Consider the following 57,671-nt stretch of genomic DNA (forward strand, 5'->3'; position numbering starts at 1 on the left):
TTATAAAAACTCATTTACTGGCTATTTTGCTAGGGATTATGTCCCAGCCTAATTTGTGGCTCTAATTGTTAGTGTTTAATATGTAATTATTTATTTATAATACATACACTTAGTGATAACAATATAAAAGCATTCTATACGATTTTCATTATATTTACTATTCACTCTCAGATTGAATATACCCTTCTTCTTCAAGTAATTTTTGTAAATTTTGTTTAAGTTCTAATTTATCACCTAGATTATCTATCACATGATCTGCCATCCTACTTTTTTTATCTATAGATATTTGACTATATACACGTGCTTTTGCATCTTCTAATGATAAATTATTCCTTTCCATTAAACGATCGATTTGAATACTTTCAGAAGTGTAAACCACCCAAACTTCATCTACAGTATCTTGTAATTCATTTTCGTACAACAATGGGATATCCATAATTACATGATATCCATGTTCTAGATAATTGTTTTTCTCTTGTTCCATTATCTCTCTTACAATAGGATGAACTATTTCATTAAGAGCCTCGCGTAAGTCAGGATGATTAAAAACAATCTCTCCTACATATTGACGATTCATCTCACCATTTTCGTCAATTGCTTCTTCCCCAAAAATCTCTTTAACTTGTTCAAGTCCCTTAGATCCTTTTTTAACTGCTTCGCGTGAAGCAATATCAGCATCTACTATTTTAAACCCATATGCTGTTAATAATTCTGAAACAGTTGATTTTCCAGTGGCAATACCACCTGTTATCCCAATCACTTTAGACATTATTTCACTCTTCCTTTATCTCTGACAGTTTGGACAAAAATGACTATTTCTTCCAGCTATCACTTTTGTTTCAATCGAATGACCACAAACCTTGCACTTTTTTTGTTTATATACATTTAAATGTAATTGCATTTGTCCTGTTTTACCATCTGCGTGCCTATAATCTGAAATACTAGTACCTCCATATTTTATACCCTCTTCTAAAACTTCTCGAACATAATAAAAGAGAGATTTTCTTTCTTGTTTAGTGAGTGAATTTGTAATTTTATCCGGAGTAATACCAGCTCTGAATAAAGCTTCACAGGCATAGATATTTCCAGCTCCTGCTATAACACGATGATCAAGAATCGTTTGTTTTATTGGTTTGTTCTTATATTTTTTCAAAGTCAAACATTCTAAATAGTGTTCAAATGCCACCTCTTCAAATGGTTCTGGAGCGATTTCTAATAAAGAGGGATAACTATCAAAATTGACTATATTTCTGATTTCTCCAAACCGTCTGATATCAGAATAGACTAATTTTTGATCATTATCCAAATCGAAAATGACTTGCCAATGCTTTCGATAATTCGGTGTACTTATCTCATCAAGGTTATTAACAACGAAAAAACCGCCTGCCATACCTAAATGACTAACTAAGATTCTGTCTTCGTCATGATAGGCTATATAAAATATAATGTACTTACTTCTTCTTTCAACTTTTTTTATAACATAACCTTCAGTAAGTTTTTTAAAAGTATCTAATTCCATACCTTTTATAATCGTCTCACGGTGATTATTCTTACCGTTAATTACATTTTTAGCAAAAGTTACTTTCTCTATTTTTGCACTTTTTATTAATGGCTCAATACCTCTTTTAACATGTTCAACTTCAGGTAGTTCAGGCATGATATTATCCTTTCTTTATTTAGCATCGTACCATGTTGCACCATAATTAGAATCTACTTTTAAAGGTACATCAAGCACTAATGCTTGTTCCATAATTTCTTCTACAAATTTACTAAAATCTTCTACTTCTGATTTTGGTATTTCAAATATGAGTTCATCATGAACTTGTAATAATAACTTAGCATGATATTTAGTTTCTTTAATCTTTTCACTGAATTTAACCATTGCTAATTTTATTATGTCAGCCGCACTACCTTGAATGGGCGTATTCATTGCTGTTCTTTCTGCAAAGCTTCTTAAATTAAAGTTTCTACTTGTTATATCAGGAATGTATCGACGACGATGAAGTAGTGTTTCTACATAACCTTGTGCTTTTGCATCTTTAACAATGTCAGACATATATTGTTTTACACCTGGAAAACTAGCTAAATAATCATCAATAAATGCTTTAGCTTTTTTTCTAGTGATACCCAAGCTCTGACTCAATCCATAATCGCTGATGCCGTAAACAATACCAAAGTTAACAGCTTTTGCTTGACGTCTCATTAAACTATCAACCTGATCAGATTCAACATTAAATACTTTCATTGCTGTTGCAGTGTGAATATCATGTCCGTTTATAAATGCATGTTTTAAACTTTCATCTTGCGTGATATGCGCAAGTACACGTAACTCAATTTGTGAATAATCAGCAGATAAAATCACACTATCCTTAGAAGTTGGTTTAAAGGCCTTTCTAATCTTTCTTCCTTCTTCTAATCGTATAGGTATATTTTGTAAATTAGGATCTACACTAGATAATCTACCAGTTTGAGCAAGCGTTTGATTAAAACGTGTGTGAATTCTGTGATCTTTGCTTATTACTTTTTGTAATCCCTCTACATACGTAGATTGCAACTTAGAAAGTTGTCTATATTCTAAAATATCATCTATAATAGGATGCTCACCTTGCAGTTTTTCTAATACATCTACAGCTGTTGAATAGCCCGTTTTGGTCTTCTTAATGACAGGCAATTGTAATGTTTCAAATAAAACAACACCTAATTGCTTAGGAGAATTTATATTAAATGCTTCACCAGCAGACTCATGAATATTGGAAATTAATACATCCAATTTTTTTTGAATTTCGAATTCCATTTCTTTCAAATCATTGATATCGGTATATATACCAATTTCTTCCATTTCACTTAAAATTCTTGCTAATGGTAATTCTAAATCTTTCAACAGTTCAATTTGATTATAATCTTCTAACTGTGATTTCATGATTGGAGTTACAGCTGATATAGCTTCTGTCACGGAAGCAATGTGTTCGTTTAAAATTGATTCTTCAGGTATATGATGTTTCTTACCTTTCCCAAAAACTGTAATATTATCTTTTACATAATTTTGTCCATATAAACTTACAACAGATTTAACGTCATCAATAGAACGTGATGGGTCAATAATATAGCTTGCTAACATAACATCAAATTCAATATTTTCTATATTAATCCCTAATCGATGAGCAGATACATAAGTCCTTTTTGCATCATAGACAATTTTGGTTGTATTTTTATCTTCAAGCCATCGAACTAAATTTTTATAATTCTTTACATCATCAGCATTTATTACTACATGTTGATGATTTGTATAAAAACCAAATTTGAGAATAGCGTATTTAAGATAATTAGTACCTTCGAGTTCAAAATGTATTACCGCTTCATTTAAATCATTCAAATCTACATTTTGAAAGTCTTGCTCAATTTCAAAAGTTTTATCTATAACTTCTTCATTATTAGAAGGTGTGTCTATATCTGCTAGTAGCTGTTTAAATTCTAGCTTTTTAAATAGTTCAATTTTTTCTGCAGTGTCGTCTTGAAGAGTTAATTTTGTATCTTCTAATGATACTTCAATCGGACTGTGAACATTGATTGTTGCTAAATCTTTACTCATTAAGGCATCAGCTTTACTATTAATGAGTTTTTCTTTTAATTTTTTTGCAGTAACCTCCTCAATATGTTCATAGACCCCTTCTACTGACTCAAATTGATTAAGTAATTTAATTGCCGTCTTTTCGCCGACACCAGCGACTCCAGGAATATTGTCAGAGGTATCCCCCATTAGACCTTTCATATCGATAATTTGTTTCGGCACTAACCCCTGATATTTCTCTGCTATAAATTCAGGTGTATAATGATCAACGTCGGTAACACCTTTTTTTGTATAATATATTGTAACATTATCAGTGGCTAATTGAGTTAAGTCTCTATCACCTGTAATGATAATGGTTTCAAAATCAGCTTCATCAGCTTGTCTACTTAATGTTCCTATAATGTCATCAGCTTCATAATTATCAAGTTCATATCTTTTAATATGATACGCATCTAATAGTTGACGAATATATGGAAATTGTTCACTTAGTTCAGGTGGAGTTTTTTGACGACCACCTTTATATTCACTGTACTTAGAATGTCTGAAAGTCGTTTTACCTGCATCAAATGCAACTAAAAAATGATTCGGTTTTTCTTCTTTAATTATTTTTTCTAAAAGCATAGCAAAGCCGTAAACTGCATTTGTATGAATACCTGCATGGTTTGAAAGTAATGGAAGAGCATAAAACGCTCTAAAGCTTAAACTATTACCATCTATTAATACTAATTTATTCAAAATACGTAACCTCCAGAACAGATTTACATATATTTTAGCATATATACAAATACATAACGAGTAAGCGAGTTTAGTACTCACTACGCATTAACTATTACTAATAGTTAACTTATAAATGCTAAAAAAATATTAAGTTAAATGCTTCTTAAAAATTTCCCATCTATGAGTTTGCACTCATCTTATGTCTGTCAATGACAATATGTATTTTGATTTTAATTAATAGCATGAGTCTTAACATTATATTTCTAAATAATCACTACAACAAAGGACACCACTTTGTCTGTACCAACAATGTAGTGCCCTCAAATTTAATTATCATTAAATAGAACTTTGAATATTGAACCTTTGCCAGGTTCACTTTTAACGTCTATTCTACCATTGTGTGCTTCAACAATATGTTTTGTTATAGAAAGACCAAGTCCTGTACCACCTGAATCTCTACTTCTCGCTTTATCTACACGATAGAAACGTTCAAATATACGCTTTTGATCTGTTTCACTTATACCAATACCATAATCTTGAATCTCTAAATAAACTTTATTGTCATTTCTATATACTCTTACTATTACCTTATTATCTTCTGAGGAATAATTTATAGCATTTGATAGTAAATTAGTAATAACTTGCGCTATTTTATTTTCATGTGCCTCAATGATGACATCTTTTTCGATTTCAGATTGTATTTTGATTCTCTTATTTTGTGCTTGTGTTTGCAAATTATCTATTATATTAATAGCTAATTCAGACAAATTCATGTAATTTATTTCAAGTTCTTTTTGCTGTTCAATATGTGATAAATCTAATAAGTCTGTAACCAATGACTCTATTCTATTAGATTCTTTTAAAATAATATTTAAAAACATATCAAGCGATTGTTCATCATTTTTAGCACCTTCAATCAGAGTTTCTGCAAAACCTTTGATTGAAGTAATCGGTGTTTTGAGTTCATGTGACACATTAGCAACAAATTCCCTTCTAAGGTTTTCTAATTTCTGCAAATTAGTAATGTCATGAAGCACAACCACCATACCTTGTAAATTTTTTTTAGATTTAGTTAAAATGGGGATGCAAGATACATCGAAATATTTAGTATGTACGTTATTAATATCAACTTCTAATTGTTCATAGATAACTTTTTCAGTTCTAAAACTTTCAATAATCAATTTTTCGATACTATCATCTATGAAACCAATGTAACTTTTATTTTCTACCATTTGATCAGGGTTAAACACCTGATAATAAGCATGATTAGCAACTACAATTTCTCCATGTTTATCAATCATCAGTACTGAACTCGGTATATTTTCTAAGGTAGTTTTTAATCTATTGGATTGAATTTTTTGACTATTGTTTAATTTTTGCAATCGTCGCGCTAAGTCATTCGTAGTCACAAATAATGCTCTAGTTTCCTTCACATTACTTTCTGGAACACGAACATGGTAATATCCATCTGCAAGAAGTGATGTAGCATAAGTTACTTCATTGATAGGTCTAATATATGTTCGATTGATACTTCTACTTGCTAAATAAACCGTAAATAATACAATGACTCCAACAATAGACAAGTATTTCCATAAATCCTTTTGTAAATCAATAATTTCATTATTAATTCCACTTATGTATATTGTTTTATTATCTATTGTATTTTTATAGGTGTAACGCATACCGAGTTTTGTATTTTTATTGATTAATTTCGAAGGATTAGCTTCATTATCAATTCTATGGTCAATATCTTTAATATTTCCACTTGAGTAAATAATTTTATCTTTATCGTTTTCTTTTATTAATATGATATTTTTTTCATTATGAGCTATATTAGTGATTTCTTTCTCTTTATTATTATTATAGAGATTAATATAATTACGAGCTTCACTATCTAAGCTTTTAATTTGATTACTAGTTAATGTTTGATAAATTGTGTTGTGAATGATAGCGCCTAAACCAATAAAACTAATGATTGTAATAGTACTAATTAATAGTAATAAACGCAGATGAAACTTCAACATTAAGCTTTAGGTCTCTCCAGTTTATAACCTAAACCTCGTACAGTCTTTATCAATTTAGGTTGCTTAGGATTTTCTTCCAATTTATCTCTTAAGTGGCTTATATGTACATCAACAATTCGAGAATCTCCAGCGAATTCATAATTCCACACTGAATTCAACATATGTTCTCGGGTAATAACTCTTCCTTGTCTTTCAATTAAATATAATAACAATTCAAATTCTTTTGGCGTCAATTCTAATAATTCATCTTCTTTATAGACTTCAAAGAATTCAGGTCGTATTCTAATTGAACCAATGATAATATCTTCATCATCAACATCTTCTTTTTCAATTTCATTAACAAATTGAGAACGTCTTAATATTGCTTTAACTCTGGCAACTACCTCTCTAGGTGAAAATGGTTTTGTCATATAATCATCAGCACCTAGTTCTAGTCCTAAAACCCGATCAAATTCATCGTCCTTTGCTGTCAACATTAAAATCGGTACTAAATTTTTATCAGACCTGATTGTTTTACATACTTCTATACCATCTTTTTTTGGCAACATAACGTCTAATACAATTAGTTCCGGTTGTTCTGTTTCAACTTTTTTCAATGCCTCTTCACCATCATAAGCGACTTCGACTATATACCCTGCTGTTTCTAAATTATATTTTAGTAAGGTCACGATGGATTGCTCATCATCAACCACTAATATTTTTTGTGACATAGTGTGCCTCCTAATCTTTTTATACATTTATATTATAACTGATATTTAAATGGAAATAATATAGCTACACATCAAATTTACATAATCTTAATAAAAGTTATAATTTTACCCGTAATAATTATACATGATAGTAACGTCGACTTATATTTTCTTGAAGGAAACTTTATTAAAAGAAATATGAAATTTAAACAGAGTGATTGTTCAAGATAAGAAGTGGGTTAAATTTGTATTAAATAAACATTTCTATCCCAATTCCAACTTGCTGTGTTTGTACAATTTATTGATGATATACTATCTACTGGGTCGCAATGAAGTAAAAAAATGTTAGGCTTATTTTAAATTTATTGATCATACAAAAAAACCTGAGACACTAATATTTTATGTCTCAGGTTCTTTGAAATTTTTATAAAAAAGTTAGTAAAAATTATCTAATATTCTTAATTAGTTCATCAGCAAAATCAGATGTTGAAACTTCTTTTGCACCATCCATAAGACGTGCAAAATCATATGTTACGATTTTTGAAGCAATTGTTGCCTCAATAGAGTCAGTGATTTTATCTGCGGCTTTTTGCCAACCTAAATGTTCCAGCATTAAAACTGAACTTAAAATTTCTGATGACGGATTTACCTTATTTAAACCAGCATATTTAGGTGCAGTACCATGTGTTGCTTCAAAAATAGCATGTCCAGTTTCATAGTTAATGTTAGCACCAGGTGCAATTCCAATGCCTCCAACTTGAGCTGCGAGAGCATCAGAGATATAGTCACCATTTAAATTCATAGTTGCCACAACATCATGTTCAGCTGGACGTGTTAATATTTGTTGTAAGAAGATATCAGCAATAGAGTCTTTAATAATAATTTTACCCTCTTGTTCAGCTTTACTTTGTGCTTCATTCGCAGCATCTTTACCCTTTTGTTCAACAATTTCATCATATTGTTGCCATGTAAACACTTTATCACCAAATTCATTATGAGCTAAATCATAGCCCCACTGCTTAAATGAACCTTCAGTAAATTTCATAATATTACCTTTATGAACTAAAGTTACTGATTTACGATCATTATCAAGTGCATATTGAATAGCCGCTCTTACTAAACGTTCTGTACCTTCTTTGGATACTGGCTTTATACCAATACCAGAAGTTTCAGGGAAACGAATATTTGTTGCTCCCATTTCATTTTGTAAGAAATCGATAACTTTTTTTACTTCTGACGTACCTTGTTTAAATTCTATCCCTGCGTATATATCTTCGGTATTTTCACGGAAAATAACCATATCAACTTCTTCAGGTCGTTTAACCGGTGAAGGAACGCCTTTGAACCAACGTACCGGACGTAAACAAGTAAATAAATCTAACTCTTGTCTCAGTGCTACGTTTAACGAACGAATTCCACCACCAATTGGAGTTGTTAAAGGACCTTTAACAGCAATTAAATATTCTTTAATTGTTTCTAACGTTTCTTGTGGCAACCATTCTCCAGTTTCATCGTAAGCTTTTTGACCTGCTAAAACTTCTTTCCATTCTATACGTTTTTCTCCATTATACGCTTTTTCAACAGCTGCATCGATTACTCGGCTAGCTGCTTTCCAAATATCAGGTCCAATACCATCACCAATAATAAACGGAATAATAGGTTCGTTAGGTACATTTAAACCATCTTTACCCTGTGTTATTTTTTCTGCAGACATACAATTAACCTCCATATTTTTAAGTTATAATACTAATTTATTTTATGATCTTTCTTCAATAGGCACATATTTACGATTTTGTTCACCTATATATTTAGCTCTTGGTCGCATAATTCTATTGTCTCGATATTGCTCTAAAATATGAGCAATCCAACCAGAAGCACGACTTACTGCAAATATTGGTGTGAATAAATCATGTGGAATATTCATACTATGATAGACTGTAGCACTAAAGAAATCGACATTAGGAATAAGTCCTTTTTCTTCTTTCATTCTCTTCTCAATGGCTAATGACATTTCAAACAGTTCACTTTGCCCTGTTTCTTCAGTGATTTTACGGCTCATTTCTCTTAAATATTTAGCTCTTGGATCACCATCTTTATAAACACGATGACCAAAGCCCATAATTTTATCTTTATTTGCAAATCTTTCATCTAAATAGTGATCAACATTATCAATGCTACCTATTTCTTTAAGCATTGACATCACTCGTTCATTTGCGCCACCATGTAATGGTCCTTTTAATGAACCAATAGCTGCAACAACACCTGAATACATATCTGATAACGAAGATACTGCGCAACGTGCTGTAAATGCAGATGCGTTAAGTTCATGATCAGCATGTAAAATTAATGCCTTATTAAATGCTTCAACTTCAACTTCTGTTGGTAGTTCTCCCCTTAACATATATAAGAAATTTGCTGCATAACTAAGTTCAGAATTAGGTTTAACAGGTTCTTTACCGTCTCTAACTCTAGCGAAAGCCGTTACTAAAGAAGCGATTTTAGCTTGAATACGAATAGCTCTATCATATTTATTCTCATCAGATTCATTTTCCGCTTCTGGATCAAAATGAGCTACATAAGATACTGATGTACGTAGAGCAGTCATTGGATGTACATGATCTGTCACATACTCCTCAAAATGCTTGTATACTCTAGTGTTAAGAGTCATATAATCAAATAATTTTTCTTTTAATTCACTTAGCTCTTTTTCATTAGGAAGTCTATAATTCCATAGTAAAAAAATTATTTCTTCAAATTGCGCGTTTTCTGCGAGATCGTCAATATCATAGCCCGCATATGTTAACTGACTGTCAATTATTGAGCTAATTTTAGTTTCAGCTGCAATAACCCCTTCTAAACCTCTTTTTAATTCTGCCATGATAAATTTCCCCTTTACTGTTTCTTTATGAAATGGCTTTCAATAAATATTATAGCTAAATTCAAACAATTTGTGAAACATTAAAAACATTCTCATATCAGTACAAGAAAAATCACTAGTCACCACTTATAATATTTGCCTTCTAAAACCCCTAACAACACAGGTTTCCCCATACTTATCTCCTCCAAAAAATCACAATTGATTATGTCTTTTCGTTTAGTTATCAAGAATGATTAAAAAATATTAATAATAATTATGGTGAATTTTCACACTTTTTTTCGAAAAGAATTGTATAAATTGCATTATAAGTGCATAATATATATATCTTATAGTAAGGGAGTTGTCTTATGGCTGAGAATTTACAAAGAGAATTGAGCAATAGACATGTTCAATTAATTGCCATCGGAGGTGCTATAGGAACTGGTCTGTTCCTAGGTGCCGGACAAACTATCGCAATGACTGGTCCCTCAATATTACTTACTTATATTATTATAGGGTTCATGTTATTTATGTTCATGCGTGGATTGGGAGAAATTATTATTCAAAATACGAACTTCAAATCTTTTGCTGACGTGACCAACACATATATAGGACCGTTCGCAGGATTTGTAACTGGTTGGACTTACTGGCTATGCTGGATTATTACTGGTATGGCTGAAGTGACTGCAGTTGCCAAATATATAAGTTTTTGGTTCCCAGACATACCTAATTGGATTAGTGCTTTATTTTGTGTACTTATTCTAATGTCTTTCAATTTATTAAGTGCAAAGTTGTTTGGTGAGCTTGAATTCTGGTTCGCAATCATCAAAATAGTTACAATCATTGCATTAATCGTTGTAGGTGTAATCATGATTTTATTCGCATTCAAAACACCATTTGGTAACGCAAGTTTAACTCATTTGTATCAACATGGAATTTTTCCAAAAGGAGCTTCTGGATTCTTTATGTCATTCCAAATGGCATTGTTCTCATTTGTTGGTATTGAAATGATTGGTGTTACTGCAGGCGAGACAAAAGATCCAGAAAAAACTATACCTAAAGCTATCAATAGTGTACCTATTAGAATTTTAATCTTTTATGTAGGGGCATTAGCAGTCATCATGTCTATTATTCCATGGGATAAAGTAGATCCAGATAATAGTCCATTCGTTAGATTGTTTGCATTAATTGGTATACCATTTGCAGCAGGAATAATTAATTTCGTTGTTTTAACAGCTGCTGCCTCTTCATGTAACAGTGGTATTTTCTCAAACAGCAGAATGCTTTATGGACTTTCAAACCAAAATCAAGCACCACCAACATTTGCTAGTACTAATAAACATGGTGTGCCACATAAAGCGATCATCGCATCATCAGCTTTATTGTTAATTGCAGCGCTACTGAATTACATATTCCCTGATGCAACACTTGTATTTACTTATGTAACTACGATTTCTACAGTATTATTTGTTGTGGTTTGGGCATTAATTATTATTGCTTATATTAACTATAGTCGTAAAAATCCAGAACTTCATAAGAAAGCAACATATAAACTACCAGGCGGTCAATACATGGGATACCTTATTCTTATTTTCTTTGTTTTTGTATTTGCCTTGTTATTTATTAATGTTGATACAAGAAGAGCGATTTACTGCACGCCTATTTGGTTTATTTTATTAGGTTTAATGTACTTAAGATACAAAAAAGCTAATAAAGAAGCACGATAAAATTTACATCGACACTTAGTAATTTCTGATTACTAGTGTCGATTTTTTAATTTGTTTTAATGATATACTTTTCTTACTTTTTACTAATTGATGTCATCTAGAAACCTCTGATCTTATCTTGTTAATTTCTACAATTTTTATTTTTCAATGAATCATTCTTCTATTACTTTTTTTATTAAACACAGAAAAATCCCTATATATATATTTTTTATAATTTGTTTTGTAAGTTATAAAAAGAATAAATTAGGATACAGATGACATTTGATGTTTTACCTTAAAATCGATAACTAGTATTGAAAAAGGTTGATTTAATCATTTTTAATTTCAATAATTAACTACCCTAATAATAAGAGCCTGGAACATAAATCAATGTTCCAGGCTCTCTTATGAATAGCTTTAAAGCTTTGTGATTATCAAATCTTCTTTTTTAATTTATCATTTGTTAAATTAAAGAACGTTAGCATAACCTTCAAACACTTTACCTTGTGACGCATCTAAAGTCACTAACATATCATTTTTAATTTCTTTAGTTGCTTGTTCTACACCAACAACAGTAGGTATACCTTTTTCTAAACCTATAATTGCGCTTGGTGAAGTAATACCATTTTCTTCTGTAATTAGACCTATAGCTGTTTCAACATATGGTACTAATGTTTCATCAACAGAATTTGTAATGATAACTTTATCAGATAAATCTTTACCTTCTAAGTCACTTGCACTATCTGCAACAATTGCGTGGCCTACAACAGATCCTCTACCAACACCTTGGCCTTTAGCAATCTCATCACCTACTAAGTGGATTTTCATCATATTTGTAGTTCCTTTTTCTCCAGTAGGTACACCAGCAGTAATAATAATTAAATCTCCGTTTGAAACTCTACCAGTTTCGACTGCTGTTGCTACAGCATTATTTAGTAAAGCATCAGTTGTTTTACGTCCTTCTTTAACTACAGGATTTACTCCCCATACAATTGCACATTGTCTAGCAGTTTTTTCACTAGGTGTTACAGCAATGATATCTGAATGTGGACGATATTTAGAAATTGTACGTGCTGTTGAACCACTTTCAGTTGCTGCTACTATAGCTTTTACATTTAAGTTTAAGGCAGTATGTGCAACAGAAACACCAATTGCATTGACTAATGATGTTTCAACTAATTTAGTACGATCACTTAATAATTTTTTATAGTCTTGCGCTGCTTCAGCAGAAACTGCAATATTGCGCATAGTTTTAACAGCTTCTTCTGGATATTGACCTGCTGCAGTTTCTCCTGATAACATTACCGCGTCAGTACCATCGTATATTGCATTAGCTACGTCACTTGCTTCTGCACGTGTCGCACGTGGATTACGTTGCATAGAATCAAGCATTTGAGTCGCAGTAATTACAGGTTTTCCTAATTTATTACATTTTCTAATTAAATCTTTTTGAACCATTGGTACGCTTTCTGGCGGAATTTCAACACCCATATCACCGCGTGCTACCATTAATCCATCAGATACTTCAAGAATTTCTTCAATATTATCGATACCTTCTTGGTTTTCAATTTTAGGGAAAATTGTTATTTCTGCTTTTTCTTCTTCAAGAATTTGACGGATATCTAAAACATCACTAGGACGTCTTACAAAACTTGCAGCTATAAAGTCTACATTTTCCTTTATACCAAATCTGATATCATCGGCATCTTTATCAGTGATACCAGGTAAATTAACTTTAACACCAGGTAAGTTAACACCTTTTTTATTTTTTAATTCACCAGTATTTAAGATATCACATTTAACTTCGCCTTTATCTTTATTAATTTCTTTGACTTGAAGTTCAACTAGACCATCATCTAATAGTATATATGAACCAATATTGACATCATTGATTAGATTTTCATATGTTACAGAGAATTTTTCAGGTGTTCCTTCAACTTCATCCATACTTACAATGACTTCTTTGCCTTTTTCTAAAACAATAAGCCCATCTTTCATATTGTGCGTACGAATTTCTGGCCCTTTAGTATCCAATAACAAGCCAATTGTTTTATTTAAACGTTTAGCAACTTTACGAATTGTATCAATTCTTGCTTTATGTTCTTCATGACTACCATGTGAGAAATTTAAACGCGCAACGTTCATTCCTGCATTCATTAATTTTTCGAGCATTTCCTCTGATTCTGAAGCTGGTCCTATTGTACATACAATTTTAGTCTTTCTCATTTTTATAATCCTCCCAAATAAATTTAAATTGATAATTCTTTTGCTAATTCATACATTTGACTATTAAATTTGCGATCATTTTCAGCAAAAATTTCATCAAACGGTGTAGAAGTTAATTGATTATTCCTAATGCCAACACCTTTAGCTGTCTCGCCTTGTTTTAAAAGTTCAATAGCATATCCGCCAAGTCGAGAAGCTAATACTCGATCAGCACCAGATGGGCTACCGCCACGTTGAATGTGACCTAACACTGAAACTCGTGTATCAATGTTAATATACTTCGTTAACTCATCTGCACATTCTTGGCCGCTCATACAACCTTCTGCAACCATAACGATAGAATGTTTTTTTCCTCTTTTGATACCCTGTTCAATCTTTTCAGCTACATCTTTAATATCTGTATTGACTTCTGGTAAAACAATCGTTTCAGCTCCTACAGATAATCCAGCCCATAATGCTAAATCTCCACAATCACGCCCCATTACTTCAACAATAAACGTTCTTGCGTGACTTGATGCTGTATCTCTAATCTTATCGACTGATTCAATAATAGTGTTTAATGCAGTATCAAAACCAATTGTAAAATCCGTACCATTAATATCATTATCAATTGTACCTGGAATACCAATTGTTTGAATTTCTTTACATTCCTCACTAATTCGTTGTGCCCCTCTATAGCTGCCATCTCCTCCAATGACAACTAAACCTTCGATACCACGCTTACGTAAATTCTCAATAGCTTTCTTACGTACATCCTCTTCTTTGAATTGAGGGCACCTTGCGGAAAAGAGAAACGTTCCTCCTCGTTGTATTGTATCCCCTACTGAACCCAATTCAAGCTTATGAATATCATCATCAAGTAAACCTTGGTAACCTTGATAAACACCATAAACTTCAATATTATTGTAAATTGCTGTTCGAGTCACTGCACGAACAGCAGCGTTCATACCCGGAGAATCTCCTCCGCTAGTTAAAACTGCAATCTTCTTCATGACGACATACCTTTCCTTAACTAGATTTATCTTCAACTCTAAATTACCATAAATTTTTTTAACGTTCCATTAAAAGAAAGACAATTCATAGATGTAAACGTTTTAAAAATGTAATTTTTATTACAACATAAAAAAAAGAGCTAAAAGCCTAACAATTAGACTAATAGCTATACAAAATTACTCCACAACCGAACCAATTTGTCTAAATTTTTCAAAACGATCATTTGCTAATTCTTCAGGTGTGAGTTGCTTCAATTCATATAAATGTTTAAGGAATATTTTCTTAATTGATAAGGCTTGCGCTTCTTCATCTTTTTGTGCACCACCAAGAGGTTCATTAATCACTTCATCTATGATACCTAAATCTAGTAAATCATGTGCAGTGATTTTCATAGTTTCAGCGGCAATTTGAGCTAAGTTACTATCTTTCCATAAAAGTGCAGCTGCACCTTCAGGTGAAATAACTGAATAAGTACTATTTTCAAGCATCAGAACACGATTTGAGATTCCAATACCTAAAGCACCGCCACTTCCACCTTCACCAATAACAATAGCAATAACTGGTACAGTTAATGAAGCCATTTCCATCAAATTTTTTGCAATTGATTCACTTTGACCTCTTTCTTCAGCTGCTTTACCCGGATAAGCACCTTTAGTATCTATAAAAGTAAATACTGGACGATTAAATTTCTCTGCTTGTTTCATTAAACGCAAAGCTTTTCTATACCCTTCAGGGTGAGCCATACCAAAATTACGATAAATATTATCTTTCGTGTCTTTACCACGTTGTTGGCCTATAACTGTTACTGGCTTACCATCTAGATAACCAATTCCACCAATCATTGCTGGATCATCCCTATAAGTTCTATCGCCATGTAACTCAATAAATGAATCAAAAATATAGGAAATATAATCTAATGTGGTTGGTCTTTCTGGTAAACGAGCGATTTGAACACGATCCCAAGGTTTCAAATTAGTATAAACTTTTGTTGTTTCTCTTTTTAATGATGCTTCTAGCATATCTATTTCATCTTGAAGATCAACTTCGTTTTTTTCTTGAGATTCTTTTAAAGAATCAATTTTATTTCTAATTTCAAAAAGTGGTTTTTCAAAATCTAACATTAGTTACTCACCTCTTGATGGATTTTTAAAATATTTGATAAAGTCTCACGCATATCTTTTCGATGAATGACTTTATCAAGTTGACCATGCTCTAGTAAAAATTCAGCAGTTTGGAAATCATCAGGCAACTTTTCATTAATTGTTTGTTCTATAACACGTCTACCAGCAAATCCGATTAGTGCTTTAGGTTCACTTAAATTAATATCCCCAACCGAAGCAAAACTTGCAGAAACCCCTCCAGTAGTGGGATTAGTTATGTAAGAAATATATAATAGTCCTGCATCAGAATGTCTTTTTAAAGAAACACTAGTTTTCCCCATTTGCATTAAAGAAATAATTCCCTCTTGCATTCTAGCTCCACCACTCGCAGAAAACAGAATAAATGGCAAACGATGTTCTGTACAATAATCAATAATTCTACATATTTTTTCACCAACTACTGAGCCCATGCTTCCCATTCTAAAACGAGCATCCATAACTGCAACACCATATTGTATTCCATCTAATTTCGCAGTACCAGACACTAACGCTTCATTAAGTCCAGTCTTCTGCTGATCTTTTTCAATTTTTTCTTCATATCCAGGAAAGTCTAATGGGTTAGCAGATGTCATACCTCTATCAAATTCTATAAATGACCCTTCGTCTGAAATTGCTTCTATTCTTTTATATGCGGTTAAAGCTATATGATGATCACAATTAAAGCATACATTTAAATTTTCATTCAATTCTTTTGTATACATTATTTTTTTGCATTTAGGACATTTTGTCATTATACCAGCAGGTACATCATTTTGTTTAGAATCTTGAACTGTTAAATATTTCTTTTTCTTACTTCGATTAAAAAAATCTTTAAACATTGGTAAACCTCCAAATATCCTTTGTTACTTCATTTAAAAAGACTTTACATATTTTGTATAAGTCGTAATAGTACTAAAATATAGCTATTCGTTTAATCTATTTTAAGTCAGTAAGTTTCATAGTTTTATCAAATATTTCTTGTGTATCAATTTTAATTCTTGCTACACCGGATTCCATAGCAGCTTTAGCTACATTTTTGGCTACTGATGGAGCTACTCTTTTATCAAATGGTCCTGGTATACAATAATCGGGATGTAACTCATTTTCGTCGATTAAATGAACGATAGCTTCTACAGCTGCCTTTTTCATATGTTCATTAATATGAGTAGCTTCAACGTCCAAAGCGCCTCTAAAAATACCTGGAAAAGCTAATACATTATTAATTTGGTTCGGAAAATCAGATCGACCAGTACCCACAACCTTTGCACCTGCCTGTTTGGCTTCATTGGGATTGATTTCAGGATTAGGATTAGCCATAGCAAAAATAATTGGGTCATCAGCCATTGTCTTCACCATATTTTGCGTCAATATATCCGCTACAGATACACCTATAAAAACATCTGCATCTTTAATCACTTCTTCAAGTGAACCTTCAACTTTATCTTTATTCGTCCACTTTGCTACATATGTTTTTGTATCATTCATACCTAAATTTCTGCCAGAATAAATAGCACCTTTTGAATCGCACATAATCATATTATTCACGCCATAAGCATGAAGTAACTTTACTATAGCGATACCTGCTGCACCTGCACCATTTAATACAACTTTTATATCCGTTAACTCTTTATTTACAATTTTTAAAGCATTGATTAACCCAGCCATAGTAACGATAGCTGTACCATGTTGATCGTCATGGAAAATAGGTATATTGGTCTCTTTCTTTAAGGTTTCTTCAATTTCAAAACAGCGAGGAGCTGATATATCTTCAAGATTAATTCCACCATAGTTGGGTTGAATAAGTTTAACTGTTTTTATGATTTCTTGAGTATCCGTTGTATCTAATGCTATCGGCACACCATTAATACCCGCAAAACTTTTGAACAATGCTGCCTTTCCTTCCATTACTGGAATACTTGCTTCTGCTCCAATATTCCCTAAACCGAGAACAGCAGTTCCATCCGTTACAACAGCAACTGTATTTCCCTTAATAGTGTACTCATACACTTTTCTTGGATCTTCATGGATTTCTTTACAAGGTTCAGCAACGCCAGGTGAGTATGCTAGGCTTAATTGTTGCTTATTTGTCACTTTAACATTTGGTGTAATTTCTAGTTTACCTTGGTTCTCTCTATGCATTTCTAAAGCGTCATCTCTTAAAGACATTTAATCAACCCCTATTTTATTTTGTGAGAAGTCATTGAACTATATGTATTCAGTACATAAATCAATCCATGAATAGAAAACTGAATCATTTTAAATATACACGATTTACTAGTAAATATGTAGAACAATAGTACAATCATTGAAAGTAAATTGATTTTTAGATGTTGCAATTCAAATTATTTCTTCTGCTGATAAAACAGATTTAGTGTGTTAAATCAGAACAAAAAATAATTATAAAAGAAAAACTGATGATTAAGAAATAATCATCAGTTAACTATATCATAATTTAAAAATCGTTAAAAGTTAAATAAACCTAATATCAGCTGGTGAATAAGTTTGTATTAATAGATCAAAATTTTGAGGTTGACGTTCAATTTGTCCCAACATTGTCATCTTATTTGCACATTCGTCAAAACCATAAATATTTAATGCATGTTGTTTATTAGATTGCACTTTTGAATGTTCAAATTGTGGTTCAAGATGGGTTACATTACGTAAAATAACTTTTTTCGAATTAGACAATTTTGTTTGTTCATACGCTTCAACTTCAAAAAGTTGATTGATGATAAGTTGCATTTGCTGATTACGCTTTTCAAATTTACCCAATACGATATACATCTGTTCCTTTGAAATAGAAGTTTCGTATTTTTTAAACTTATCTGGGAAAATCACTCCATCCATCATCGTTCTTCCATCATTCATAGTTACAAATGCCATATTTTGACCATTCTTCGTTCTTATTTGTTTGATATGGTCAAATTGAACAAGTATAGGTTGATAGTGACTTCCATTAGACAATTGAAATATACCTAAATATTGTTTCTTTTCAAATTTCTTTTCAACTGGATGTTTACTAATATAGAATCCTAGGTATTCTTTTTCATAATCACTTAATAATTGATCAGGCAGTTCCTCTTTTTCTTCATATGATTGTTTAGGAGTTAAAAGATCGAAAAGCATATCATCTTGTTCAACATCAGAATTTAAATCTAATACTTGATCAATTGCTTGTAATAATGTCGCTCTAGTTTTGCCAAAAGTGTCGAATGCGCCTACTAAGATAAGAGACTCAAGTAATTTTCTATTTTTCACCCTTTTAGGTATACGTCTTGAAAAATCAAAGAAATCTCTATAAGGTCCATTCTGCTGGCGCTCATCAATAATTAATTTAACGCTTTGATATCCAATTCCTTTAATTGTACCTAAAGACAAATATATTCCTTTATTACTTGCCTTATAATACCAATGACTTTGATTAATATTGGGAGGCAAAATGCTAATTCTTTGATGCTTAGCTTCGTCAATTATAGCTGCAGTCTTTTTTTCACTTCCTATTACATTACTCAAGATATTTGCATAAAAATAATGAGGATAGTGCACTTTTAAATAGCTCATTATGTATGCAATTTTTGAGTAACTAACAGCATGGGCACGTGGGAACCCATAATCAGCAAACTTAAGTATTAAATCAAAAATTTGCTTACTTATCTGTTCACCGTAACCATTATTTTTTGCACCATCTATGAAATGTTGACGCTCACTCTCTAAGATTGCACGATTCTTTTTACTCATTGCTCTTCTTAAAATATCTGCTTCACCATAACTAAAGCCAGCAACTTGACTTGCAATCTGCATAATTTGTTCTTGATAAATGATAACACCATATGTGTTTTTTAAGATTGGTTCTAAATCAGGATGTAAATAAGCAACTTGGTTAGGATTATGTCTACGGGTTATATAAGTTGGTATTTCTTCCATTGGCCCTGGCCTATATAATGATGTGACAGCTACGATATCTTCAAAATGTTCAGGTTGCAATCTTTTTAATACGCTTCTAACGCCTTCTGATTCCAATTGAAAAATACCTGTAGTGTCCCCATTTGATAATAAATCAAACACTTTTTTATCATCATAAGGAATAGCTTCTATATCAATATTTATATTTAAATCCTTTTTAACTTGTAAAATAATTTGATGAATAATTGATAGATTGCGTAATCCCAAGAAATCAATTTTTAATAATCCTATATGTTCCGCTTCTGTCATAGTCCACTGTGTTAATAATCCTGTATCACCAGTTGTTAATGGCGCAAATTTGAATAATGGTTGATCATTGATAATGATACCTGCAGCATGTGTCGACGTATGTCTTGGTAAGCCTTCTAACTTTTTACTTACTTCAAACCAACGTTCATTTCTATGATTACGATGAACAAATGCTTTAAACTCTGGCTTCTGGTATGCTTCTTCAAGAGTTATACCTAATTTATGTGGAATAAGTTTTGAAATCTCATTTAAACTCGTTTCATCAAAACCCATTATTCTTCCTACATCTCTAGCAACAGCACGGGCTAACAGATGTCCAAATGTCACAATACCTGATACATGATGTTCACCATATTTATCTTGTACATACTTAATTACTTTTTCACGTCTCGTGTCTTCAAAATCAATATCAATATCTGGCATAGTTACACGTTCAGGATTAAGAAATCTTTCAAATAAAAGATTATATTTTAACGGGTCTATCGTAGTAATACCTAATAAATAACTTACCAATGATCCCGCTGATGAACCACGACCTGGCCCAACCATCACTTCATGTGTTTTAGCAAAATGAATCAAATCACTTACAATAAGAAAATAATCCTCGAAACCCATATCAGTAATAATTTTATATTCATGTTTCAACCGATCGAAATAAGTTTTGTCATTAAGTTCCCATTTTTGTAACCTATGTATAAGTATTGTCCAAAGATAATCTTTCGAAGTCTCACCATTAGGTGTCACAAATTGTGGCAACAGTGATTGATGGTATGCAATTTCTGCTTGGCATAATTTTTCAATTTCATTCGTGTTAGCAATCATATCTTCACTAAGATTTAGTGTTTGAAGTTCTTCCATACTAGGAAAATGTTCATCAAGTGTTTCTTTCTCATGTATTAAATCTAACTTAGTATTATCTCTTATGGCATGTAAAGCTGGAATGGTTTCAGCATCATCTTCATCTAAATATCTTGCAGATTGCATCCATACACGTTTGCCAGTCAATGTATTATTACTATTATGATTTAAATACAATTCTTTCTTACCTTCAAACGCATCAATGATTTGCTTATGAGACAACTCAGCCTCTTTAAATATGATAATTAAATGTTTATCATATTTTTTTAGCCATTCAATAGGTACTTCTTCTTTATTTTTCATCATTATAGCAGAAGAAAGTTGGTATAATGACTTGAGTCCTTGATTATTTTTTGCTAAAACAACTGTTTCAATAGTATAGAGACCATCCGTTAAATATATAGTCATACCAAATATGGGATGTATGTGGGCTGCAATACAAGCATCATAAAACTTTGGATAACCGTACAATACATTTGTATCGGTTATTGCAAGCGCACGGTATCCTTCTTTTTTAGCTTTATCTATTAATGCATCAATTCTCAAACTAGAATCTAACAGGTCAAAAGAAGTATGAATATTTAAATGTGCTACCATGGTCTCTTACCTCCTTTTAAAAATTATAACTTGTCGTTTAAAGCTTCGGCGAGTTGCTCGAATTGCTCCCAACTATTTACTGAAACTCCAGATGCATTTGGATGTCCACCACCACCAAATGTATTAGCGACATCATTAATAATAATATGACCTTTAGAACGCAACCTACATCTGATTTGATCTCCTTCATCAACGCCAAACATCCATATTTTTAATCCTCGAATATCTGCGATTGTATTTACAAATAAAGACGCTTCATTAGGTTGTATTTGAAATTTTTCAAGTATGTCTTTAGTTATTTTAACTTTGCAGAATCCTTTATCATTTAAATCAAAATTTTGCAATATATAGCCTTGAAATGGTAATAGTTTCGGATCTTTTTCAGACATTTTGTTTAATTCTTGGTTGTGATCAAAAGGATATGTAAGTAATTTTCCAGCAATTTGCATTGTCCGTGGTGTAGTATTATTAAATAAAAAACGTCCAGTATCACCGACGATGCCAAGATATAACAATCTAGCAACTTGTTCATCAATGATATGTTCATCATTGAAATGTGAAATGAATTCGTAAATTATTTCACTAGTGGAAGAAGCTTTGGTATTAACATAGTTTATATCTCCATACTGATCAGTAGCAGGATGATGATCAATTTTTAAAAGTTTGGTACCTGTATTATAACGTTGGTCATCTATTCTTGGCGCATTTGCCGTATCACATACAACTACAGTCGCTTTCTTATACATATCATTGTCAATTTCATCCATCAAACCTATAAATTTCAAAGAATCTTCATTAGTTCCTACAGCATAAATTTGTTTATCTGGAAACTTCTTTTGCAAGTAATATTTCAAACCTAATTGCGAACCATATGCGTCTGGATCAGGTCTTAGATGTCTGTGAATAATAATTAACTCACTTTGTTCTAATGCTTCCATTATTTCATTCATTTTTACTTCCATATTAATTACTCCCTTTAAATTTCTAAATATTATTTTAAAACCCATCAAACATTTGACAAATTACTAAGGCATTAGCAACTTTTTCACCATTATTAATCATAGTAACTTCTAATTTAGCAAAATATCGTCCAACATCTAACATTTCATAATGTACTTCAATAGAAGATTCAATTGGTACAGTCTTAATATAGATAATACTCATACTTTCTATCATGACATTACCTTTTTTATACTTTCTCATTTCGTGACGAATCGTTTCCTCAATAATTCCAACAAATACTGCTTTACTTAAAGTACCGTAATGATTTGTAATGAGTGGAGATACGTCGACATTTATTCCTTGTTGATGTATTGAAATATGTTTAGCAATTTGATCATTCACTGTTTCACCAATTTGAGGTTGTCTACCTAATAATTGCATTGATTTTAAAACATCCTGTCTGTTAATTACACCGACAGCTTTTTTATTATTATCAGTTACTGGTAATAATTCAATCCCTTCCCAAATTAATAAATGGGCACAACTAGCAACCGTATTTGTTAATTTAACACTCAATGGATTTTTAGTCATAACCTTACCTAATAGATCTTCTTCGTTCATATTGATGATTTCTCTACTTGTTACTATACCTACTAATTTAAATTCTTCGTTTACTATAGGAAACCTTGTATGGCCAGTTTCATTTGCTATTTTTTTGTAATCATGAATTGTCATTGAATCAAATAACACTGATAATTCATTGATTGGTTTAACTATATCCTCAACCACAAGTATTTCTTTGCGTATTTTCTGATTAAACATTGCTTTATTGATGATATTAGCAACTAAGAATGTATCATAACTTGAAGAAATAATTGGCAATTCATGCTCATCTGCATATCGTATAATTTCAGCACTTGGACGAAAACCACCTGTGATGAGTATTGAAGTTTCTCGTTTTAAAGCTTCAATCTGTACATTTTCTCTATTTCCAACAATTAATAATGTGTGTTTGCCTATATATTTCAGAATATCATCAAATTGCATTGCTCCTATTGCAAATTTTGAAACTGATTTATTAAGTCCAGCTCTACCAGCAAGTATTTGACCCTCAACAATATTTGCAATTTCATTAAACGTTAAGTTATCTAAATTTTCTCTATTTCGTTTCTCGATTCTAACAGTACCAACTCTGTCAATAGTTGCTACAATTCCAAGTTGACTCGCATCTTTAATTGCTCTGTACGCAGTACCTTCAGACACATTAAGATCTTTAGCAATTTTTCGCACAGAGATTTTAGAGCCTATTGATAAAGATTCAATATGTTTAATTATTTGTTCATTCTTTGTCATCCCGTTACCTCTTATATCTTTATAACAGTCTTTTTATCATTATAACTTTTAATGTACAAAAAATCATTGTTCAATCATTCTAAAATACTAAATATTAATCAATATAAATTACCGTTAAAGATTATATTCAAAATATTTAAATATTAATGGAAATCACACTAAAACTTTACTAAAATAAAGTTGAGGAGGGATGATTTATGTATAAACATATTCTACTTGGGGTAGACACTCAAATTAAAAATGAGAAAGCTCTTAAAGAGGTGTCTCGTTTAGCAGGTGAAGGTACTATCGTCACAGTTTTAAATGCCATTAATGAGCAAGATGCTCAAGCGTCAATCAGAGCTGGCGTACATTTAGATAAGCTAACCGAAAAACGTTCTAAAGGTTTAGAAAGTACACTTAAAACTTTAGAAGACTACGGCATTGATTATGATGAAGTTATTGTGAGAGGCAATGCTAAGGATGAGCTATTAAAATTTGCGAATAGTGGTAAATATGAAATTGTTGTTCTTAGTAACCGAAAAGCTGAAGACAATAAGAAATTTGTTTTAGGTAGCGTAAGTCATAAAGTAGCTAAACGTGCTACTATTCCTGTTTTAATAGTTAAATAAACAACATACTCGTAACCTAAAATACCAAAACTATAATAAATGAGTTAGTATTTGTATTAAAAGGTTTGATATAATTTCAATTTTTATTCAGCAATCGACTTGCCACAACATTAGGAAGCCTGAGACATTATGTGTGTCTCAGGCTCTTATTTATATTTCTTAAATTCAAAATATCAACTTACTACTGTTAAATTTTAATTAACGTTGTACTTTTAGAAAATGACTTAAAAACCAAAAGCTATATGTCATTTAGACAAATAATTAAAATTCCACTGATTCTCCTGGATTGAGAATTTGCACTTCCCCTACCTGAACTGCATCCTTAAATTGCTCTGGATCTTGTTCAATTAACGGGAATGTATTGTAATGAATAGGAACACTGATTGTAGGCTTAATAAATTCATTAATAGCGTAACTAGCATCTTCTATTCCCATGGTAAAGTTATCTCCAATAGGAACAAAACATACATCAACTGGGTGTCTATCTGCTATCAATTTCATATCACTAAATAATCCTGTATCCCCAGTATGATAGATAGTCTTACCTTCAGCTTCGACAATTATTCCCATAGGCATACCTAAATATACGGGCACACCATTTTCATGTGTAAAACTAGAACTATGGAATGCTTGAACAAATTTGACTGTTCCAAAATCAAATTCAGCTTTCCCACCAATGTTCATGCCATGAACATTTTCGACTCCGTGATAAGTAGATAAATATCCTTGTAATTCTGCCGAACCAATCACAGTTGCATGGTTACGATTGGCCAATTCAACTATATCACCAAAATGGTCAGCGTGACCATGTGTTAAGATAATGTAATCTACCTCTAACGTTTGTTCATCTAGGTCACATTTATCGTTGCCAGAGATAAATGGATCAACTATAACTTTCTTGCCGTTACCTTCAAAATAAATTGTTGATTGACCATGAAATGAAAGTTTCATAAGAGTTCCCCTCCTAAAAGTAATATCTTTTAACAGTATACCCTAACAGTCACATTTATAACACTAGTGAGCTATTTAGCTTGTTTAGTTCAAACAATAACTCTTACTTTTTGAAAACTATATCTTATTAGCATAGAATTAATATATCATCACATGATGGAGGTTCATTATATGACTAAAATAGAAGAAATCAAAAAAGTTTTACAACAGGAAGATGCTGATGCAGCATGGATTACGACACCCTTAAACATCTTTTACTTTACTGGGTATCGAAGTGAGCCACATGAAAGACTCTTCGCTTTGCTAATTCCATCAAATGAAGAGCCTGTTTTATTTTGTCCAAAAATGGAAGTTGAAGAAGTAAAACAATCACCGTTTAAAGGTAAAATCGTCGGTTATTTAGATACTGAAAACCCATTCGACAAATACTCTAAAACTTTCTCTAAAATGCTCATTGAAAGTGAACATCTTACAGTTAAACGTCAAAGAGAATTAACAAAAGCGTTTAATATAGAACACTATCAAGATGTTGATCAATCAATCAAGGACTTACGTAATATCAAATCAGAAGATGAAATTATCAATATAAAAAAGGCAGCTGCGTTAGCTGATAAATGTATTGAAATTGGTAAATCCTTTCTTAAAGAAGGTGTAGAAGAAAGAGAAGTTGTCAACCATATCGAAAATGAAATAAAAAAATATGGCGTTAATGAAATGAGTTTCGACACGATGGTACTCTTCGGTGACCATGCTGCTTCACCACATGGTACACCCGGTGACAGAAAATTAAAGCAAAATGAGTTTGTACTATTTGATTTAGGTGTTGTATACCATCATTATTGCAGTGATATGACACGCACAATTCATTTTGGCAAACCTAATAAGGAAGCACAAAATATATATAACATTGTTTTAAAAGCAGAAACGGAAGCAATTAAATCTATTAAACCAGGAGTTACCATCAAAGATATTGATAAAATAGCAAGAGATATAATCCAAGAAGCAGGTTATGGTGATTACTTTCCGCATAGACTAGGTCATGGATTAGGCCTTGAAGAACATGAATATCAAGATATATCAAGTGTAAATAATAATAAACTTGAAGCAGGAATGGTGATTACTATAGAGCCTGGCGTATATGTCCCTCATGTGGCTGGTGTTAGAATTGAAGATGATATTTTAGTAACTGAAAATGGTTATGAAATATTAACTCAATACGAAAAATAACAAAACAACAATAAGCCCCAAGCTTCATTCACATGAATGAAGCTTGGGGTAAATTTCACGCATTATTTCAATGCATCTTCAATTGAAGTATATTCAAAATTAAATGTATCGGCTACATTCTTATTAGTCACGTGTCCATTAAATGTATTTAGACCTAAAGATAATGGATGATTTACTTTGAATGCTTCACGATAACCTTTATTAGCCAATAATTGCGCATAAGGTAATGTTGCATTGTTCAATCCAATTGTAGATGTACGTGGAACGGCGCCTGGCATATTAGCCACAGCATAATGCACGACACCATGTTTAGTATAAGTTGGGGCATCGTGCGTTGTAATTTTATCAGTAGTCTCAAAGATTCCACCTTGATCTATCGCAATATCTACAATCACTGATCCATCTTTCATTTCTTTTATCATATCTTCAGTCACTAAGTTTGGCGCTTTAGCACCTGGAATCAGAACTGCTCCAATGACTAAATCACTTTCTTTTACATACATTTCTATATTTAATGGATTGGACATTATTGTTCTTACTCTGCCATCAAACAAGTCCTCTAATTCTTCTAAACGTTTAGGGTTAACATCTAAAATTGTCACTTCAGCACCTAACCCTAAAGCTATTTTAGCTGCATTTGTTCCTGCTTGACCGCCACCAATAATAGTGACTTTACCTTTAGGCACTCCAGGTATGCCACCTAGTAAGATACCCATACCTCCATTAAATCTTTGTAAAAATTCAGCTCCCACTTGTGCAGACATTCTACCAGCCACTTCACTCATTGGTGTTAATAACGGTAAAGAACCGTCTGGTAATTGTACAGTTTCATAAGCAATAGATATAACCTTGTTGTCCACAAGTGCCTGAGTTAATTTCTGTTCATTCGCAAGGTGTAAATAAGTAAATAAGATTAACTCTTCTTTAAAGAATTTGTATTCTGATTCAAGTGGTTCTTTGACTTTGATGACCATATCAACATCCCAAGCTTTTGACTGCTCATCAACAATTTTGGCACCGGCTTCTTGATAATCACCATCTTCAAAGTAAGATCCTAGACCAGCATTTGTTTCTACTAAAACTTCATGTCCTTGGTCTACAAGTGCATGTACACCACTTGGTGATAACCCCACTCGATTCTCATTATTCTTTATTTCTTTAGGAATCCCAATTTTCATATTATCTACCTCCAACCTTATCGTAACGTGTCCTTATCAAAACGGCAAACGATAACATATAATGACATAATTTTGTAATTATTATTAATTAAATATTCTGTTTATTGTGTTAAAATAGAATTAAGAAAGATAAAGGGGGCAATAATGATGATTTCTTATAAAAATATATTAATCGCAGTCGATGGATCTCATGAAGCAGAATGGGCTTTTAACAAAGCTGTCGGTGTTGCTAAACGTAACGATGCTCAATTAACTATTGTGAATGTAATTGACTCACGTACGTATTCTTCTTATGAAGTATATGATGCTCAATTCACAGAAAAATCAAAACATTTCTCCGAAGAATTACTTAAAGGTTATAAAGAAGTAGCCACAAATGCAGGTGTAAAAAATGTTGACACACGTTTAGAATTCGGCTCACCTAAAGCAATTATACCTAAAAAATTAGCGCATGATGTTGGTGCTGATTTGATTATGAGTGGTACATCAGGTTTAAATGCGGTAGAACGTTTTATTGTTGGCTCTGTATCAGAAGCGATTGTTCGACATGCACCTTGTGACGTATTAGTTGTACGTACAGAAGAAATGCCTGAAGATTTCCAACCTCAAGTAGCAACATCTCAATTACGTGAAAAATATCAAGATTAGTCACTGTTATAGATAAAATAAAAAATACTGCCGGTTGTAGTTTACTAACTTAACCGGCAGTATTTCTATATGTACTAAAATTTTTTAATACATATAGAAAAAGATACTATTTGAATTCATTAATCCTATTTTTAAAATTAATTCACTTCGATACTTTCGTTGGTATTAAATTCTTCTTTTTTGGGTGTATTATCATTAAGTTGACCATATTTAATCACGTCACGAGATATCATTACTTCTTCATCAGTAGGTACAACAAGTACTTTTACAGGTGAATGTGGATAATTAATATAACCTTCTTCACCATGTAAACTTTCATTCTTCTTAGGATCCCAATAAACACCCATAAACTCAAGTCCTTCTAAAACTTTACCACGAATAATATGTGAGTTTTCACCTATTCCTGCAGTAAATACAATAACATCTACACCATGCATTCTAGCTGCATAAGAACCAATATATTTGTGAATTTTTGAAGCAAATAAATCTAATGCAACACGTGAACGTTGACGTCCATGTTTTGCTTCTTCAGTTAAATCACGCAAATCACTTGATGTCCCAGTAAGACCTAATAATCCTGATTCTTTATTAAGTATTTCTAATACTTCATCAGCTGTTTTACCCGTTTTTTCCATAATGAATGGTATTAAAGCTGGATCAAGATTCCCCGAACGAGTCCCCATTGTTACACCAGCAAGTGGTGTGAATCCCATAGATGTATCAATAGATTCTCCACCGTCTATAGCTGCAATAGATGCACCGTTACCGATGTGACAAGAAATAATTCTTAAATCTTCAATTGGTCTACCAACAATTTGAGCAGCTCTACGAGATACATATTTATGACTTGTGCCGTGGAAACCATACTTACGTATACCATAGTCTTCATAGTAATGGTATGGCAAGCTATATAAATAAGCTTGTTCAGGCATAGTTTGGTGGAAAGAAGTATCAAACACCGCAACATGTGGGATTTCTGGTAATAACTTTCTAAAAGCTCTAATTCCCATTAAATTAGCTGGATTGTGTAAAGGTGCTAATTCACTTAATTCTTCAATTTGAGATTCTACATCATCAGTAACAACAACTGATTTAGGGAAAGTTTCGCCACCGTGCACAACACGATGACCTGTTCCTTGAATATCAGTGATGTCTTTAATCATTTCATGTTCTTTAAAACTATCTAACATTATATTAACGGCTTCTTCATGATTATGGATATCTCTGATATCAGTAAGCTTCTCGCCATTAACATGAATGGTGAAGATAGAATCGCTTAAACCAATACGTTCTATCACACCTTTAGTTACTAGTTTTTCTTCAGGCATCTTAATTAGCTGGAACTTTAAAGATGAGCTACCAGCATTTACCGCCAAAATTAATTTTGACATAAGACATTGTCCTCCATCATTTGTTTAGTTATATTTTTCACATAATCATTTTATCATTAACACAGTTTGAATACTATATTGTTACAGACTATTTTTTTGTATGATTTGTGACTATCCACTGATTCAATTCAGAAATGAAACCTTGAAATTGTTGAGGATTTTTAAAATCAGGGATATTTGCTAATAAGACTTCAACTGGTCGAGTTTTTCCTGATTTTTTCTTTTGTAAAATCAATATAGATTTACGTGCTTTTTCATTTTTAAATAAAGTTTTAGGTAAATTTAAAAATGCTTGCATCTCAGTCTCTGTAGCAATGAAATTTTCCAACTGTTTCACTTTATCATCTTCAAAGAGATGACTAGGAACAACTAAAAATGCATAACCTGCCCCTTTTAGCGCATTAATAGATTGTTCGATTAACAGATGATGGGAATAACTGTGTCCCTCTTCGAAGCCTAACTTCATTTCTCTACTACGTTCATCTAAAGGATAGTATCCTATTGGGAAATCTCCAATCACGACATCTGCCTCTTCCAATGGTAATGGCATAATCGCATCTTGAGGATAAACGTCAAATGGTATCTCTAAAAAATTGGCCAAATGCACACTTACACGTGATAGCACTGGATCGACCTCTATCAGATGGTGCATAATTGTTTTATCAGAAAGTACTTCTTTCACTGCTGCACTTAGATGACCTGCCCCACTTGCAATATCTACAATGTGCATTTCCTCTTTATGTTCTAAAAAGCGTTGAACAAGAAAACCGAGAATGAGTCCAATAGAATCAGGCGTAATCTGATGATTAGCTTGAATATTTTCTTCTTGTAATAAACTTAAATATGCAAATTGAAAAGCTTTCCTTCTATCTTGAAGCGTTGCTTGCTCTAAAAGTTCTCTTTGGTTTGTATATATATCTTCCATAGCTAGCCCTAAATTTTCGATAAAACTTTGTCCATTTTCTTTGTTTAAGGCTTTAGCTTTATCGTCTAATGTATGAAATAGACGTTCCATTATAGTGTTTTCTTCAGACATAAAATATCCCTTTCTATTTAAAAAAGTGTCCATCCGTGATTGATAGTATGAATTAACTCTAAATAATTAATTTACTACTCGAACAAGTATGGACACTAAAACTTTTTACTGTCAATAGTTCAATATGACTAAATATTTCTATATGCTTTTAATGCGGCTTCAAAATCAGGGTAATTCGTACCTTCACTGACAATTTCCTTATATACTACTTTATTGTTTTCGTTTAACACAAATACCGAACGTGCAAGTAAGCGTAATTCATCCATTACAAGTCCATAATTTCGACCAAAAGATAAATCTTTATGGTCACTTAAAGTAATTACATTTTCTAATCCGCTTGATGCACACCATCTTTTTTGGGCGAAAGGTAAATCTACTGATATCGTTAAAACTACGCCATCTTCAGCTGAAGCTTCTTCATTAAACTTTCGAGTTTGACTATCACATACTCCTGTATCAATAGATGGTATAACACTAATTAATTTCTTCTTGTTTTTATAATCATCTAAAGTAATTTGATTCAAACTATTATCAAGAACTGTGAAATTTGGTGCGATATCACCTTCATTAACCTCAGAACCTGATAATTTAATGGGATTATTTTTAAATGTAATTTGAGTCATCGTAACGACCTCCTATCAACTTAGTTAATTATAATGATACGACAAAGAACGTATGATTTTCAATTTTTTTAGCCATTATCTATTAAAAAATGAAAACCTTTCCAAAAAAAATCGTTGTTTGTAATATAGTAATAAAAGAGGCCAAACAAATTTGCAAACATTAACTCGACAAGATAAGCAATACACACTCATTTAAAGTTTGTCTACAATTTCATTTGAACCTCTTAATCTAACAATTATTTACTGCACAATAAAATCGTAGAGATTTTTTATAATTAATATTGCAGTAACTACTATAAATAAAGCTTTTACATACCTTACCCCTTTTTTCAAGGCAAATTGAGCACCTAACAAAGCACCTATCATCATGCTAAAAGCCATAATAATACCATAAAAATAATTGACCTGACCTAAAATCATGAAAAATAATAACGCACCACAATTAGATGCAAAATTTAAAACCTTTGCATTACCAGCTGCGCTTAAAAAGTCAAAGCCAAATAATAAAAGTGTAAATAGCATAAAGGAGCCCGTACCACCACCTAAAAAACCATCATAAAATCCAATAACAATAAATATTAATGTAAATAATACTGCTTTTGTAAAAGTAAAATCGGTAAATGTTCTTACATTTCCCCAATCTTTTTGTATGATGGTATAAATAAGAACTAATGACAGTGCTATAATGATTAGTGGTTTTAAAATATTTGCTGGTATGTATGTCGCAATGATAGCACCACCACCGGAAGCAACAAATATTAATGGAAACATCTTTCCTACTATTTTCAAGTCAACTTTACCTGAACGTAAAAATTTTAATGCACTTGTTAATGTACTAAAAGAACTCGCAAATTTATTTGTACCTAAAGCAACAGATGGTGGCAAGCCAACTGCAAGTAATGCAGGGGTTGAAATTAGTCCACCCCCACCAACTACAGAGTCGACGAATGAAGCGATAAAACCAAAGGCAACAATCATCAACATAATCGATAAATTCCAATCCATACTAAGCCTAACCCCTTTGTTTTTATTACATTACGAATTTTAGAATAAATCTTTAATCAATGAATCTGTAGATTGTTCTTTCGCACTCTTATAATTTTGATCTATTGTTAATGTTTCAATATTTTCAACTGCATTTTCTATCATTTCATCAAAATTAAATACACTTTCATATTTTACTACTTTGTCAAAATCCGGTTCAGTTACAGGATTTTTCGGAGTAAATATTGTACAACAATCTTCATAAGGTTGAATAGATGTTTCAAATGTACCGAGTTCTTTTGCTTTCTTAATAATGTCTTCTTTATCTAACGTTAATAGAGGTCTTAAAACAGGTGTAGCTGTGACATGATTAATAGCGTACATACTCTTTAGTGTCTGACTTGCTACTTGACCAAGATTCTCTCCATTTACGATGGCATTAGCATTTATTTGATGTACAACTTTATCAGATATACGCATCATCATTCTTCTTGTAGAAGTCATTGTATAACGAGGATGTACAACTTTATTAATTTGCTTTTGTATTTCTGTAAATGGTACGAGATGCAGCTTAATAGGACCAACACGTTCCGCTAAAATTCTTGTTAATTCGATAACTTTATCTTTAGCTTTTTCACTCGTAAATGGTGGACTATGAAAATGTATTGCTTCAACAGTTACGCCACGTTTCATTACTTCTATTCCTGCTACAGGAGAATCAATACCACCACTTAACATAAGTAATGTCTTACCTCCTGTACCGACTGGCAGTCCACCTGCACCAGCGATTACTTTTTCATAAATATAAATAGCATCCATTCTTACTTCTATTTTAATTTCATAGTCAGGATTTTTAACATTCACTGTTATATTATTATTTTCTTTTAGTATTGCTCCACCTACTTGACGTTGCAATTCATACGTATCCAATCGAAATGACTTATCAACTCGTTTTACATCTACCTTAAAAGTTGAACCTTTTACAAAGTCTTGAGATAACTGTATCGCTGATTGATTTATTTTCTCTTCATTTTTATCAATTTTTATGACTGGACTGATTGACTTTATACCATAAACTTTAGATACGCGTTGAATGATTTCATTTATGTCTGCTTCAGGGGATAATTCTATGTACATTCTATCCCTCTTTCCTTTGACATGATAACCACGCAATGGAATAAGTGCGCGTTTCACATTGTCTTTAAGTTGATTAACAAACATTTTTCTATTCGTACCTTTAAGCGTAAGTTCTCCATATCTAACTAATAAATGATCAAATTGCATTACTTTAACAACTCCTTAATTTCCTTATATACAGTTTCAAATGCATTCATAAAACTTAATATATCGTTTTCAGTCGTATGTGCCCCTAAAGAAATTCTTATACTACCTTCTATTTTTGACTCTGTAATTTCCATAGCAAGTAAAACCTCATTTAATTTATTCATCTTAGAAGAACAAGCACTTGTAGTTGAAACCATTACGTTTTGTTTGGAAAAAGCATTAACAAGTACCTCACCCTTAACACCTGGAAATCCTATATTTATAATGTGGGGTGATGCATTTTGAGGAGAGTTGATAAATACATTTTTGTATTCTGCTAAAAATGAAAGTAATTTATTTTTATAATTGCTTAAACGTAAATTAAGCTCTTTTGTTTGATCAACAGCATTCTTTATAGCTCTAACCATAGAAATAGCCATTGGTAAATTAACTGTACCACTTCGTAAACCATATTCTTGTCCACCACCATGGACAATAGGTTCTATGTTTTGAATATTTTTTAAAAGTAATAGACCTTGACCTTTGAGTCCATTAAACTTGTGACCGCTTAAGCTTAAACTATCAACATGATTGATCTGCATAGGTACCTTACCTAAAGCCTGGACTGCATCAACATGAAAGTGTGCACGTGGGTAATTTTTTACAATATTTGCTATTTCTTCAATAGGTTGAATTTGTCCCATAATATTATTGACATACATACATGTCACAAGTCCTACTTTATCTGTCATTAATAATTTTAAGTGTTCTGTGTCCAACTTACCTTCTTTTGTCACATCAACATATTTTAATTTAAAACCTTTTTCCCTTTCCAAATACCTCATTACTTCCAAAACTGAGGGATGTTCTAAGACTGATGTGATAATCTCATTAGCAGTTTCTTTTTTCATATACGCAATACCTTTTAGCAGTATATTATTCGATTCAGTTGCGCCACTTGTGAAAATGATATCAAACTGATTATTTAAGCTTAATATACGATTGATTTCACTTTTTGCTTTCAATAATAATTGTTCGGCTTGAACCCCTGCATGATGAGGACTATTTGGATTGAAGTATAATGTTTGATTCACTTTTACGAATGAATCAACAACATCTTGATCAGCTTTGGTAGTGGCTGCATTGTCTAAATAAATCACTGATATCACTTCTCTTTCAAATTTTAATTAAATCTTGTTTTAAAAATGAATTGCTTCACTATAAATTTACAAATTAAGATACTCAAGCATTATACTATTTTCTCACAAAATTAAAAGAGTGTGACCATGAATTTTAATTCACTACTAATAGAACACTAAAAAACCTGAGACATTCATTATTGTCTCAGGTAATTCCGATGCATGGAGAGTCGATGACTGCAGAAATTTACACTTATACTAATCTTTGACTCTATCAATTATGATTAAAATAAGATAGTAAATCTCATGTAGATTTAACTCACACTTGTATAATATTTATACACAAATTACTATTCTTTAATCACTTGCTCTTCAATATGTTTGGTAATACCAGGTTCAACACTTTCTAATGCTTCTTCGGCTATCTCTATCGCACGTTTATATCGGTTATTTTTAAATAGTCGTTCTGCTTCATTTAAGCTTTTATCAACATGATGATGGTCCTTACGATATCTATTACCATATTGGATAAGCTTTTCTGCGTATACAGCATTTACAAGTACATCGTTAGCTTCATCTTCAAATGTATTCATTTGAATAACAATTTTTGCTACTTTATCCTTTAGTTGTTTAACATGAATTGGACGTTCGCTAAATTGATCATTTACTTCTCTTACTTCATTATCAATTTCATTTTTCATGATAATGAAACGTTCTGGAACGCTAGTTAAATTAGAAGCTAATAAACGTCGGTATACTTCTTCTTTCTTAGATTGTACTCTTAATAAATTATCTTCTGCTTCAGCTTCATCTTCGCGTAATTGAATGAGATGATTTTGAAGTTTATCTTGTTCTTTGTTAATTACAGATACATGATCTTCAAGGTACTGTAAATTATCTTGTACTTCACTATAACGTACCGCAGATTTAGAAGTTTCTTTTAAAATATCATCATAAACTGAGATGAGACTTTGAATTTCATTTTCAAATTGTCTTACACTTTGAGCATCTGATTCATTAATATAGTAATTTTCACGAACATATTCAATTTCGGTTTGTAATGTATAGTTCATATCTTTGGCCTTAAATAAGTCATCAGTAATGATATCTTTTGTTTCTTCAACTTCATTTTTGGCTTTTACTTCATATTCAATAAGATCATACATTTCATCTAATTTATCATTAATATTTTCAAGTTTATTATTAGCTTCATCTAATTCTAATCGACTAATCATTGGTTCAACAAAACTTAATTCTGTCTTAAGACTTTGTATTGTACCATCGACTTTGACATGATCTAAATCATAGCCTTCAACCTTTAAGTCTCTGCATCCATATTTTAAATCTTGAAACTGTCCTGGTAATTCTTTTTGAGTTTCTCGAATTAATTCTGGAATTTCATCCATATAAAATTTTAAATTTTTAATTTGATCCTTTAAAGCAGCAATGTGATTATGGGCTTGAACATAGTTACCTTCACTTTTTAAACTCTCATATTCATTTAACTTAGGCTCATAATTTTCGATTTCATTTTCAAGTGGTTCAGCTGCTTCACCAAATTGATGACGATTTGCTAATACATCACGTTTCATTTCACGATAGTCAACTTTACACTTTTCATACAATGCTTCATTTTCTTTATGTAAGTTTATAATGTCGTCCACTTGAGTTACTTGATGCTGATAATTCTCTTCGTATTGATCCATTAATTCGTGAGCATCATCAATTTCAGTTTGTGCTGCTGTGAATTTAAATTTCTCTAAAAACTCTTCAGCATTTTGAATTTTTTCTTCTACTGGAGCTAAGTATTTATTTGTAGTTTCTGTGTTGTCTTTTTTCATTGCATCATACTTAGTCTTTGTTTCACCTTTTAAATTTAAACCAGTAAGTTTTCTTAGGTTATCATCTAAAGGTAATTGTTCAATTTCGTTCTTACGCTCTTCTGTTTTTTCAATTAAATTTCTTTTGTTTGAGCGCATATAAAACAATACGCCAATAGCAATTAAAATAACTACTAATATTGCTAATATGATAAATAACACCATATACTTCTCCTCCTATTTTATCATCTTACATTATAACGTAATTTTGTGCGTCGTTAAATCACAAAATCAATTAATTGATAGATTATTTTTAAAAGCTTATACTAAATTAAAAATTGTAGTAACGAGGTATGACGATGACAATGAATATTCCAACAAATTATAAACTGATATCAAAACAACTTGCTAGTTTAATCGAAGATGAAAAGAATTTAATTGCAATATTAAGCAATACTTCTGCTCTTCTTAACGATACAATTGATCATATTAATTGGGTAGGTTTTTACCTTATTGAAAATAAGGAGCTTATTCTTGGACCATTTCAAGGCCATCCTGCTTGTGTACATATTGCTATCGGCAAAGGGGTTTGCGGCACTGCCGTTTCATCTGGTGAAATACAACGTGTTAAAGACGTCCATCAATTCCCTGGTCATATAGCTTGTGACGCAAATAGTCAATCAGAAATTGTTATTCCATTACATCAAAACGGCCAGATTATCGGCGTATTAGATATTGACGCTCCTATAAAAAATAGATTTTCACAAGAAGATCAAGAAGGACTTGAATCTATTGTAAAAACTTTAGAAAAACAACTCAATCAAATTTAAAATAATCTTGACACTTTCTTTTAAAATGATAAAATAAGCTTTGTGTGAATTAACGAAAATAGCAGTTATATATTATCTAGCTCTATGTTGTTCCCAATGTGGACGTGTCGCGTAACTGTCGCTATAAGGTGAAGACACATAAAACAATATATCTCGATAAGCATGTAACACTCTTTTTTGTTTTTTCATAACAACAAAAAAGAAAAAGGAGGAGTCTCACATGGCTCGATTCAGAGGTTCAAACTGGAAAAAATCTCGTCGTTTAGGTATCTCATTAAGCGGTACTGGTAAAGAATTAGAAAAACGACCATACGCACCAGGACAACATGGTCCTAACCAACGTAAAAAATTATCAGAATATGGTTTACAATTACGTGAAAAACAAAAATTACGTTACTTATATGGAATGACTGAAAGACAATTCCGTAACACATTTGATATTGCTGGTAAGCAATATGGTGTACACGGTGAAAACTTCATGATATTACTTGCTAGTCGTTTAGACGCAGTTGTTTATTCATTAGGTTTAGCTCGTACACGTCGTCAAGCACGTCAATTAGTAAACCACGGTCACATTGAAGTAGATGGTGGACGTGTAGATATCCCATCTTACTCATTAAAACCTGGTCAAGTGATTACAGTTCGTGAAAAATCACAAAACTTAGATATTATTAAAGAATCTGTTGAAATTAACAACTTCGTACCAGAATATTTAGACTTTGATGCTGACAACTTAAAAGGTACTTTCGTTCGATTCCCTGAACGTAGCGAGTTACCAGCTGAAATCAATGAACAATTAATCGTTGAGTACTACTCAAGATAATCGATTTCTACTTTTTACACCCAATTCCAATTTTGGATTTGGGTGTTTTATTTTATGTAAAAATTTCTATCCTGTTTTAGTTTTCAAATATTTAAATGTATAATGCATTTTGTTTAATAAAAACTGGGATATTAATTAATATTCCAGTTTTTATTAACAATGATCAATACTCAACTTAATTGAAAATACGCTTTTATTTATTATTTTTTGAAGCAAGTTTTGATTGTACGTATTGAACTTCGCGTTCTATACTTACATTTTCTCTCATACTTATAGCTCGAATAAATCTTCAGGTACATCGGAAATAATACCGTCAACACCAATATCTACTAATTTTTGTGATTCTTTTAATTTATTTACAGTATAAGGTAATACTTTTAACTCTTCATCATGAGCAAGTTGCATAAATTTTTGCGAAACAATTTGATAATTTGGATTTGCATAATCAGCAACTTTGGCAATTTTTTTGAAATTCGGTAACTTGTGCCAATATTTTTTCTTACTAATTAATAAACCTAATTCATAATCTAAATTCATTGCCGACAATTTTTTTACACAATCAAAATCGAATGATTGTAAAATCGCTTTAGATTTAGATATTTGTCTTTCCTTCAATTTATCAACAATCATATTTTCAATATTTGGATACTGACTAGGCTTTTTTATTTCTATTAATAATTTTTGCGAAAAGTTATCTGCTAAATCTAACACTTCATCAAAAGTCGGTATACTCTCCCCTTTAAATTTCTCTCCTTTATAGAAACCAAAATCTAATGCTTTTAATTCTTTTAAAGTAAAGTCAGAAACCTTGCCTTTACCATTTGACGTACGATCGATAGTATCATCATGTATAACGACAAGCTCTTTATCTTTTGTGTAATGTACATCAATTTCCAACATATCTATATGTAACATGAGTGCATGTCGATAAGCGATTAAAGTATTTTCAGGATAATCTTCAGGTAATCCTCTATGCGCTACGATTTGGAAATGTTGATTTGGACGTCGAATTTTCATCAAAGTCACCTTTCTTTTAAACTTATTTAATTTGCCCTAAACTTAAATTACCATAATTAAATTGGAGGTCAATTCATATGGTTAGACATGATTTTAAAGTTAAAACTGAGTGGCTAGGTGGACGTGAAGAAGTAGGTAAACTTCGAGGAGATATTATCAATGAAAATATATCCATCCCCTCTTCACTCGGTGGCAAAGGAAAAGGCACAAATCCAGATGAATTACTAGTAAGTGCAGCATCATCTTGTTACATTATTTCACTCGCTGCAACACTAGAAAAGAGTGGTTTTACTAATGTAAAAATTAATCAACAGTCAATAGGTACAGCCTCATTTGAAAATAAAAAATTTAAAATGGAACGTATTACACATTATCCCTCAATTGAAGTGCCCTCTTCTCAAACAGAAAAGCTTAAAAGTATTTTAGATAAATTATTAGTGATTGCAGATAAAAATTGCATGATATCTAATGCAATACGGAATAATGTCATTATTTCAATTGAGCCTAATTTAATATAAATCATATAGCTATCACAAATTTTAAACATGTAAACGTTTTAATTATGTGATAGCTATTTAATAAGGGTTTTAAATATTCAGAATTTTTGCTAAAATAAATAAATCTTATTGTGGGAGGAATGTACAATGCAGTATTACCAACCTTTATTATTAACACCTGGACCAACTCCTGTACCGGAACAAATCTTGAGTGCCGTACAATTACCAATGGTAGGTCATCGTTCTACTGACTTTGAGGAAATTGCTAGTGAAGCATTTAAAGGTTTAAAGCCAGTATTTGGTAGCAAAAACGAAGTACTTATTCTTACATCTAGTGGCACTAGCGTATTAGAAGCAAGTATGCTTAACATTGCAAATCCTGAGGATCATATTGTGATAATTGTTTCTGGTGCATTCGGAAATCGCTTTAAACAAATCGCACAAACTTATTATAATCATGTACATGTATATGATGTTAACTGGGGTGAAGCTGTAGTAGTTGATGACTTTATTAATTATTTAAAGCAATTAAATGTACCAGTCACTGCAGTATTCACTCAATTTTGTGAAACGTCTACTGGTGTCATACATCCAGTTCACCAATTAGGTCATGCACTTAAAGCTTTTGATAATTCCTTATATTTTATTGTTGATGGTGTAAGTTGTATCGGTGCAGTGGATGTTGATTTAACAAAAGATAAAATCGATGTATTAGTTTCGGGAAGTCAAAAAGCTATCATGCTACCACCAGGTCTAGCATTTGTTGCTTATAGTGATAGAGCAAAAAAACGATTTGCTGATGTAGAAACACCAAGATTCTATTTAGATTTAAATAAATACATCAAATCACAAGAGCAAAATTCAACGCCCTTCACGCCTAATGTTGGTCTATTTAGAGGAATAAATGCTTATGTAGAACTTGTAAAAAAAGAAGGATTAAATCACGTTATTTCACGCCATTTTAAAATACGGGATGCCTTAAGAACGGCACTAAAAGCACTTGAATTAGAATTATTAGTAAAAGATGATGCTCATGCCTCACCTACTGTAACCTCATTTGTTCCAAAAAATCAAGAAGAACTTTATATCATTAAAAATCAACTTAAATCTCAATTCAATATAACTATTGCTGGAGGACAAGGTCACTTAAAAGGACAAATTTTGAGAATTGGTCACATGGGAAAAATATCTCCTTTTGATATTTTAGCAGTCGTGTCTGCATTGGAAATCATTTTAACTTCTAATAGAAATGTCAATTATATTGGAAAAGGGATAACTCAATTTATGGAGGTTATTGGACATGAGTCATAAAATATTAGTATCAGACCCAATTTCTGAGGATGGTTTACAAAGTATTTTAAAACATCCGGAATTTGAAGTAGATGTACAAACAGATTTATCTGAGAATGATTTAGTAAATATGATTTCAACATATGAAGCTCTTATCGTACGAAGTCAAACCCAAGTAACAGAGCGAATTATTAACGCTGCAACAAATTTGAAAGTCATTGCAAGAGCTGGTGTAGGCGTGGATAATATTAATATAGAAGCAGCGACTTTAAAAGGTATTCTAGTAATTAATGCTCCCGATGGTAATACAATTTCTGCTACAGAACATTCAGTAGCCATGTTGCTAGCAATGGCACGAAATATTCCTCAAGCACACCAATCTTTACGTAACAAAGAATGGAACCGTAAAGCATTTAGAGGTGTTGAACTTTATGGCAAAACGTTAGGTATTATCGGTGCTGGTAGGATTGGTTTGGGTGTCGCTAAACGTGCTCAGAGTTTCGGTATGAAAATTTTAGCTTTCGATCCTTATTTGACAGAAGATAAAGCGAAGTCATTAGATATTCAAATTGCAACTGTTGATGAAATTGCCGAAAAATCTGACTTTGTAACAGTTCACACGCCATTAACACCTAAAACTCGAGGAATTGTTGGATCATCTTTCTTTAATAAAGCTAAACAAAATTTACAAATCATAAATGTTGCCAGAGGGGGGATTATAGATGAAACTGCACTTATTGAAGCATTGGATAATAACTTAATAGATCGTGCAGCTATTGACGTATTTGAACATGAACCTCCTACTGATTCTCCCCTCATTCAACATGATAAAATTATCGTCACACCGCATCTTGGCGCCTCAACTGTAGAAGCCCAAGAGAAGGTTGCAGTCTCTGTATCTGAAGAAATAATTGAAATTCTAACTAAAGGGAATGTGGAGCATGCCGTGAATGCTCCAAAAATGGATTTAAGTAAAGTTGATGAAACAACGCAAAGCTTTATAGGTTTAAGTACAACTATTGGTGAGTTAGCTATTCAGCTCCTCGATGGTGCTCCAAGTGAAATTAAAGTTAAATATGCTGGTGACTTAGCTCAAAATGACACTAGTTTAATTACAAGAACAATTATAACGAACATCTTGAAAGAAGATTTAGGTAATGAAGTCAATATTATTAATGCATTAGCAATACTTAACCAACAGGGTGTCACCTATAATATAGAAAAACAAAAGAAACATTCTGGCTTTAGTAGTTACATTGAGCTAGAACTAGTTAATGATCAGGATAAAATTAAAATTGGCGCAACGGTATTCGCAGGTTTTGGGCCAAGAATAGTACGTATTAATGATTACTCACTTGATTTTAAACCTAACCAATATCAATTAGTGACATGCCATAAAGACAAACCTGGTATAGTAGGCCAAACAGGAAACCTATTGGGAAGTCACGGAATTAATATTGCGTCAATGACTTTAGGCCGTAACGATGCAGGTGGAGATGCTTTAATGATTCTTTCTATTGATCAACAAGCAAGTGAGGAAGTTATAAAAATTTTAAATGAAACAAGCGGATTTAACAAAATTATTAGCACTAAGTTAACAATTTAATTAATTACTTTCGTCTTTTTATAAACCAATAAAAATGCCTCAGATTGAAATTAATATACAATCTGAGGTCATTTTTTGTCTATAATAAAATTTTTCGAATCTTAGTTATATCTTCTACTACATAGTCTGCTCCATTTGCAACTAATTCAGCGTGAGCAGCTTTACCTTTTAAACCAGTCAAAGTACCAATGAACGTTGCCCCTATCTTCTTCGCACTTAATAAATCAGCTAAAGAGTCACCTACTATGTATACCTCATCTTTATTTACGATATCTTCTTGATTTGTCGCATATCGTTCATATTGGTCGTTATAATTTCCATTTAAAGTAGCAATGTAACTAAATGGGTTAGGTTTTCCTAAAGGTTGATATTGAGGAAATTGCTTCTCTGCTAGCAACACCTCACTTGCCGTTACGATATGTTCATCTTTAAAATAAGATTTTAATCCCAATGATTGAAATGGAATTATTGTTTCAGTTCGTGGTCTTCCAGTTGCTATCGCAATTTGATATCCCGCTTCTATTAGATTTTGAAGTAATAATTGAATTTCATCTATAGGTTTAAGAATGACCTCATCATAAATGAAACCTTTCTTAAAATCTTGAATATCTTTTTTATATTCAACTTGATTAAATAAAGCTTTTCCTAAATACCATTCTTGATATATATCTTTTGCTAATGTCCATAAGGAACTTTTCAATTTAAATAAACTAGTGTTGTTAAGTTCTAATTGATTTTTAGCGTAAACTTCCAAATCTTCGTAAATAGCATCTTTACCATTTCTAAACGAAGCTATCACATCATAAGGTAAGCTATAATTTATCGTTTTATCAGTTAAATACTTTGCTATTTCCTTTAAAGTCTTTTTTGTAAACAATGATTCATCAAGTAATTGCTCTCGTAATGATGGTTTTAATTGTTTAGCTTTATCAATTAAATGAATACTAAATACAATAAATAGCATATCCCAATTTGAATTTAAACCTAGTGACTTTAGTTGATTTAGTATTCGGTCATGATTGAATACGTTTCTACGTATTTTGTTTATATCGTTTTCAGTTAAATTACCATCAAAATGAATATCTATACCACAATTTAAGAAATCTGGACTCGATAAAAGTTCAGCTACAGTAATTGCTGAAACATCAAAACATCGTTCCTCACTTAAAAATACGCCATCTACATCAAATAATATAGCCTTCATGCCTTACCCCTTTCATTTCAGAAAATTCTGATATAACTATATTACATGGTTCAATTAAAAAGGGCAAACTCATTACGAGCCAGCCCTTTCACATACTAATTCATTTGGCGATCCATTTCATTGGCAACTTGTTGTACGTGTGTTCCAATAATCACTTGGGTATAATGCTGTCCATTTTGAGTTATACCAATAGCTCCAGCATTTTTAATTTTCTGCTCATCTATAATTGAATTATCTTTAAGCTCCAATCTAAGCCTTGTTGCACAATGATTTAAACTAATAATATTTTCTTTACCACCTAATCCATCTAAAATACGTTTAGCATTTTGATAATATTTACTTGTAGTGGTTTTGTTCTGTAATACTTCCATTTCAGAAGTATCATTTGATGTTGGATCGATAAGTTCATTATCTCCCCTTCCTATAGTATTTAAATTAAAGACTTGTATGACAACTCTAAAGATAACGTAATAGATAATAAAAAAGACTACACCCTGCAACAATAACATCCAAGGGTGATTAGATATCGGATTAACTAATGAAAGCACATAATCTATAAGACCTGCACTAAATGAAAAACCTGCTGTCCATTGAAACATTGCTGCTATAAATAATGATAATCCAGTTAAAACTGCGTGAATAACAAATAAAACTGGAGCTACAAACATGAATGCAAACTCTATAGGTTCTGTTACACCCACAAAGAATGCCGAAACTGAACTTGCTAAAAACCAAGCATAAACTTGTTTTTTTTGATTCGTCTTCGCAGTATGATACATCGCCAAAGCTGCCGCCGGTATACCAAACATCATAACTGGGAAAAATCCTGCTTGGTATCTGCCAGTAATTCCCTTAATAGCATTTTTACCACTTTGAAATTTACCAATGTCATTTATTCCAGCAGTATCAAACCAAAATACATTGTTGAGCGCATGATGCAACCCAGTAGGTATTAACAATCTATTAAAAAAACCATATAATAATGCACCGAATGGCCCCATACCAACAATCCACTTACCAAAAGTAACTATGCCATTAAAAACTGGAGGCCAAATCAATAATAAAATAACCGCTAAAATTGTACAAAAGAATGCTGTCATGATTGGAACAAGTCGTTTCCCACTGAAGAATGATAAGGCCATAGGTAAATTCGTTTCACTAAATTTGTTATAACTATATGCAGCAATCAAACCTATAATAATTCCTACAAACACATTTCCATTATTCATTTGACTAAATGCTAAATCAATCTTAGATTCTTTAATTTGTAACAAAGTTGCTAATTTTTCTGGAGATAGTACTACCGTAACTATAAAAAAACCTAACGCTGCTGCTAATGCTACTGCGCCATCGTTCTTCTTAGCCATACCGATAGCTACACCAATAGCAAATAATATACCTAATTGCTCTAATATAGTGGTCCCAACACTTGTAAAAAAGAGAGCAGCTTGAGGCAGTATATTTAAAGCATCTAAAGTATGACCTATACCTACAATTATTGCGGCTGCTGGCAGAACTGCTACAGGTAACATGAGAGACCTACCCAAATGTTGCAAAAATTTATACATTTATATCATCCCTTATTTTTTATTATCAAACGTTAAAACACTGCAATGCAAAATCGTTTTCTATACCATACATTAAAGCCAAATTATTTACTCTAGAAAAATAATTATCCACTTTAATGTAAACGCTTAATTATAATCCAAAAGAAAGAACGTCTATACAAATCATTTAAATGTACGACGTTCCTCAATAGTAATGATATCTATATTTCTCTATTTCTTTAAACTACGTGAAATTTCATTAAGTTCTTTTTGTAATTGAGTTGTGCGTCTTTCGATTTCTTTGGTTAGGAAATCAACTTTCTCGTTTCGTTTCAAATCCTTTGGAATATCATCCATCTCAATTGGTTTACCGATTTTGATTAATGCTTGACCTGTAATCAAACCATGAATTTTTTTTGGACCCACATAAGCCGCTGGTAAGATAGGCGCCTTCCCTAGCATTGCTATAGTAGCTGCACCACGTTTTAATGGGGCTCCCTCTACTGAAGTACGATGACCAGTCGGGAAAATACCTATAGTTTTATGTTCTTTAAGTAAATTCACTGGTTTTTTTAATGTACTTGGACCAGGATTTTCTCTATCAACTGGAAATGCATTTAGTGATTTCAAAAATTTGCCAGCCCACTGATTCCTAAATAATTCTTTTTTAGCCATATAATGGATTTGATTAGGGAGTAATGCCATTCCTAACATGATTACTTCGTTATAACTTTCATGCGTACAAGTTACAACATATTTACTATCTTTAGGTATATTTTCCTTACCAATAACATATAATGATTTAGACATTTTCACTAAAATAACATCTAAAATCTTACTTATAAAATTGTACATAATGTCACCTGCTTATTTTCTTTATCATAATGATTTTATCACTATCAAATTCATAGAACAATACAACACATGTTTTCTTTAGTCATTTGATAACTATGGCACTGAAATAAATAACAATATGACTACAAAGTTATTTTTATCAAGCATTGATTCTTCCAAATCTTAAAGACAACAATAGCATTTATGATAATACTCCTAAAGTCGTATAGTTGATTGCTAGCAAATTTTATACAAACGATACATAATAGTAATACAGACTACAAATTATGGAGGTAACAAATGTCAGAACAAGAAAAGAATCAACACCACTATCGAAATTCTTCACAGAAGCGACACACTTTTCCATGGATTAAAACAATTATTGTTGCAATAATCGCTGGAATTATTGGAGCACTTCTCGTCTTAGGTATTGGTAAACTCCTTAATAAAACTGGTTTTAACAATGAAGGTGCTACTGTTCATCAAGTTTCAAATAGTCATGGTGGCAATCAGTTAGATGGTAAAAGTAACCAATACAAATCAGTACATGACATGATTAAAGACGTTTCTCCCGCAATTGTCGGCGTGATAAACATGCAAAAATCTACAAACCTTGATGATCTATTCAATGGTAAGGCATCTAAATCAAAAGAAGCGGGGATTGGTTCCGGCGTGATTTATCAAATAAGTGATGGTTCCGCATATATCGTTACAAATAATCACGTTGTTGATGGTGCTTCTGAAATTAAAGTTCAACTACATAATACAAAACAAGTAGATGCCAAATTAATAGGTAAAGATGCCCTAACAGATATTGCTGTTCTAAAAATAAAGGATACAAAAGGAATAAAATCAATTCAATTTGCTAATTCATCAAAAGTTCAAACTGGCGATAGTGTTTTTGCAATGGGTAATCCACTAGGATTAGAATTTGCAAATTCTGTTACATCAGGAATTATCTCAGCTAACGAACGTACAATTGATGCCAATACTTCTGCTGGTAATACTAAAGTTAATGTTTTACAAACAGACGCTGCAATAAATCCTGGTAATTCAGGTGGTGCATTAGTAGATATTAACGGAAATCTCGTTGGTATCAATTCCATGAAAATTGCGGCAGCACAAGTAGAAGGTATAGGTTTTGCTATACCTAGTAATGAAGTTAGAGTGACCATTGAACAACTCGTTAAGCATGGTAAAATTGAACGACCTTCAATCGGTATAGGTCTTATAAACTTAAGTGATATTCCTGAAAACTATCGTAAAGAACTACATACTCATAAAGACAAAGGTGTTTATGTAGCTAAAGTGGACAGTGATAATGCCATTAAAAAAGGTGATATTATTACTGGAATAGATGGTAAACAAATAAAAGATGATACAGATTTAAGAACTTATTTATACGAAAGCAAAAAACCAGGTGAAACGGTTACTCTAAAAGTTATCAGAGATGGTAAGACACAAGATATTAATGTGAAATTAAAAAAACAAGCATCTGCACCTGAATCATCTCAATCACAAAGTCAATTTGCTCAATAAAATATTTTCACTTTATACTTATTGATTTTAAGCTATTTTAGTTGACCGATTTTAAATAAAAACTCTGAGTATACTTCATTGTAAGAGATACTCAGAGTTTTACTTTTATAGTTACACCTTTTTAAACAAATATTTTAGTTTTTACAATATACATAAAATATTGTTAAATAATCAAATAATTTTTTGTCATTTATGATTGGTAATTAACCATGAAATATTTTTTCTTTCCTCGTCGAATTATTGTAATTTCATCTTCAATGAGGTCTTTACTACTTAACTCATAATCTACTGATTGTTGACGTTCACCATTAATATATATTGCACCGTTGTTTACATCTTCACGAGCTTGACGTTTAGATGAAGCAATACCTGTTTCAATAAGTGCTTCAATTATATTTGTCGTTTTTGTAGATAGCGTTACTTGAGGTACATCTTTAAACCCTTCTTTAAGTTCTTTAGCAGATAACGATTTTAAATCTCCACTAAACAGTGCTTTCGAAATGCGTATAGCGTCTTTTAAAGCTGCTTCTCCATGAATAAATTTCGTCACATTTTCAGCTAGTGCTTTCTGTGCTTCACGTAAGTGAGGGGCTTCATTTTTTGATTGTTCTAATCGATTAATTTCTTCTTTTTCTAAAAAAGTAAAATATTTTAAGAATTTAATTACGTCTTCGTCAGATTGATTAATCCAAAATTGATAAAATTCATATGGGCTTGTCTTTTCAGGATCTAACCACACAGCTCCAGACTCTGATTTACCAAATTTCTTCCCATCCGATTTAGTTACTAATGGGATTGTTAGTCCATATGCCTCAGTTTGTCCATACATTCGTCGCATTAATTCAATACCACTTGTAATATTACCCCATTGATCAGAACCGCCTACTTGAATTTTACAATTTAACTCACGATTTAAATAACCAAAATCAATAGCTTGTAAAATCGTATAAGTAAATTCTGTATAAGAGATACCATGTTCTAAACGAGTTTGAATAGAATCTTTTCCTAGCATATAGTTAACGCCTACATGTTTACCATAATCTCTAAGAAAACTAATCAACGAAATTTGACCAAGCCAATCTTTATTATTGACTAATTGTGCCCCTTTATCACTGTCAAATTCAAATAATCGATGCATTTGATTAGACAGGCCTTTGACGTTAGCTTCAACTTGTGATTCTGTTTGTAACACACGCTCTTCAGACTTTCCAGAAGGATCACCTATCATACCAGTACCTCCACCAATTAAGACGATAGGACGATGCCCATGTTCTTGGAATCGTCTTAATGTTAAAAAAGGTAACAAGTGACCAATATGTAAACTATCAGCTGTAGGGTCTGCACCGCAATATAAAGTGACCTGTTCCTTATTTAATAATTCTTCGATACCTTCTTCATCTGTTTGTTGATAAATTAACCCTCTCCATTTTAAATCTTCTATTAAAGCATTAGCCATTGATAAAATCCTCCTAATTTTTTTAAATTTAAAAAAGTTAAAGATATTTAATAAATATAGTGATTTATTCAAACCTATTAAAAAGCGCCCCTACAAAAATGTAAGGGCGCTTATGCACGGTACCACCATACTTAGATAGAGTTCGTTACTCATAAATATCTCTCTTAATGATACGTTCATTAATAAAACGTTGAATAATAAAAATAGCAAGGTGTATTCACCAATAAGAAACTACTAGTTCACAGCCACCACTAGTTCTCTTTAAGCTTTCTCAAAAGTTACTTGTCCTTTATATTCAAAACATATTGAATTGAATATTATTATAGTTAACATTATTTTAAAAGTCAAATTTCAAGATGTGGTATACTATATCTAACTTTAGGAGGTATCTAATGCATTTCAACAAGTATCAAATACTAACTACAGATAAATATACTAAATTTGAACATTTATATAAAAAAGTCAAACATATATGTGTCATGATTTTTTTGGTGTTTTTTTTGATTGGTTTTATCATACTGTTGTCATTAGTATTTTACTTCCAACAATTAACTAAAGATGCTTCGTCAATAAGTGATAAAGATTTGAAAGCAAAAATCCTTCATATACCTGGCGATGAGCTAATAAATCATAATAATCAAATTTTGGAAGAATATGATCATTCACAAAATACACTTATAGTTGGACCGAACCATGTAAATTCAAATATTATACATGCACTTACAGCCTCTGAAGATACATTATTTTATAAACATAACGGTATCATGCCTAAAGCACTTTTAAGAGCGATGCTTCAAGATATCACAAATTCAAACCAATCTTCTGGTGGTAGTACGATCACGCAACAATTAGTAAAAAATCAAGTGCTCTCAAACAAAAAAACTTATAGTCGTAAAGCAAATGAAATTATCTTGGCTACACGGGTCGAAACTTTATTATCAAAAGATGAAATCATATATACGTATTTAAATATCGTTCCTTTTGGTCATGACTACAACGGTGCCAATATAACTGGTATTTCTTCCGCTTCATATAGTCTGTTTGGTATACCTGCAAAAGATTTGAATGTTGCACAATCAGCGTATCTCATTGGCTTACTGCAAAGTCCATATGGCTATACGCCTTATGACGAACATGGCAAAATAAAGCCTCACCATCTTTTAAAATTGAGCATGAAACGTCAACAATACGTACTTAAACGTATGCGTGTTGAAGGAAAAATTTCTAAACAACAATACAAAAATGCTGAAAAATACAATATTAAACAGCACTTGCTGAAACAATCGAAAGACGAATAAAAATCAAATATATTTTTCAAAATTTTTGTAATGAAAAGAGAGCGAGCAATATTTATTAACAACACTGACTCACTCTCTTTTTTATTTTCTTAGAAAAGACCTATTGCTTTCCCATCATCAGTAACATCCATATTTAGTGCAGCTGGTTTCTTCGGTAAACCAGGCATAGTCATTATAGCACCAGTTAATGCAACGATGAATCCAGCGCCCGTTTTAGCTTCAAGTTCTCTAATTGTTATTTCAAAATCATTTGGGGCACCTAACAATGTCTGATCATCACTAAATGAATATTGAGTTTTAGCCATACAAATCGGATATTCATCCCAGCCATTCTCTTTAAATTGCTTTAATTGCTTTTGTGCTTTACTACTGAAATTTACTTTTGAACCTCCATAAATTTCTTTAACAATCGTTTCAATTTTAGCTTCGAGTGGTTGTTTTAACTCATATAAAGGCTTAAAGTTTTGAGGTTCCTGCATTACATCGAACACTTGGTTAGCAAGTTCAATTCCACCTTCTCCACCTTTTTCCCATACTTCTGTTAAAGCAATACGTACTTGATTATCTTTAGCCCATTGTTTCACACACGCTGTTTCAGAAGGTGTATCATGAATAAATGCATTTAAAGCTACTATGGGTTCGACACCGTATTTTTTAATATTATTCACATGTCTTTCAAGATTAACGAGTCCCGCTTCAACTGCCTCTATGTTCTCATGTTGAAGTTGATCTTTTGCAACACCACCATGCATTTTTAAAGCACGAATCGTTGCTACAACAACAACTGCTGAAGGATCGAAACCTGCTTCGCGAGCTTTAATGTTCATAAACTTTTCGGCACCTAAATCAGAACCAAATCCTGCTTCTGTAACAACAATATCTGATAAGTTTCTAGCAGTTTCAGTTGCTAATATAGAGTTACAACCATGAGCAATATTGGCAAAAGGGCCTCCGTGAACAAGAGCTGGAGTTCCCTCAATTGTTTGAACCAAATTTGGTTTAATCGCATCTTTAAGTATTAAAGTTAATGCACCTTCTACTTTCAAATCAGAAACTGTTATCGGTTTATGATGACGTGTATAACCAATGGTAATTCGACTTATTTTTTCTTTTAAGTCTTCGATATTTCGGCTTAGACATAAAATAGCCATTATCTCTGACGCAACTGTTATATTAAAACCATCTTCTCTAGGTACTCCGTGAGTTGGACCACCTAATCCTACGTTAACATGACGTAACGCACGATCATTCATATCTAAAACACGTTTCCATTCAATTCTTCGTTGATCAATTCCTAATTCATTTCCTTGATGTAGGTGGTTGTCGATAAATGCAGAAAGTGCATTGTTTGCAGTAGTAATTGCATGAAAATCACCATTAAAATGTAAATTAATATCTTCCATAGGAAGTACTTGAGCATAACCACCACCAGTTGCGCCTCCTTTAATACCAAAAGTTGGTCCTAAGGCAGGTTCTCGTAATGCAACGGTAACATTATGATTCAACTTGTTAAATGCATCAGCTAAACCTACAGTTACTGTGGATTTTCCTTCACCAGCAGGTGTTGGGCTCATAGCAGTTACTAATACGACTTTCCCTTTTTTCTCCTGTTCTTGTATCTGATTAATATCTATTTTAGCTTTATAGTGGCCGTATGGTTCTAAAGCATCCTCAGTAATTCCTACTTTTCTTGCAATTTCACTTATTGGTTTAAGTTTTGATAAGTTTGCTATTTCTAAATCTGATAAATGTGCCAAAATATTCAGCCCCTTGATTATATATAATTAACGAGTTATATGAATCATGATAACCGACTTACATTTAAATGTCGAATATTTTAATGTATTCAGTACTAAAAGTTCGTTATTTAAGAAATACTCATGCTATTCGTATTCTGGATACATAAGAAATTTTGCAAAAGTGACACGAATCACAAAACTTGTAATTCGTTGATAATATGATAATCATATTCATCCATAAAATTAATAAATATTTAATTGTAATAACAAGAACAATTACAAAGTTATTCCTTAGTAATATCTGTTAAAGTGAATTTATATAGAAAAATTGAATGATTTAGATACAATAAAAGAATATGAAAAACACTCTATAATGAAAATATTTTTTTCACTATAGAGCATTAATCTAGATATCTAATATGTCACTCATTATTTTTACTGAGTTGTCCCACGATATTCTATTCTATGAGGCAATATGACATTAGGATTTTCAATTTCTTCATCATTCATGTATTTAGTGAGTAATCTCATTCCAACAGCACCAATATCATACAATGGTTGAATAACACTAGATAACTGTGGTCTCACCATTTCAACTAAACGTGTATTGTTAAAGCTAATAATCTGTAAATCTTCAGGTACTTTCACACCAGCGTCTTGTGCACTATGTAATATACCAATTGCTTGCTCATCACTGATACAAAGAACAGCATCTGGTAAATTCGATTGTAATTGTTCAAATGTTTTTATACCTGATTTGTAACTTTCATTGCCAGATAAACGTAATGTATCGTCTAATTTTAGTTGATGCTGACTTAAAACATTTTTAAGACCCTCTAAGACATCATCTTGTGCCTTTATAGAATATTCTCCACCTATTAAAGAAAAAGTTTTAGCACCCTTCTCTATAAGATATTGTGTTGCTTCTTCGGCTGCTTGTTTAAAATCAATATTTACAGATGCAATATGATCATCCTTACCATCCGTTCCAGAAACTACGACTGGTACAGATGATTGATTAATAAGACTTTTAATTTCTTCAGAAATAGTTCCACCTAAGAAAATAATACCGTCGACTTGTTTACTTAATAAATTATTAAAAATTTCTTTTTCTTTTTCTGGATCATTATCTGAGTTTGAGATAATTGAGTGATATTTGTACATTGTTGCAATATCTTCTAAACCTCTTGCAAGTTGAGAGTAATAAACATTTGAAATATCAGGAATAATAACTCCAACCGTCGTTGTACGCTTACTTGCAAGACCTCTTGCAACTGCGTTAGGTCGATAGTTTAACCTTTTAATGACTTCATTTACTTTATTACGTGTTTCTGGTTTAACATTCTGGTTTCCATTTACTACACGTGAAACAGTTGCCATTGATACCCTGGCCTCTCGGGCTACATCATAAATTGTAACTGTCATAATTTCCTCCTTGTAAACGTTTTATTTGTTATTATAACGTGTTTTCATATCATTTTCAAAGTTTATCATATTTGTATAGTTTGTGAAATCATTTTATGTTTTTGTCACAATTCTGTTAAAAACTTCGTTACATTTAATATTTTTTATGTGATTTTTTATTAATGAGTTGGTATAAATAAAATTTCCCATAGCTCAAAATATATAGAACTATGGGAAATTATTACTTATTTAATTGTATAACGATACATTAATCTACTATTTCAGTTTCTTCGAATTGTACATATCAGCAAGTGGTTTTAATTCATGATAAAATTGATTGAATTCATTAAGATCCATTTGTTGACCAGCATCACTTAAAGCAACAGAAGGATCTGGATGAACTTCGGCCATAACTCCATCAGCACCAACGGCTAAAGCCGCTTTCGCTGTCGGTAACATAATATCTTTTCTACCTGTACTATGCGTTACATCAACCATAACAGGTAAATGTGTTCCTTGCTTTAAAATAGGTACAGCTGAGATATCTAATGTATTTCTAGTTGCTTTTTCGTATGTACGAATACCTCTCTCACATAAAATAATATTTCGGTTACCTTGTGAAGCAATATATTCAGCTGCATAGATAAATTCTTCTATCGTTGCTGATAAACCACGTTTCAATAAAATAGGTTTGTCTGTACGACCAGCTTCTTTAAGCAACTCAAAATTTTGCATGTTTCTAGCACCAATTTGGAAAACATCCAAATAATCTGAAGCGATTTCGAAATCATTTGGATTAACTATTTCACTTACTACATTTAAGTTATATTTATCTTTAACATTTTTCAAAATTTTAAGACCTTCTACTCCAAGACCTTGGAAATCATAAGGAGAAGTTCTAGGCTTAAACGCTCCACCACGAATAAATTTCTCACCTTTAGCCTGCAAATCTTGTGCTACAGCATCAACTTGTTCTTGTGATTCTACAGAACAAGGACCAAATACAAATGATTTATTACCATCACCAATGATTCCGCCATTATCAAATTTAACAATCGTATCTTCAGGTTTCAATTTACGTGATACATAAAGATGTTTTTCATTTTCTGATTTTTGTAAATCTGTAGAGGCTTTAAAAATTTCTTTAAATAATTGCTTAATCACATTGTCGTTAAATGGACCTTTATTTTTATCTAATAGCTGATTAATCATTTCCTTTTCACGCTGAGGATCATATACTCGTGTACCTTGCTTAATTTTTTCTTCACCAATTTTCTGTGCTAATTCTCCTCGCTTCGATAGTAATTCTAATATTTGATCATTTAAGGAAACAATTTCTTCTCTATACTGTTCTAGTTTATTCGTCATTTCTACTCACCTCTAAGATATAGTTCCGCATAAAGTATGTTACTTTAAAGCGATAAAATTAAAAATATTCAAATCTAATTTTAACAATTTCACATTTATAGTTCAAGCGTTAATTTACAGAAAATACTAAATATTCTGTAAATTTATGCAAATAATAATTTATTAAATAATGACATTCCAATATTATTTAAATGTTAAAAGAGATAGGAACGAACTGAATATAAATTCGTCGTCCTACCTCTAGATGTCTGATATTATTTAAATATCTAAAATTAAAGTGAAATAATATCTTAAATTAATGACTTACATTTAAAATTTAACATAATAATTACAATAGTTAATAAATCGTGTTAAGTAGATAAAGAATATAACTTTTATAATGTTCAATACACTTCATTGTACTCTTTATCATTGTTAATATTTAAAACTCGAGATTAATCATTAAATGTTCGTTTTTCAATTTTGCTACTAGTTTTTTCTACTTTTTGTTGTTTATTGCGTTTGTTTTGATTAGGTGTATGTTGCTGTTTGCCTTCGGAATCCTCTTTAGTTGCTGTGATGTTTTTAGTCTGATTCGCATTTTTTTGGATGTGTGGATTATTTGAATGTTGTTTAGATTCAGTAATAAGTGTAGGGATACGCTTCAATTTTGTTTGAGCTTTAGCAATTGATGGTTCTTTTAACAATGATTCTGTAAGTTGTGTTTCTTTAGAACCATTTGTGAGCTTAGCTTTTTTCTCTTTTGCTGCCTGTGCTAAGCGATAAGCATCTGAATTAGTACCTGATGCTTGAGATTGATTTAAATTAGTTACAAGATTTGGAACATCAGAGTTATTTGAATGTTTTATAGATTCTTCTTGCATTAGGTTTTTCGTGTTACTAGCAACTTTATTATTGTTATTTATTTTATCTCTTTTTGCTTTTGCCGCTGCAACTAATTTTTCTGTTTCAGTTTCTGACTTACTTTTAGTATCTTCTACACTTGCAGATGGGTTTGCTAAATTATGGCTACGTGCTTCTTCTTTAACTGCCGTTTGAGCAATTGCAATTTCTTCAGCAGAAGGTTCTTTCTCACTATCTATGTGTGTCATAGATGTTTTATTGTTTGAATCAACTTCACTTTTAGCTCCTTGAATTGCCTGAGCTTCTGGTGATTCATCCGCTAAATGCGTTTCGCGTTGTATAGCATTTTGTTGAGCTGCTAATTCTGTTGCTGATGGTCTCACACCATCCGCTTTTTTTGTTTCTTTTTTTGCTTCTTGAATTGCCTGAGCTTCCGGTGATTCATCCGCTAAATGCGTTTCGCGTTGTATCGCAACTTTTTGAGCTTGTAATTCATCTGCATGGATATTATCTTTGGAATCATTTTTTAATTGCTCAACTTTAGATTTAACAGAAAACATTGTATCTTCCGCTCGTTGTTTATAGTCTTCAACTTTACTGCGTAAATCTTGTTCTTTTTCTTTCAATTCATCCGTTTTTTTATATATTTTATTTTTATAGTACAATCCAACAGCAGAACCTACTATCGCACTTGCTATGAAACTAACTACGAAATCCTTACGTTTCAATGAGTTAGATTGTGAACGAGATGAGCGATGATACAATTCTTCGCTTGTATGGCTTTTCTCGAAATTATCACGATTATAATGTTCCATAAACTTTCCTCCTAAAACAAAAGCACTTAAATAAGTAAAAGCCTCATTTAAGTGCATTTGTCATTAAATAGTATTAATTATTTATTAACACGAGAATTGTAGCTATGATTTGCATCATCTGCTACAGTGTTTGTTTTGTAGTTTGCACTTCCTCTACGATTGTATCTGTTTTGCCATTTGTCAGCAATCTCCATTGCAACATTTGACCACTGTACAACTTGAGAAATTTTATCTTCATTTTGAGAAATATTGTGCGTAATTGAGTTTGTAACTCTATCTACAGATCCATTTAAGTTTTGTACTGAGTCTCCAATGCCCTTAACAGCATCAACTACAGAATTTAAACGATCAACTTTACCTTGAATATCTTCAGTTAAGCGATTCACTTTATGAAGTAAATCAGTCGTTTCACGAGTAATACCTTGAACTTGACCTTCAACACCATCCAGTGTTTTAGCCACATAGTCTAAATTCTTTTTAACAGAAATAAGTACCACGACGATACCGATACATAGAATTAAAAACGCTATCGCAGCGATGATTCCTGCAATTGGTAAAATCCAATCCATTAAAAACGCCTCCTAATTACCATAAAATAAAAGTCATTAATATTTAATACCCATGATGCTTTTATATAAACATATTAAAAATCATTTTTTACGCCTAATTTTTCAAAATAAGCTTTTAGTAACTTTTGAATGTCACCTGCGCCCATAAATAAAATTACAGCGTTATCAAATTTTTCTAATACGTCAATACTATTTTCATCTATAAGCGTCGAGCCGTCAATACGATTGATTAAATCTTTT

The 57,671-nt window shown here is 31.9% G+C and carries 46 protein-coding genes (1 of these 46 running past the window's edge); 11 read left to right on the forward strand and 35 right to left on the reverse strand.

The features are described 5' to 3' along the window. Window positions 1-157 precede the first annotated feature (157 nt). The 7 genes from coaE to HMPREF3058_RS10865 all read right to left on the reverse strand — a co-directional run bounded on the left by coaE (window position 158) and on the right by HMPREF3058_RS10865 (window position 9,876). On the reverse strand, window positions 158-769 hold the full coding sequence (gene coaE / locus HMPREF3058_RS10835) for a dephospho-CoA kinase (RefSeq protein ID WP_001830774.1): 612 nt from the start codon (window positions 767-769) through the stop codon (window positions 158-160). A gap of 15 nt (window positions 770-784) precedes the next feature. After that, a complete protein-coding gene (gene mutM, locus HMPREF3058_RS10840; RefSeq protein WP_002446654.1) occupies window positions 785-1,657 on the reverse strand; it encodes a bifunctional DNA-formamidopyrimidine glycosylase/DNA-(apurinic or apyrimidinic site) lyase in 873 nt (290 codons plus the stop codon). Window positions 1,658-1,672: 15 nt separating this feature from the next. Then, window positions 1,673-4,303, reverse strand: a complete 2,631-nt coding sequence (gene polA, locus HMPREF3058_RS10845) for a DNA polymerase I (RefSeq protein ID WP_002491819.1) — start codon at window positions 4,301-4,303, stop codon at window positions 1,673-1,675. A gap of 308 nt (window positions 4,304-4,611) precedes the next feature. Further along, window positions 4,612-6,309 carry a two-component system histidine kinase PnpS gene (pnpS, locus tag HMPREF3058_RS10850; protein ID WP_002502117.1) on the reverse strand — a complete coding sequence of 566 codons (1,698 nt, stop codon included), beginning with the start codon at window positions 6,307-6,309 and terminating at the stop codon, window positions 4,612-4,614. Beyond that, window positions 6,309-7,019, reverse strand: a complete 711-nt coding sequence (locus tag HMPREF3058_RS10855) for a response regulator transcription factor (RefSeq protein WP_001830897.1) — start codon at window positions 7,017-7,019, stop codon at window positions 6,309-6,311. Before HMPREF3058_RS10855 ends, pnpS begins: the two co-directional genes overlap by 1 nt. Window positions 7,020-7,443: 424 nt before the next feature. Further along, window positions 7,444-8,712 carry an NADP-dependent isocitrate dehydrogenase gene (gene icd, locus HMPREF3058_RS10860; RefSeq protein ID WP_002491801.1) on the reverse strand — a complete coding sequence of 423 codons (1,269 nt, stop codon included), beginning with the start codon at window positions 8,710-8,712 and terminating at the stop codon, window positions 7,444-7,446. Window positions 8,713-8,754: 42 nt separating this feature from the next. Then, on the reverse strand, window positions 8,755-9,876 hold the full coding sequence (locus tag HMPREF3058_RS10865) for a citrate synthase (RefSeq protein WP_002446658.1): 1,122 nt from the start codon (window positions 9,874-9,876) through the stop codon (window positions 8,755-8,757). Window positions 9,877-10,223: 347 nt separating this feature from the next. Here HMPREF3058_RS10865 and HMPREF3058_RS10870 point away from each other — a divergent pair, with 347 nt between their 5' ends. Then, entirely contained in the window at window positions 10,224-11,582 is a 1,359-nt protein-coding gene (locus tag HMPREF3058_RS10870) for an amino acid permease (RefSeq protein ID WP_002486730.1), read from the forward strand. A gap of 447 nt (window positions 11,583-12,029) precedes the next feature. Here the strand turns inward: HMPREF3058_RS10870 and pyk are convergent, their stop codons facing one another. From pyk to HMPREF3058_RS10910, 8 genes are all read right to left on the reverse strand, one after another. Continuing rightward, the gene (gene pyk, locus HMPREF3058_RS10875) at window positions 12,030-13,787 is read right to left on the reverse strand and encodes a pyruvate kinase (protein WP_002491811.1); all 1,758 of its coding nucleotides are present in this window, start codon (window positions 13,785-13,787) and stop codon (window positions 12,030-12,032) included. 23 nt (window positions 13,788-13,810) lie between these two features. After that, entirely contained in the window at window positions 13,811-14,779 is a 969-nt protein-coding gene (gene pfkA, locus HMPREF3058_RS10880) for a 6-phosphofructokinase (protein WP_002446661.1), read from the reverse strand. A 177-nt stretch (window positions 14,780-14,956) separates the two neighbouring features. Beyond that, on the reverse strand, window positions 14,957-15,901 hold the full coding sequence (locus HMPREF3058_RS10885) for an acetyl-CoA carboxylase carboxyltransferase subunit alpha (RefSeq protein WP_002499450.1): 945 nt from the start codon (window positions 15,899-15,901) through the stop codon (window positions 14,957-14,959). Next, window positions 15,901-16,758: an acetyl-CoA carboxylase, carboxyltransferase subunit beta gene (accD, locus tag HMPREF3058_RS10890; protein ID WP_001832673.1), complete on the reverse strand. Its 858-nt coding sequence runs from the start codon at window positions 16,756-16,758 to the stop codon at window positions 15,901-15,903. Before accD ends, HMPREF3058_RS10885 begins: the two co-directional genes overlap by 1 nt. A 97-nt stretch (window positions 16,759-16,855) precedes the next feature. After that, on the reverse strand, window positions 16,856-18,085 hold the full coding sequence (locus HMPREF3058_RS10895; RefSeq protein WP_002446663.1) for an NADP-dependent malic enzyme: 1,230 nt from the start codon (window positions 18,083-18,085) through the stop codon (window positions 16,856-16,858). Between the two features lie 303 nt (window positions 18,086-18,388). Then, window positions 18,389-21,586, reverse strand: a complete 3,198-nt coding sequence (locus HMPREF3058_RS10900) for a DNA polymerase III subunit alpha (RefSeq protein WP_002491822.1) — start codon at window positions 21,584-21,586, stop codon at window positions 18,389-18,391. Between the two features lie 23 nt (window positions 21,587-21,609). After that, window positions 21,610-22,548 carry a DHH family phosphoesterase gene (locus HMPREF3058_RS10905; protein ID WP_002486739.1) on the reverse strand — a complete coding sequence of 313 codons (939 nt, stop codon included), beginning with the start codon at window positions 22,546-22,548 and terminating at the stop codon, window positions 21,610-21,612. Between the two features lie 34 nt (window positions 22,549-22,582). After that, window positions 22,583-23,881 (reverse strand): DRTGG domain-containing protein, encoded by a 1,299-nt coding sequence (locus HMPREF3058_RS10910; protein ID WP_002446666.1) that lies wholly within the window; start codon window positions 23,879-23,881, stop codon window positions 22,583-22,585. Between the two features lie 197 nt (window positions 23,882-24,078). Between HMPREF3058_RS10910 and HMPREF3058_RS10915 the strand changes: the two genes are divergently transcribed. Further along, a complete protein-coding gene (locus HMPREF3058_RS10915; RefSeq protein WP_002446667.1) occupies window positions 24,079-24,492 on the forward strand; it encodes a universal stress protein in 414 nt (137 codons plus the stop codon). 261 nt (window positions 24,493-24,753) lie between these two features. Here the strand turns inward: HMPREF3058_RS10915 and HMPREF3058_RS10920 are convergent, their stop codons facing one another. Continuing rightward, the gene (locus tag HMPREF3058_RS10920) at window positions 24,754-25,443 is read right to left on the reverse strand and encodes a metal-dependent hydrolase (RefSeq protein ID WP_002491793.1); all 690 of its coding nucleotides are present in this window, start codon (window positions 25,441-25,443) and stop codon (window positions 24,754-24,756) included. 171 nt (window positions 25,444-25,614) lie between these two features. Between HMPREF3058_RS10920 and HMPREF3058_RS10925 the strand changes: the two genes are divergently transcribed. Beyond that, on the forward strand, window positions 25,615-26,670 hold the full coding sequence (locus tag HMPREF3058_RS10925) for a M24 family metallopeptidase (protein ID WP_002474995.1): 1,056 nt from the start codon (window positions 25,615-25,617) through the stop codon (window positions 26,668-26,670). Window positions 26,671-26,732: 62 nt separating this feature from the next. Here the strand turns inward: HMPREF3058_RS10925 and ald are convergent, their stop codons facing one another. Continuing rightward, entirely contained in the window at window positions 26,733-27,848 is a 1,116-nt protein-coding gene (ald, locus tag HMPREF3058_RS10930; protein ID WP_002446670.1) for an alanine dehydrogenase, read from the reverse strand. Window positions 27,849-27,995: 147 nt separating this feature from the next. Between ald and HMPREF3058_RS10935 the strand changes: the two genes are divergently transcribed. After that, window positions 27,996-28,496 carry a universal stress protein gene (locus tag HMPREF3058_RS10935; protein WP_002457820.1) on the forward strand — a complete coding sequence of 167 codons (501 nt, stop codon included), beginning with the start codon at window positions 27,996-27,998 and terminating at the stop codon, window positions 28,494-28,496. A 137-nt stretch (window positions 28,497-28,633) separates the two neighbouring features. On the opposite strand, the gene HMPREF3058_RS10940 is transcribed toward HMPREF3058_RS10935, so the two are convergent. From HMPREF3058_RS10940 to ezrA, 7 genes are all read right to left on the reverse strand, one after another. Then, the gene (locus HMPREF3058_RS10940) at window positions 28,634-29,887 is read right to left on the reverse strand and encodes an acetate kinase (RefSeq protein ID WP_002486737.1); all 1,254 of its coding nucleotides are present in this window, start codon (window positions 29,885-29,887) and stop codon (window positions 28,634-28,636) included. Between the two features lie 88 nt (window positions 29,888-29,975). Next, complete coding sequence (locus HMPREF3058_RS10945) at window positions 29,976-30,923, reverse strand: class I SAM-dependent methyltransferase (RefSeq protein WP_002491772.1); 948 nt, start codon at window positions 30,921-30,923, stop codon at window positions 29,976-29,978. 128 nt (window positions 30,924-31,051) lie between these two features. After that, window positions 31,052-31,546 (reverse strand): thiol peroxidase, encoded by a 495-nt coding sequence (tpx, locus tag HMPREF3058_RS10950; RefSeq protein WP_002446674.1) that lies wholly within the window; start codon window positions 31,544-31,546, stop codon window positions 31,052-31,054. 240 nt (window positions 31,547-31,786) lie between these two features. Then, window positions 31,787-32,551: a sulfite exporter TauE/SafE family protein gene (locus HMPREF3058_RS10955; RefSeq protein WP_002491768.1), complete on the reverse strand. Its 765-nt coding sequence runs from the start codon at window positions 32,549-32,551 to the stop codon at window positions 31,787-31,789. A gap of 39 nt (window positions 32,552-32,590) precedes the next feature. Continuing rightward, window positions 32,591-33,814, reverse strand: a complete 1,224-nt coding sequence (gene thiI / locus HMPREF3058_RS10960) for a tRNA uracil 4-sulfurtransferase ThiI (protein WP_002491821.1) — start codon at window positions 33,812-33,814, stop codon at window positions 32,591-32,593. Then, on the reverse strand, window positions 33,814-34,953 hold the full coding sequence (locus HMPREF3058_RS10965; RefSeq protein ID WP_002486750.1) for a cysteine desulfurase family protein: 1,140 nt from the start codon (window positions 34,951-34,953) through the stop codon (window positions 33,814-33,816). Before HMPREF3058_RS10965 ends, thiI begins: the two co-directional genes overlap by 1 nt. Before the next feature lie 329 nt (window positions 34,954-35,282). After that, the gene (gene ezrA / locus HMPREF3058_RS10970) at window positions 35,283-36,977 is read right to left on the reverse strand and encodes a septation ring formation regulator EzrA (protein ID WP_002491826.1); all 1,695 of its coding nucleotides are present in this window, start codon (window positions 36,975-36,977) and stop codon (window positions 35,283-35,285) included. A gap of 134 nt (window positions 36,978-37,111) precedes the next feature. On the opposite strand from ezrA, the gene HMPREF3058_RS10975 reads away from it, so the two are divergent. Together HMPREF3058_RS10975 and rpsD are read left to right on the forward strand one after the other, a co-directional pair. After that, window positions 37,112-37,582, forward strand: a complete 471-nt coding sequence (locus HMPREF3058_RS10975; protein WP_002491800.1) for a GAF domain-containing protein — start codon at window positions 37,112-37,114, stop codon at window positions 37,580-37,582. A 220-nt stretch (window positions 37,583-37,802) separates the two neighbouring features. After that, on the forward strand, window positions 37,803-38,405 hold the full coding sequence (gene rpsD / locus HMPREF3058_RS10980; RefSeq protein WP_001830798.1) for a 30S ribosomal protein S4: 603 nt from the start codon (window positions 37,803-37,805) through the stop codon (window positions 38,403-38,405). A 270-nt stretch (window positions 38,406-38,675) separates the two neighbouring features. On the opposite strand, the gene HMPREF3058_RS10985 is transcribed toward rpsD, so the two are convergent. Beyond that, a complete protein-coding gene (locus HMPREF3058_RS10985) occupies window positions 38,676-39,422 on the reverse strand; it encodes a glycerophosphodiester phosphodiesterase (protein WP_002491759.1) in 747 nt (248 codons plus the stop codon). Between the two features lie 77 nt (window positions 39,423-39,499). Here HMPREF3058_RS10985 and HMPREF3058_RS10990 point away from each other — a divergent pair, with 77 nt between their 5' ends. The 3 genes from HMPREF3058_RS10990 (at window position 39,500) to serA (ending at window position 42,815) form a co-directional block, all read left to right on the forward strand. After that, window positions 39,500-39,940 (forward strand): SACOL1771 family peroxiredoxin, encoded by a 441-nt coding sequence (locus tag HMPREF3058_RS10990; RefSeq protein WP_002474967.1) that lies wholly within the window; start codon window positions 39,500-39,502, stop codon window positions 39,938-39,940. Between the two features lie 126 nt (window positions 39,941-40,066). Further along, window positions 40,067-41,230 carry a pyridoxal-phosphate-dependent aminotransferase family protein gene (locus HMPREF3058_RS10995; protein ID WP_002491764.1) on the forward strand — a complete coding sequence of 388 codons (1,164 nt, stop codon included), beginning with the start codon at window positions 40,067-40,069 and terminating at the stop codon, window positions 41,228-41,230. Continuing rightward, window positions 41,220-42,815: a phosphoglycerate dehydrogenase gene (gene serA / locus HMPREF3058_RS11000; protein WP_002491785.1), complete on the forward strand. Its 1,596-nt coding sequence runs from the start codon at window positions 41,220-41,222 to the stop codon at window positions 42,813-42,815. Before HMPREF3058_RS10995 ends, serA begins: the two co-directional genes overlap by 11 nt. 79 nt (window positions 42,816-42,894) lie before the next feature. On the opposite strand, the gene HMPREF3058_RS11005 is transcribed toward serA, so the two are convergent. The 3 genes from HMPREF3058_RS11005 to HMPREF3058_RS11015 form a co-directional block, all read right to left on the reverse strand. After that, window positions 42,895-44,019 (reverse strand): HAD family hydrolase, encoded by a 1,125-nt coding sequence (locus tag HMPREF3058_RS11005; protein ID WP_002491830.1) that lies wholly within the window; start codon window positions 44,017-44,019, stop codon window positions 42,895-42,897. Between the two features lie 95 nt (window positions 44,020-44,114). After that, window positions 44,115-45,587, reverse strand: coding sequence for an N-acetylglucosamine-specific PTS transporter subunit IIBC (nagE, locus tag HMPREF3058_RS11010; RefSeq protein ID WP_002491823.1), 1,473 nt, complete (start codon window positions 45,585-45,587; stop codon window positions 44,115-44,117). A 210-nt stretch (window positions 45,588-45,797) separates the two neighbouring features. Continuing rightward, window positions 45,798-46,421 (reverse strand): lysophospholipid acyltransferase family protein, encoded by a 624-nt coding sequence (locus HMPREF3058_RS11015; protein ID WP_002446687.1) that lies wholly within the window; start codon window positions 46,419-46,421, stop codon window positions 45,798-45,800. A 279-nt stretch (window positions 46,422-46,700) separates the two neighbouring features. Between HMPREF3058_RS11015 and HMPREF3058_RS11020 the strand changes: the two genes are divergently transcribed. After that, the gene (locus tag HMPREF3058_RS11020; RefSeq protein WP_002486757.1) at window positions 46,701-47,939 is read left to right on the forward strand and encodes a S1C family serine protease; all 1,239 of its coding nucleotides are present in this window, start codon (window positions 46,701-46,703) and stop codon (window positions 47,937-47,939) included. Between the two features lie 190 nt (window positions 47,940-48,129). Here HMPREF3058_RS11020 and tyrS read toward each other — a convergent pair whose 3' ends face one another. Then, on the reverse strand, window positions 48,130-49,395 hold the full coding sequence (gene tyrS, locus HMPREF3058_RS11025; protein WP_002491825.1) for a tyrosine--tRNA ligase: 1,266 nt from the start codon (window positions 49,393-49,395) through the stop codon (window positions 48,130-48,132). A gap of 392 nt (window positions 49,396-49,787) precedes the next feature. Here tyrS and HMPREF3058_RS11030 point away from each other — a divergent pair, with 392 nt between their 5' ends. After that, entirely contained in the window at window positions 49,788-50,693 is a 906-nt protein-coding gene (locus HMPREF3058_RS11030) for a transglycosylase domain-containing protein (protein WP_002446690.1), read from the forward strand. Window positions 50,694-50,782: 89 nt separating this feature from the next. On the opposite strand, the gene HMPREF3058_RS11035 is transcribed toward HMPREF3058_RS11030, so the two are convergent. The 6 genes from HMPREF3058_RS11035 to murC form a co-directional block, all read right to left on the reverse strand. Further along, on the reverse strand, window positions 50,783-52,450 hold the full coding sequence (locus tag HMPREF3058_RS11035) for a formate--tetrahydrofolate ligase (protein WP_002491818.1): 1,668 nt from the start codon (window positions 52,448-52,450) through the stop codon (window positions 50,783-50,785). 417 nt (window positions 52,451-52,867) lie between these two features. Next, the gene (ccpA, locus tag HMPREF3058_RS11040) at window positions 52,868-53,857 is read right to left on the reverse strand and encodes a catabolite control protein A (protein WP_002491774.1); all 990 of its coding nucleotides are present in this window, start codon (window positions 53,855-53,857) and stop codon (window positions 52,868-52,870) included. A gap of 255 nt (window positions 53,858-54,112) precedes the next feature. Then, window positions 54,113-55,204, reverse strand: a complete 1,092-nt coding sequence (locus HMPREF3058_RS11045; protein WP_001830908.1) for a bifunctional 3-deoxy-7-phosphoheptulonate synthase/chorismate mutase — start codon at window positions 55,202-55,204, stop codon at window positions 54,113-54,115. A gap of 434 nt (window positions 55,205-55,638) precedes the next feature. Next, window positions 55,639-56,862: a hypothetical protein gene (locus HMPREF3058_RS11050; RefSeq protein ID WP_002491770.1), complete on the reverse strand. Its 1,224-nt coding sequence runs from the start codon at window positions 56,860-56,862 to the stop codon at window positions 55,639-55,641. A gap of 77 nt (window positions 56,863-56,939) precedes the next feature. After that, on the reverse strand, window positions 56,940-57,431 hold the full coding sequence (locus HMPREF3058_RS11055) for a DUF948 domain-containing protein (RefSeq protein WP_001830868.1): 492 nt from the start codon (window positions 57,429-57,431) through the stop codon (window positions 56,940-56,942). Window positions 57,432-57,505: 74 nt separating this feature from the next. Then, a protein-coding gene (gene murC, locus HMPREF3058_RS11060; RefSeq protein ID WP_002457837.1) for a UDP-N-acetylmuramate--L-alanine ligase crosses the window boundary here: on the reverse strand, window positions 57,506-57,671 show its final stretch. Its footprint extends 1,148 nt past the window's final position; the window shows 166 of its 1,314 coding nt (coding positions 1,149-1,314); its start codon lies beyond the right edge, outside the window; it ends in the stop codon at window positions 57,506-57,508.

Origin of the sequence: Staphylococcus sp. HMSC068G11 (assembly GCF_001815825.1) — a bacterium.
GTDB lineage: Bacteria > Bacillota > Bacilli > Staphylococcales > Staphylococcaceae > Staphylococcus > Staphylococcus epidermidis.

What these genes read in the sequence shown, in the direction of transcription:
- HMPREF3058_RS10975 (WP_002491800.1), top strand. Translation starts at nt 37,112, where the DNA reads ATGACAATGAATATTCCAACAAATTATAAACTGATATCAAAACAACTT.
- thiI (WP_002491821.1), bottom strand. Translation starts at nt 33,814, where the DNA reads ATGCAATTTGATCATTTATTAGTTAGATATGGAGAACTTACGCTTAAA.
- ccpA (WP_002491774.1), bottom strand. Translation starts at nt 53,857, where the DNA reads ATGACAGTTACAATTTATGATGTAGCCCGAGAGGCCAGGGTATCAATG.
- tpx (WP_002446674.1), bottom strand. Translation starts at nt 31,546, where the DNA reads ATGACTCAAATTACATTTAAAAATAATCCCATTAAATTATCAGGTTCT.
- nagE (WP_002491823.1), bottom strand. Translation starts at nt 45,587, where the DNA reads ATGTATAAATTTTTGCAACATTTGGGTAGGTCTCTCATGTTACCTGTA.
- HMPREF3058_RS11030 (WP_002446690.1), top strand. Translation starts at nt 49,788, where the DNA reads ATGCATTTCAACAAGTATCAAATACTAACTACAGATAAATATACTAAA.
- tyrS (WP_002491825.1), bottom strand. Translation starts at nt 49,395, where the DNA reads ATGGCTAATGCTTTAATAGAAGATTTAAAATGGAGAGGGTTAATTTAT.
- HMPREF3058_RS10865 (WP_002446658.1), bottom strand. Translation starts at nt 9,876, where the DNA reads ATGGCAGAATTAAAAAGAGGTTTAGAAGGGGTTATTGCAGCTGAAACT.
- HMPREF3058_RS10855 (WP_001830897.1), bottom strand. Translation starts at nt 7,019, where the DNA reads ATGTCACAAAAAATATTAGTGGTTGATGATGAGCAATCCATCGTGACC.
- HMPREF3058_RS10910 (WP_002446666.1), bottom strand. Translation starts at nt 23,881, where the DNA reads ATGACAAAGAATGAACAAATAATTAAACATATTGAATCTTTATCAATA.
- HMPREF3058_RS10990 (WP_002474967.1), top strand. Translation starts at nt 39,500, where the DNA reads ATGGTTAGACATGATTTTAAAGTTAAAACTGAGTGGCTAGGTGGACGT.
- HMPREF3058_RS10940 (WP_002486737.1), bottom strand. Translation starts at nt 29,887, where the DNA reads ATGTCAAAATTAATTTTGGCGGTAAATGCTGGTAGCTCATCTTTAAAG.
- HMPREF3058_RS10895 (WP_002446663.1), bottom strand. Translation starts at nt 18,085, where the DNA reads ATGTCTTTAAGAGATGACGCTTTAGAAATGCATAGAGAGAACCAAGGT.
- HMPREF3058_RS10925 (WP_002474995.1), top strand. Translation starts at nt 25,615, where the DNA reads ATGACTAAAATAGAAGAAATCAAAAAAGTTTTACAACAGGAAGATGCT.
- icd (WP_002491801.1), bottom strand. Translation starts at nt 8,712, where the DNA reads ATGTCTGCAGAAAAAATAACACAGGGTAAAGATGGTTTAAATGTACCT.
- pnpS (WP_002502117.1), bottom strand. Translation starts at nt 6,309, where the DNA reads ATGTTGAAGTTTCATCTGCGTTTATTACTATTAATTAGTACTATTACA.
- HMPREF3058_RS10900 (WP_002491822.1), bottom strand. Translation starts at nt 21,586, where the DNA reads ATGGTAGCACATTTAAATATTCATACTTCTTTTGACCTGTTAGATTCT.
- HMPREF3058_RS11015 (WP_002446687.1), bottom strand. Translation starts at nt 46,421, where the DNA reads ATGTACAATTTTATAAGTAAGATTTTAGATGTTATTTTAGTGAAAATG.
- HMPREF3058_RS10985 (WP_002491759.1), bottom strand. Translation starts at nt 39,422, where the DNA reads ATGAAAATTCGACGTCCAAATCAACATTTCCAAATCGTAGCGCATAGA.
- HMPREF3058_RS10870 (WP_002486730.1), top strand. Translation starts at nt 10,224, where the DNA reads ATGGCTGAGAATTTACAAAGAGAATTGAGCAATAGACATGTTCAATTA.
- HMPREF3058_RS10935 (WP_002457820.1), top strand. Translation starts at nt 27,996, where the DNA reads ATGATTTCTTATAAAAATATATTAATCGCAGTCGATGGATCTCATGAA.
- mutM (WP_002446654.1), bottom strand. Translation starts at nt 1,657, where the DNA reads ATGCCTGAACTACCTGAAGTTGAACATGTTAAAAGAGGTATTGAGCCA.
- accD (WP_001832673.1), bottom strand. Translation starts at nt 16,758, where the DNA reads ATGTTTAAAGATTTTTTTAATCGAAGTAAGAAAAAGAAATATTTAACA.
- ezrA (WP_002491826.1), bottom strand. Translation starts at nt 36,977, where the DNA reads ATGGTGTTATTTATCATATTAGCAATATTAGTAGTTATTTTAATTGCT.
- HMPREF3058_RS10915 (WP_002446667.1), top strand. Translation starts at nt 24,079, where the DNA reads ATGTATAAACATATTCTACTTGGGGTAGACACTCAAATTAAAAATGAG.
- HMPREF3058_RS11005 (WP_002491830.1), bottom strand. Translation starts at nt 44,019, where the DNA reads ATGAAGGCTATATTATTTGATGTAGATGGCGTATTTTTAAGTGAGGAA.
- HMPREF3058_RS10905 (WP_002486739.1), bottom strand. Translation starts at nt 22,548, where the DNA reads ATGGAAGTAAAAATGAATGAAATAATGGAAGCATTAGAACAAAGTGAG.
- pfkA (WP_002446661.1), bottom strand. Translation starts at nt 14,779, where the DNA reads ATGAAGAAGATTGCAGTTTTAACTAGCGGAGGAGATTCTCCGGGTATG.
- HMPREF3058_RS10920 (WP_002491793.1), bottom strand. Translation starts at nt 25,443, where the DNA reads ATGAAACTTTCATTTCATGGTCAATCAACAATTTATTTTGAAGGTAAC.
- HMPREF3058_RS11055 (WP_001830868.1), bottom strand. Translation starts at nt 57,431, where the DNA reads ATGGATTGGATTTTACCAATTGCAGGAATCATCGCTGCGATAGCGTTT.
- HMPREF3058_RS11020 (WP_002486757.1), top strand. Translation starts at nt 46,701, where the DNA reads ATGTCAGAACAAGAAAAGAATCAACACCACTATCGAAATTCTTCACAG.
- HMPREF3058_RS10885 (WP_002499450.1), bottom strand. Translation starts at nt 15,901, where the DNA reads ATGTTAGATTTTGAAAAACCACTTTTTGAAATTAGAAATAAAATTGAT.
- coaE (WP_001830774.1), bottom strand. Translation starts at nt 769, where the DNA reads ATGTCTAAAGTGATTGGGATAACAGGTGGTATTGCCACTGGAAAATCA.
- HMPREF3058_RS11050 (WP_002491770.1), bottom strand. Translation starts at nt 56,862, where the DNA reads ATGGAACATTATAATCGTGATAATTTCGAGAAAAGCCATACAAGCGAA.
- HMPREF3058_RS10945 (WP_002491772.1), bottom strand. Translation starts at nt 30,923, where the DNA reads ATGTCTGAAGAAAACACTATAATGGAACGTCTATTTCATACATTAGAC.
- HMPREF3058_RS10955 (WP_002491768.1), bottom strand. Translation starts at nt 32,551, where the DNA reads ATGGATTGGAATTTATCGATTATGTTGATGATTGTTGCCTTTGGTTTT.
- pyk (WP_002491811.1), bottom strand. Translation starts at nt 13,787, where the DNA reads ATGAGAAAGACTAAAATTGTATGTACAATAGGACCAGCTTCAGAATCA.
- HMPREF3058_RS11045 (WP_001830908.1), bottom strand. Translation starts at nt 55,204, where the DNA reads ATGACGAATAAACTAGAACAGTATAGAGAAGAAATTGTTTCCTTAAAT.
- HMPREF3058_RS10995 (WP_002491764.1), top strand. Translation starts at nt 40,067, where the DNA reads ATGCAGTATTACCAACCTTTATTATTAACACCTGGACCAACTCCTGTA.
- rpsD (WP_001830798.1), top strand. Translation starts at nt 37,803, where the DNA reads ATGGCTCGATTCAGAGGTTCAAACTGGAAAAAATCTCGTCGTTTAGGT.
- ald (WP_002446670.1), bottom strand. Translation starts at nt 27,848, where the DNA reads ATGAAAATTGGGATTCCTAAAGAAATAAAGAATAATGAGAATCGAGTG.
- serA (WP_002491785.1), top strand. Translation starts at nt 41,220, where the DNA reads ATGAGTCATAAAATATTAGTATCAGACCCAATTTCTGAGGATGGTTTA.